Origin of the sequence: Sphingorhabdus sp. (assembly GCF_044357595.1) — a bacterium.
Classification (GTDB): Bacteria; Pseudomonadota; Alphaproteobacteria; order Sphingomonadales; family Sphingomonadaceae; genus Sphingorhabdus_B.
Map to the genome: position 1 here is coordinate 1 of NZ_JBIKPH010000006.1, position 54,762 is coordinate 54,762.

Annotated in this window: 45 protein-coding genes, 1 tRNA gene and 1 pseudogene; 25 read left to right on the forward strand and 22 right to left on the reverse strand. The window is 55.8% G+C overall.

Translation table 11 applies throughout. The features are described 5' to 3' along the window. The first annotated feature begins 176 nt into the window (after positions 1 to 176). On the forward strand, positions 177 to 2,009 hold the full coding sequence (gene mutL / locus ACIQ2T_RS01915; RefSeq protein WP_397589355.1) for a DNA mismatch repair endonuclease MutL: 1,833 nt from the start codon (positions 177 to 179) through the stop codon (positions 2,007 to 2,009). Positions 2,010 to 2,108: 99 nt separating this feature from the next. Here the strand turns inward: mutL and ychF are convergent, their stop codons facing one another. The 5 genes from ychF to ACIQ2T_RS01940 form a co-directional block, all read right to left on the reverse strand. Continuing rightward, positions 2,109 to 3,209, reverse strand: a complete 1,101-nt coding sequence (gene ychF / locus ACIQ2T_RS01920) for a redox-regulated ATPase YchF (protein ID WP_397589356.1) — start codon at positions 3,207 to 3,209, stop codon at positions 2,109 to 2,111. 92 nt (positions 3,210 to 3,301) lie between these two features. Beyond that, the gene (gene pth / locus ACIQ2T_RS01925; RefSeq protein WP_397589357.1) at positions 3,302 to 3,874 is read right to left on the reverse strand and encodes an aminoacyl-tRNA hydrolase; all 573 of its coding nucleotides are present in this window, start codon (positions 3,872 to 3,874) and stop codon (positions 3,302 to 3,304) included. Between the two features lie 59 nt (positions 3,875 to 3,933). After that, the gene (locus ACIQ2T_RS01930; RefSeq protein ID WP_315470661.1) at positions 3,934 to 4,545 is read right to left on the reverse strand and encodes a 50S ribosomal protein L25/general stress protein Ctc; all 612 of its coding nucleotides are present in this window, start codon (positions 4,543 to 4,545) and stop codon (positions 3,934 to 3,936) included. 110 nt (positions 4,546 to 4,655) lie between these two features. Further along, on the reverse strand, positions 4,656 to 5,432 hold the full coding sequence (locus ACIQ2T_RS01935; protein WP_397583988.1) for a sulfite exporter TauE/SafE family protein: 777 nt from the start codon (positions 5,430 to 5,432) through the stop codon (positions 4,656 to 4,658). A 138-nt stretch (positions 5,433 to 5,570) separates the two neighbouring features. Next, complete coding sequence (locus ACIQ2T_RS01940) at positions 5,571 to 6,008, reverse strand: Rrf2 family transcriptional regulator (RefSeq protein WP_306063939.1); 438 nt, start codon at positions 6,006 to 6,008, stop codon at positions 5,571 to 5,573. A 187-nt stretch (positions 6,009 to 6,195) separates the two neighbouring features. On the opposite strand from ACIQ2T_RS01940, the gene ACIQ2T_RS01945 reads away from it, so the two are divergent. Together ACIQ2T_RS01945 and ACIQ2T_RS01950 are read left to right on the forward strand one after the other, a co-directional pair. Beyond that, complete coding sequence (locus ACIQ2T_RS01945; protein ID WP_397589358.1) at positions 6,196 to 9,153, forward strand: TonB-dependent receptor domain-containing protein; 2,958 nt, start codon at positions 6,196 to 6,198, stop codon at positions 9,151 to 9,153. A 19-nt stretch (positions 9,154 to 9,172) separates the two neighbouring features. Then, entirely contained in the window at positions 9,173 to 10,225 is a 1,053-nt protein-coding gene (locus ACIQ2T_RS01950; RefSeq protein ID WP_397589359.1) for an LD-carboxypeptidase, read from the forward strand. On the opposite strand, the gene ACIQ2T_RS01955 is transcribed toward ACIQ2T_RS01950, so the two are convergent. From ACIQ2T_RS01955 to ACIQ2T_RS01975, 5 genes are all read right to left on the reverse strand, one after another. Further along, positions 10,222 to 10,953 carry a lysostaphin resistance A-like protein gene (locus ACIQ2T_RS01955; RefSeq protein WP_397589360.1) on the reverse strand — a complete coding sequence of 244 codons (732 nt, stop codon included), beginning with the start codon at positions 10,951 to 10,953 and terminating at the stop codon, positions 10,222 to 10,224. The genes ACIQ2T_RS01950 and ACIQ2T_RS01955 overlap by 4 nt on opposite strands. 71 nt (positions 10,954 to 11,024) lie before the next feature. Continuing rightward, positions 11,025 to 11,978 (reverse strand): TraB/GumN family protein, encoded by a 954-nt coding sequence (locus ACIQ2T_RS01960; RefSeq protein ID WP_397589361.1) that lies wholly within the window; start codon positions 11,976 to 11,978, stop codon positions 11,025 to 11,027. Positions 11,979 to 12,034: 56 nt separating this feature from the next. Next, positions 12,035 to 12,709 (reverse strand): hypothetical protein, encoded by a 675-nt coding sequence (locus ACIQ2T_RS01965; RefSeq protein WP_397589362.1) that lies wholly within the window; start codon positions 12,707 to 12,709, stop codon positions 12,035 to 12,037. Continuing rightward, positions 12,678 to 12,890, reverse strand: a complete 213-nt coding sequence (locus ACIQ2T_RS01970; protein WP_397589363.1) for a helix-turn-helix transcriptional regulator — start codon at positions 12,888 to 12,890, stop codon at positions 12,678 to 12,680. The genes ACIQ2T_RS01965 and ACIQ2T_RS01970 overlap by 32 nt, the downstream gene beginning before the upstream one ends. Beyond that, a complete protein-coding gene (locus ACIQ2T_RS01975) occupies positions 12,887 to 13,327 on the reverse strand; it encodes a hypothetical protein (protein WP_397589364.1) in 441 nt (146 codons plus the stop codon). The genes ACIQ2T_RS01970 and ACIQ2T_RS01975 overlap by 4 nt, the downstream gene beginning before the upstream one ends. Before the next feature lie 175 nt (positions 13,328 to 13,502). Between ACIQ2T_RS01975 and ACIQ2T_RS01980 the strand changes: the two genes are divergently transcribed. The 12 genes from ACIQ2T_RS01980 (at position 13,503) to ACIQ2T_RS02035 (ending at position 27,871) form a co-directional block, all read left to right on the forward strand. After that, complete coding sequence (locus ACIQ2T_RS01980) at positions 13,503 to 14,390, forward strand: glycine--tRNA ligase subunit alpha (RefSeq protein ID WP_397589365.1); 888 nt, start codon at positions 13,503 to 13,505, stop codon at positions 14,388 to 14,390. Then, positions 14,387 to 16,429, forward strand: a complete 2,043-nt coding sequence (glyS, locus tag ACIQ2T_RS01985; protein WP_397589396.1) for a glycine--tRNA ligase subunit beta — start codon at positions 14,387 to 14,389, stop codon at positions 16,427 to 16,429. Before ACIQ2T_RS01980 ends, glyS begins: the two co-directional genes overlap by 4 nt. Before the next feature lie 187 nt (positions 16,430 to 16,616). Continuing rightward, positions 16,617 to 17,144 carry a cytochrome b/b6 domain-containing protein gene (locus tag ACIQ2T_RS01990; RefSeq protein ID WP_397589366.1) on the forward strand — a complete coding sequence of 176 codons (528 nt, stop codon included), beginning with the start codon at positions 16,617 to 16,619 and terminating at the stop codon, positions 17,142 to 17,144. Between the two features lie 83 nt (positions 17,145 to 17,227). Beyond that, positions 17,228 to 19,888, forward strand: a complete 2,661-nt coding sequence (gene ppdK / locus ACIQ2T_RS01995; RefSeq protein WP_397589367.1) for a pyruvate, phosphate dikinase — start codon at positions 17,228 to 17,230, stop codon at positions 19,886 to 19,888. Positions 19,889 to 19,927: 39 nt separating this feature from the next. Beyond that, complete coding sequence (locus ACIQ2T_RS02000) at positions 19,928 to 20,503, forward strand: DUF1214 domain-containing protein (RefSeq protein ID WP_397589368.1); 576 nt, start codon at positions 19,928 to 19,930, stop codon at positions 20,501 to 20,503. After that, entirely contained in the window at positions 20,500 to 21,033 is a 534-nt protein-coding gene (locus ACIQ2T_RS02005; RefSeq protein WP_397589369.1) for a DUF1254 domain-containing protein, read from the forward strand. Before ACIQ2T_RS02000 ends, ACIQ2T_RS02005 begins: the two co-directional genes overlap by 4 nt. Before the next feature lie 44 nt (positions 21,034 to 21,077). Continuing rightward, positions 21,078 to 21,154: transfer RNA gene (locus ACIQ2T_RS02010), tRNA-Arg, on the forward strand. A gap of 599 nt (positions 21,155 to 21,753) precedes the next feature. Then, complete coding sequence (locus ACIQ2T_RS02015; protein WP_397589370.1) at positions 21,754 to 22,968, forward strand: cytochrome P450; 1,215 nt, start codon at positions 21,754 to 21,756, stop codon at positions 22,966 to 22,968. A 58-nt stretch (positions 22,969 to 23,026) separates the two neighbouring features. Then, positions 23,027 to 24,229, forward strand: coding sequence for a DUF1214 domain-containing protein (locus tag ACIQ2T_RS02020; protein WP_397589371.1), 1,203 nt, complete (start codon positions 23,027 to 23,029; stop codon positions 24,227 to 24,229). Between the two features lie 62 nt (positions 24,230 to 24,291). Next, positions 24,292 to 25,665 (forward strand): DUF1214 domain-containing protein, encoded by a 1,374-nt coding sequence (locus ACIQ2T_RS02025; RefSeq protein ID WP_397589372.1) that lies wholly within the window; start codon positions 24,292 to 24,294, stop codon positions 25,663 to 25,665. Beyond that, a complete protein-coding gene (locus ACIQ2T_RS02030; protein ID WP_397589373.1) occupies positions 25,628 to 26,830 on the forward strand; it encodes a cytochrome P450 in 1,203 nt (400 codons plus the stop codon). The genes ACIQ2T_RS02025 and ACIQ2T_RS02030 overlap by 38 nt, the downstream gene beginning before the upstream one ends. Before the next feature lie 105 nt (positions 26,831 to 26,935). Then, on the forward strand, positions 26,936 to 27,871 hold the full coding sequence (locus ACIQ2T_RS02035) for an SDR family NAD(P)-dependent oxidoreductase (protein WP_397589374.1): 936 nt from the start codon (positions 26,936 to 26,938) through the stop codon (positions 27,869 to 27,871). Between the two features lie 49 nt (positions 27,872 to 27,920). Here ACIQ2T_RS02035 and ACIQ2T_RS02040 read toward each other — a convergent pair whose 3' ends face one another. The 4 genes from ACIQ2T_RS02040 to ACIQ2T_RS02055 form a co-directional block, all read right to left on the reverse strand. After that, positions 27,921 to 28,733, reverse strand: coding sequence for an SDR family NAD(P)-dependent oxidoreductase (locus tag ACIQ2T_RS02040; protein WP_397589375.1), 813 nt, complete (start codon positions 28,731 to 28,733; stop codon positions 27,921 to 27,923). A gap of 99 nt (positions 28,734 to 28,832) precedes the next feature. Beyond that, the gene (locus tag ACIQ2T_RS02045) at positions 28,833 to 29,315 is read right to left on the reverse strand and encodes a VOC family protein (protein ID WP_397589376.1); all 483 of its coding nucleotides are present in this window, start codon (positions 29,313 to 29,315) and stop codon (positions 28,833 to 28,835) included. Positions 29,316 to 29,376: 61 nt separating this feature from the next. Further along, positions 29,377 to 30,531, reverse strand: coding sequence for a sulfotransferase family protein (locus tag ACIQ2T_RS02050; protein WP_397589377.1), 1,155 nt, complete (start codon positions 30,529 to 30,531; stop codon positions 29,377 to 29,379). Further along, on the reverse strand, positions 30,522 to 31,535 hold the full coding sequence (locus ACIQ2T_RS02055; RefSeq protein ID WP_397589378.1) for an alcohol dehydrogenase catalytic domain-containing protein: 1,014 nt from the start codon (positions 31,533 to 31,535) through the stop codon (positions 30,522 to 30,524). The genes ACIQ2T_RS02050 and ACIQ2T_RS02055 overlap by 10 nt, the downstream gene beginning before the upstream one ends. A gap of 461 nt (positions 31,536 to 31,996) precedes the next feature. Here ACIQ2T_RS02055 and ACIQ2T_RS02060 point away from each other — a divergent pair, with 461 nt between their 5' ends. Beyond that, complete coding sequence (locus ACIQ2T_RS02060) at positions 31,997 to 34,012, forward strand: PQQ-dependent dehydrogenase, methanol/ethanol family (protein ID WP_397589379.1); 2,016 nt, start codon at positions 31,997 to 31,999, stop codon at positions 34,010 to 34,012. Positions 34,013 to 34,526: 514 nt separating this feature from the next. On the opposite strand, the gene ACIQ2T_RS02065 is transcribed toward ACIQ2T_RS02060, so the two are convergent. From ACIQ2T_RS02065 to ACIQ2T_RS02080, 4 genes and pseudogenes are all read right to left on the reverse strand, one after another. Next, complete coding sequence (locus ACIQ2T_RS02065; protein ID WP_397589380.1) at positions 34,527 to 35,729, reverse strand: MFS transporter; 1,203 nt, start codon at positions 35,727 to 35,729, stop codon at positions 34,527 to 34,529. Between the two features lie 265 nt (positions 35,730 to 35,994). Then, a pseudogene (locus tag ACIQ2T_RS02070) lies at positions 35,995 to 36,132 on the reverse strand (indole-3-glycerol-phosphate synthase TrpC); the annotation flags it as partial. Between the two features lie 326 nt (positions 36,133 to 36,458). Further along, entirely contained in the window at positions 36,459 to 37,610 is a 1,152-nt protein-coding gene (locus tag ACIQ2T_RS02075) for a serine hydrolase domain-containing protein (RefSeq protein WP_397589381.1), read from the reverse strand. 113 nt (positions 37,611 to 37,723) lie between these two features. After that, entirely contained in the window at positions 37,724 to 38,590 is an 867-nt protein-coding gene (locus ACIQ2T_RS02080) for a hypothetical protein (RefSeq protein ID WP_397589382.1), read from the reverse strand. Between the two features lie 218 nt (positions 38,591 to 38,808). Between ACIQ2T_RS02080 and ACIQ2T_RS02085 the strand changes: the two genes are divergently transcribed. Beyond that, the gene (locus tag ACIQ2T_RS02085) at positions 38,809 to 39,810 is read left to right on the forward strand and encodes a hypothetical protein (protein WP_397589383.1); all 1,002 of its coding nucleotides are present in this window, start codon (positions 38,809 to 38,811) and stop codon (positions 39,808 to 39,810) included. Between the two features lie 122 nt (positions 39,811 to 39,932). Continuing rightward, on the forward strand, positions 39,933 to 41,069 hold the full coding sequence (locus ACIQ2T_RS02090) for a 12-oxophytodienoate reductase (RefSeq protein ID WP_397589384.1): 1,137 nt from the start codon (positions 39,933 to 39,935) through the stop codon (positions 41,067 to 41,069). A gap of 200 nt (positions 41,070 to 41,269) precedes the next feature. Here the strand turns inward: ACIQ2T_RS02090 and ACIQ2T_RS02095 are convergent, their stop codons facing one another. Next, a complete protein-coding gene (locus ACIQ2T_RS02095) occupies positions 41,270 to 42,604 on the reverse strand; it encodes an SRPBCC family protein (protein WP_397589385.1) in 1,335 nt (444 codons plus the stop codon). Between the two features lie 190 nt (positions 42,605 to 42,794). Further along, entirely contained in the window at positions 42,795 to 44,435 is a 1,641-nt protein-coding gene (locus ACIQ2T_RS02100; protein WP_397589386.1) for an FAD-binding protein, read from the reverse strand. Positions 44,436 to 44,640: 205 nt separating this feature from the next. Between ACIQ2T_RS02100 and ACIQ2T_RS02105 the strand changes: the two genes are divergently transcribed. Beyond that, a complete protein-coding gene (locus tag ACIQ2T_RS02105; protein WP_397589387.1) occupies positions 44,641 to 45,333 on the forward strand; it encodes a TetR/AcrR family transcriptional regulator in 693 nt (230 codons plus the stop codon). Here ACIQ2T_RS02105 and ACIQ2T_RS02110 read toward each other — a convergent pair. Continuing rightward, positions 45,330 to 46,085: an SDR family NAD(P)-dependent oxidoreductase gene (locus tag ACIQ2T_RS02110; protein ID WP_397589388.1), complete on the reverse strand. Its 756-nt coding sequence runs from the start codon at positions 46,083 to 46,085 to the stop codon at positions 45,330 to 45,332. The two genes, ACIQ2T_RS02105 and ACIQ2T_RS02110, sit on opposite strands and share 4 nt — an antisense overlap. 607 nt (positions 46,086 to 46,692) lie before the next feature. Here ACIQ2T_RS02110 and ACIQ2T_RS02115 point away from each other — a divergent pair. From ACIQ2T_RS02115 to ACIQ2T_RS02140, 6 genes are all read left to right on the forward strand, one after another. Further along, positions 46,693 to 49,068: a TonB-dependent receptor gene (locus ACIQ2T_RS02115; protein ID WP_397589389.1), complete on the forward strand. Its 2,376-nt coding sequence runs from the start codon at positions 46,693 to 46,695 to the stop codon at positions 49,066 to 49,068. A gap of 58 nt (positions 49,069 to 49,126) precedes the next feature. Beyond that, positions 49,127 to 50,107: a 5'/3'-nucleotidase SurE gene (locus ACIQ2T_RS02120; protein ID WP_397589390.1), complete on the forward strand. Its 981-nt coding sequence runs from the start codon at positions 49,127 to 49,129 to the stop codon at positions 50,105 to 50,107. Between the two features lie 138 nt (positions 50,108 to 50,245). Further along, positions 50,246 to 51,754: a phosphoesterase gene (locus ACIQ2T_RS02125; protein WP_397589391.1), complete on the forward strand. Its 1,509-nt coding sequence runs from the start codon at positions 50,246 to 50,248 to the stop codon at positions 51,752 to 51,754. A gap of 95 nt (positions 51,755 to 51,849) precedes the next feature. Continuing rightward, a complete protein-coding gene (locus ACIQ2T_RS02130) occupies positions 51,850 to 52,482 on the forward strand; it encodes a tyrosine-type recombinase/integrase (RefSeq protein WP_397589392.1) in 633 nt (210 codons plus the stop codon). Between the two features lie 204 nt (positions 52,483 to 52,686). Continuing rightward, the gene (locus tag ACIQ2T_RS02135) at positions 52,687 to 53,022 is read left to right on the forward strand and encodes an ArsR/SmtB family transcription factor (protein ID WP_397589393.1); all 336 of its coding nucleotides are present in this window, start codon (positions 52,687 to 52,689) and stop codon (positions 53,020 to 53,022) included. Positions 53,023 to 53,225: 203 nt separating this feature from the next. After that, on the forward strand, positions 53,226 to 54,500 hold the full coding sequence (locus ACIQ2T_RS02140) for an alginate export family protein (protein WP_397589394.1): 1,275 nt from the start codon (positions 53,226 to 53,228) through the stop codon (positions 54,498 to 54,500). A 20-nt stretch (positions 54,501 to 54,520) separates the two neighbouring features. Here the strand turns inward: ACIQ2T_RS02140 and ACIQ2T_RS02145 are convergent. Further along, on the reverse strand, positions 54,521 to 54,762 hold a 242-nt coding region (locus ACIQ2T_RS02145), incomplete at its 5' end, for a hypothetical protein (protein WP_397589395.1).

A 54,762-nucleotide genomic window follows, 5' to 3' on the forward strand; every position in this document is an offset into this window, starting at 1 on the left:
ACTTGCCAAATACCATGTAATATCCACCCAGTCCGGTTTGGTGAGAGTCCTTTGGAGCACGCCCAAATAATCGCGCGATCCTAGCGGAATTTGCTGTTTTACAAAACAGATATTTGGCTGGATTGCGCACCATTAAGGAGTCGCTTGAGGAGTGCGCTTGGGCTAGGAACCTACAGATGTCAATAAGAAGGCTCCCCGAAAATCTAGTCAACCGGATTGCCGCCGGTGAAGTGGTCGAAAGACCAGCCAGCGCGTTGAAGGAACTGGTTGAAAACGCCATCGATTCGGGCGCGCGAAATATCATAGTGCGCTTAAGCGCCGGTGGCATTGATCTGGTTGAAGTCACTGACGATGGCTGTGGCATGTCGCCGTCTGACATGGCGCTGGCGCTTGAACGGCATGCAACATCGAAATTGCCCGATGAAAATATTGAAATGGTCTCGACGCTTGGGTTTCGGGGTGAGGCTTTGCCCTCCATTGCCAGCGTGTCAAAAATGACCCTGGAAAGTAGGCCAGCAGGCGCCGAAGGCTGGACCCGAACGGTGGATCATGGCGTGGTGACGGGTGAGGGACCGGCCGCCTTACCGCATGGCACGCGGGTGCGGGTTGAAAATCTCTTCGGCAATGTGCCCGCACGGCGCAAATTCCTACGCAGCGCGCGCGCTGAATATGCTGCTGCTCTGGACACTATGAAGCGGCTTGCGATGGCGAGGCCGGATATCGGTTTTGTGGTCGAACATGACGGGCGGCGTGTGTTGGCGGTGCAGCCTACCTCCGCGCGGCTTGAACGTGTGGCGGCTTTGACTAGCAGCGAACTTATCGACAATAGCGTTGCCTTTGATTTTGAACGCGAGGGTGTGCGCCTTGGCGGGGTTGCCAGCCTGCCGACCTATAATCGCGGCGTTGCCGACCATCAGTTCCTGTTCGTCAATGGCCGCCCGGTGAAGGACAGGCTGTTGATCGGCGCGGTGCGCGGCGCTTATGCCGAAATGCTGGCGCGGGACCGGCACGCGGTGGTGGCCTTGTTTTTAGACCTGCCGCCAACTTTGGTCGATGTAAACGTCCACCCAGCCAAGACAGAGGTGCGCTTTCGTGACCCAGCGCTCATCCGCGGAATGATTGTGTCCGGCCTGCGCCATGCGTTGGATCAGTCTGGCTTTCGCGCCGTGCAAAGGCCGTCGGCAGACGCGCTCTCCGCATGGCAGCAGGAACCGATTCAGACCGCGCAAGGCGACATATTTGCGCGCCCTGCCACTTTGGGCGCAACCGCCTATCAGGGGCAATATGGCCAACGGCACAGCTATCCGTCGGTCTATGAAAACCGCAGCAGCTTTGTCGATATGGCCGCGATTCCGGCCGAAGACCTCGCGCCTTTATGGGGCAGGGCCGCCGAAGCGCATGAACCCGTCCCCGACCGCGGGCGCAATCCGCTTGGCGTTGCGCGCGGACAAGTCGCCAACACCTATATTGTGGCCGAGGCAGAAGACGGCCTTGTCATCGTTGACCAACACGCCGCGCATGAACGACTTGTGCTTGAACGCATGCGCAAAGCAATGGCGGCGGCGGGCGGCGCAGTGCCATCGCAGGCGTTGCTGTTGCCGGTGGTGGTGGAGTTGGAAGAACCTGCCTGTGACCGGCTTGAGGCGCGGGCGCAGGAGCTTTCTGCCTTCGGGTTGGATGTCGAACGCTTCGGACCCGGCGCGATGCTCGTACGCGCAACGCCAGCGGTGCTGGGCGATGGCGATGCCAAGGGGTTGCTTGAGGACCTAGCCGACGATCTCGCCGCTTATGACGACGCGCTGTCGCTTAAGGAGCGCATCGACCATGTCGCCGCAACTATGGCCTGCCACGGCTCCGTCCGCGCAGGCCGTGTGCTGTCCGTCACCGAAATGAATGCCCTTCTGCGCGAAATCGAAGTTACCCCGCATAGCGGCCAGTGCAACCATGGCAGGCCGACTTGGGTGAAGTTGGCACTTGGGGATGTGGAGAAGCTGTTCGGGCGGAAGTGAAGCGCTGAGGCTGAAGTAGGACCCTGAAACAACTTGTGCTCTGCCAGCTTTTGGCCCAAATTTATTAATTTTAGCGGTCGCTACGCAAAGCCATGCACCTCAAACATTAAACCTAAACAGCATGATATCGCCGTCTTTGACGAGATATTCCTTGCCTTCCGAACGCCATTTGCCGGCTTCTTTCGCGCCGGCTTCGCCGTTGAACTGGATATAATCGTCATAGGCCATGGTTTCGGCGCGGATGAAGCCTTTTTCGAAATCGCTGTGGATGGCACCGGCGGCATTTGGTCCGGTTGCGCCTTTATGGACAGTCCATGCGCGGGCTTCTTTAGGACCGACGGTGAAGAAGGTGATGAGGTGGAGCAATTCATAGCCTGCGCGAATGACGCGGGCGAGGCCGGTTTCGGTGAGACCAAGGTCGTCGAGGAATACTTCCCGATCCTCAGGCGGCATTGTCGAAATTTCGGCTTCGATCGCGGCCGACACGACGACGGCTTCGGCGCCTTCGGCCTTGGCCTTTTCAAAGACGCGGGCGGACAGCGCATTACCATTGGCCGCGCTCGCTTCTTCGACATTGCAGACATAGAGCACGGGTTTCGCGGTCAAAAGCTGCGCCATTTGGAAATGGCGTTCCTCTTCGGCATCGTCGCGCTTGGTCAGGCGGGCGGGCTTACCGTCGCGCAGCAGGTCAAGCGCACGGCCAAGTACAAGCGCACTGATTTTGGCTTCCTTGTCACCCTGCGTCCCTTTTTTGATGAGGTTCGGGACGCGTTTTTCGAGGCTCTCCAGGTCGGACAGCATCAATTCTGTTTCCACTGTTTCCGCGTCCGAAATCGGATCAATTTTGTTGTCGACATGCTGAATGTCGTCATCTTCGAAACAGCGCAAGACGTGAACAATCGCGTCCACCTCGCGAATGTTGCCCAAAAACTGGTTGCCAAGTCCTTCGCCCTTTGACGCGCCGCGGACGAGACCGGCAATATCCACAAAGCCAAGCTGCGTTTCGATGATCTTCTGACTGCCGCCGATTTTAGCGATTGTTTCCAGCCGGGGATCAGGCACGGCGACATTGCCGATATTGGGCTCAATCGTGCAGAACGGATAGTTTGCTGCTTGCGCTGCTGCCGTTTGCGTCAGCGCATTGAACAAGGTAGACTTGCCCACATTGGGAAGGCCCACAATACCGCATTTGAAACCCATAATATCCTCGTCAATAATGATATGCAGCGGCCCTAGGCGACGTTCGGCAGCAAGTCCATCCAATGCGATGACACAGTGGGCGTTAAACGGTCCTAATCCTGCTGCAACCGCATGGCGACGTCATTCATGAAGCGGACGTCATCGCCTTTCGCCAGCCAAGCGGCCTCTGCTGATACTGCGCCCAGCAAGTCGGCCAGATCGTCAATCTCGCTCTTGTGAAAATTGCCGAGCACATAGCCGGTTACGCGGTCTTTGTTGCCCGGATGGCCAATGCCCAGCCGCACGCGGCGGAAATCTGCACCGATATGGTCGGTGATAGAGCGGATGCCATTATGGCCAGCCGCGCCGCCGCCGGTTTTGACTTTTACCTTGAACGGGGCAAGATCGAGCTCGTCGTAAAAGACGGTTACATCCTTGGGCTCAAGCTTGTAGAAATCCATCGCTGCGCGCACGCTGCGGCCGCTTTCGTTCATGAACGTCGCGGGCTTGAGAAGGATGATTTTGTCGGAACCAATGCGCAGTTCCTGAACCCAGCCCAAAAATTTCTTGGCCGGAAGCGGTAGTTCGTGAATTTCGGCCAGCGCATCGAGCGCCATGAAACCGATATTGTGCCGGTGCATCGCATAGGTGGCGCCTGGATTACCGAGACCTACCCATAATTGCATCGCGCGTATCCCTTGGGGGAATATCCGGGGCGGACCGAAACCCAGCCCCGGAGATAGATTTAAGCTTCGCCTTCGGCGGTAGTGTCACCCTCGGTCGACTTGAGCGCCGATGGTGCAACGATGGTCGCAATGGTGAAATCGCGGTCGGTGATCTTGCTTTCCGAACCCTTAGGCAACTTTACATGGCTGATGTGGATCGAATCGCCAACTTCAAAGCCGGAGACATCGATTTGGATGTCATCAGGGATTTTGTCATTGTCGCAGATGAGTTCAAGTTCGTGACGTACGATGTTCAAAACACCACCGCGCTTCAAACCAGGTGAAGCGTCTTCGTTGATGAATACGACAGGCACTTCGATATCCACCTTTGCGCCCTTGACGATGCGCAGGAAATCAACATGTGTTGGACGATCGCTGACAGGATGAAATGCAACATCCTTTGGAATTGTGATCTGTTTTTTGCCACCAAGTTCGATCTCGACAACGCTGTTCGAAAAATGACCAGTCATCAACAATTTGATGAGCGCCTTTTCTTCGACATGGATGAGTTCGGGTTCTTGTTTGTTGCCGTAAATAACGGCGGGCACTCGGTTTTGACGACGCAATTCGCGGGAGGCTCCCTTGCCTGCCCGATCGCGCGTCTCTGCCGACAAAGTCAGCTGATCGCTCATGTTGTTTCTCCAAAAAAAGTTACCTTGCCGCCACGCCTCCAGGGATGACCATGCACGACAAGCGGGCGACTATATGTGGGTTGCGCTGCAAATGCAAGCTTAGTGTGGAATTAGGCCAACGCTTTGTAGAGGCTGAACAGGCTGGTGGCTATGAGCACGGAACTTACCGCGAACAGCAGTTTGCGCGGTTGAATCCGCTTTGCGATCAATGCACCAAATGGCGCCGCCAACAATCCGCCGATAAGCAGCCCGCCGGTCACGACGGTGAATGCCTCCAATCCGATGGTCAAAATGAAGGTCAAGGAAACTGCGACAGTCAAAAAGAATTCTGCCGTGTTCACCGTGCCTATTGTTTTGCGCGGGTCTGCGCCTTGAATCAGAAGGTTAGACGTGACCACAGGGCCCCAGCCGCCGCCGCCCGATGCATCGAGAAAACCGCCGATAAGACCCAGCGGCATAGTTACTTTAGGGTCGCGTGGTTTTTGCTCATGCGTGAAGTTCCATGCCTTATACAGCAAGTAAAAGCCGATCAGCGTAAGATACCCCATAACAAAAGGCCGGGCGGCCTCCGTATGGATGTTCGCTAACAAATATGCCCCTGTGCAACCACCAATGACGCCGGGAATGGCGATGCGGCTAAACAGTTTCCAATCGACGTTCTTGTGCAACACATGGCTTATACCCGACGCGCCAGTGGTGAACATCTCAACAAAATGCACGCCGGCCGATGCGCGGGCAGGCGCAACGCCCATGACGCTGACCAGCAAGGTGCTGCAGATGACGCCAAAGGCCATACCAAGCGCTCCGTCGACCAATTGCGCTGCAAAGCCAACGGCGATGTAAGGCGCAACCGCAGACCAATCGACGTTGGTAACATATTCAAACATCTAAGCCTGGCCCTCTGCTCCGGAATGCAGATCCATAATCAGTAGCACTTACATTAGCCACAGCTTTGTATCCCGCTAATTTGTTTGCGCCGCCCAAGGAACTGTTTAGCCGCAGCGGCAGCAACGATGACCGATGGATTACTCTGCTGCCTGCAGATAGATGTCCGCATCCACGACATCTGACAGGTTGATGCTATCAAGGAGATTGGCGGTTTTGTCGCGCACCTGAAGCATTAAAGCGCGCGTGCGGCAATTGTCTTCCTCGACACAATTCTTGCAGGTTTCGTGGGCATAACGGCTTGCACATGGCACCAGTGCCAGTGACCCGCGCATGATACGGATGAGGTCGCCATAACTTATGTCGATCGGCGGAACGCCCAACCAATAGCCGCCGTCCTTGCCACGTTGTGACGCAATCAGGCCGGAGCGTGACAGTTCAGACAATATGACGGTCAAGAATTTAGGTGGAATTTTTTGGGCCTCTGCGATGTCCGCAAGCTGGACCGGGCCTTTACCATAATGATCCGCAAGATGCTGCATGGCGCGAATGGCATAGCGGGTTTTCTGGGACAGCATATTCTGCTTTTGCCCGTTGCCGCCTTGATTTTCAACCCACCTAGTAGACAAAGCGTGAATTGATGTAAATTCTCTCCGGTTTCAAATGTGCACTGCATCTAAAGATAGTTGCTTTGCATTTTTGTTACGCATAGTTTGCAGGCATAAAACTCAGTTAGAGTTAAACAAATGAAAGAGGGGATATTTCATGAATTATTCTAAAACCGCGATATTATTGTTGGCCACGTGCCTAACTGCACCGGCATTCGCGCAAGCGTCATCCTTGCCTGCCGCTGCCGATAGCGCTGCGGATGAAAGCGCGGCGATTATCGTTACCGGATCGCGTATCAAGCAGGATCCTGCAAAGAGCGCGTTACCTTTGCAGATCATCACAACCAATGATATTTCTCGTGAGGGCATTAACAGCCCTGAGCAACTGATTTCCTATCTTTCCACCAACGGAAATGGCGCTGATAACCTTGCCTCAAACGCGGATGTTACCTCTGGTGCGCAACGCGGAACGAACGGCCTCTCGGCAGCCAACTTGCGCGGTCAGGGTTCTGCTTCGACGCTGGTGCTGTTGAACGGTCGGCGCGTTGCCGCGCATGGTCTTACGGGATCAGCCGTCGACGTGAATCAAATTCCTATGGCTGCGCTTGAGCGGGTGGAAATCCTGAAAGATGGCGCGTCGGCTATCTATGGAACGGATGCCATCGGTGGCGTCATCAACTTTATCACGAAAACCAATTTTCAAGGCCTCGTCTTAAACCAATTTGCAGATGTAACCGAAGCGGGCGGCGGCAACATTTATCGGCTGTCGGCGACGGGTGGCTATGGCGACCTGGACGAAGATGGCTTCAATATCATGGCTACCGTTAGCAAAAGCTACAGTAAAGCTCTCAACGGTTCGGAGCGCAGTTTCGTCAACGGTAATCAGCCTAATCGCGGCCTGTCGGTGGATACGCGAGGAACGCCCATTGCTACAGCTTTCGCAACAGGTTCAAATGCGCTGTTTGCGCCAACCGGTTCGCTGTTAAGCGGTGTCAGTCTGCTTGAAACAGGCGCAACCGTTTCCGCAAATGGCGGCATCAACATTCTGGACCTTCCAGGCGGCGCAGGTTGCGCATCCATGGATGGTGGCATGGCATATGACGAACAATTGTGGGCCAACACCTCCGCGCGTTTTGCCTGCGCTTGGGATACCGGCCGCGCAGCTGTTCTTCAGCAGCCATTGGAAACGCTGACTTATTATGGACGCGCAACTGCAAAGCTTGGTGATCATCAATTTTATGCTGAAATCACGGGTTCGGACGCGGATTCATCCAAGCGCTTCTCGAATAACCAATATTCCGGCAACGCAACCACCTTGCCTCTATACTATCCCCTGAACGCCACAACAACGGCGACATATAATGATGTCTATAATAAGCTGGTCGGCGTTTTTCCGCAAATCGCCCCCAATTACGGTAAGCCGATCTCCTATCGCTGGCGTTGTACTTCGTGCGGCGTGCGTGAATATGAAACAAACACCAAAACACTGCGTGCTGGCTTAGGCGCCGAAGGTCCATTGTGGGCCGGCTGGGATTATCGCGCGGGTGGATCTTACGCCCGCAGCCAAGCGACGTCGGTCTTGGGCAGCGGATACCATTATCGCGGAACCTTCGCTTCAGCAGCAGCAGCGACTGCGTCGGGTGTTGCCGGCGCCGTATCTGGCGGTATCGATCCACGTGCACCAACAGCCCCCGGCGCGTCGCGTCCTGGCATAGTTGGCCTGCTGAACAGCGGTATTCTCAACCCGTTCTCATTATCGCAATCGGCCGAAGCGCTCTCTGGATTGAAGGCAATTTCGGCAGAAGGCGTTACGCTTTATGGCGGTAAATATGAGGTCAAGCAACTTGATGCATCCGTGTCTGGGTCGCTGTTCGATTTGCCCGGTGGCACTGTTCAGGTCGCGCTTGGCGCAGACTATCGTCGCGAAACTTACAGCTTCAATGGTTCTCCTGCTGCTGTGACGGGCACGCCTGATATCTTCAACGTAGCCTTTGATAACAGCAACGCACTTACCCCGAAAAACCGGACAGTTAAGGCAGCTTATGCCGAAGTATTGGTGCCAGTAATTGACACATTCGAGGTTACTGGAGCAGTGCGGCTTGACGACTATAGCGGTTTTGGCACAACAGTTAACCCGAAGATATCGGCGAAGTTCCAGCCACTCGATTGGTTGATGCTCCGTGGGTCGTTCAACACTGGTTTCCGCGTGCCCGCGTTCAACCAAATCTTCAACGGCGTGACGCAGTCGCCAAACCCAGGCAATACTTTGGTTGACCCGACGACATGTGCGTCGAAAGCCGTGAGTTCGCTGCCCGGTTGCGCGGCCATAACGCCGGAAACGCTCTCGGGCGGCAATTTGAATCTCGGGCCTGAAACATCAAAGCAGCATAGCCTTGGTGTGGTGCTACAACCGTCCAGCCGTTTCAGTGCGTCGGTTGATTATTGGTCGATCTCTGTTGATGACACTATCGGCGCGCTGACATTGCGCCAGTTGCTTGATAACATCAGTTCTTTCCCTGATCGCGTGACGCGGACCAACGGGATTATCACGCTTATCGATCTGCGCGCCGACAATATCGGGTCGCGCAGGACCAAGGGGCTTGAAATTGCTTTACGCGGTGGCTTGGACGCCTTGGGTGGCTTGGTAAGTGCTGGTTTGGACGGAACCTATCAGTTGAAAAAGCGTGAGAAGTTCCTGCCGTCAGCTCCATTTGGACCCAGCTTGATTGGTCAGTTCACTTTTGCTGGTGATTTGGGTCTCAAGTGGAAGCATAGCGCCTTTGTTTCATTCACAAAGGATGACTTCACCTTCAGCTTCTCGCAAATCTATCGCGACGGTTACAATAATCAGGCACTGCCTGGCATCGCCAACGGCACGGTAGTCCGGCCGGATTTCAACCCCAAGGTGAAACCATATGTGATTTACAATACATCTGTAAGCAAGGATGTGCTGGAGCGGTTGCGTTTGACCGCAGGCGTGCGCAACGTCTTCGACAAGGATCCGCCGTTTGCCATCACCTATGACAGCAATACGGGAGCTGGCTCAAGCTGGGAACCACGCGTTGCGGACCCACGTGGACGGTCGTTCACGCTGTCGGTTGAAGCGAAGTTCTAAACTAAAGGGATTGCCGAGTATGGATATGAACACAACTCGGCGTCAGATTATGGCGGGGCTGGCAGCATTGCTGTCCGCCCCTTCGTTTTCGGCGGCAGCCGCCGCCGATGCAAAAGCGGCTCGCAAGCCATCGCGGCTTCGTGTCGGTGATACTGTGGGCTTGATCGAGCCAGCGTCCGCCAGCGATGAGCCATTCCAGCTTCAATTGGTGGAAGAGGCCATATCGGCCATGGGCCTTAAGCCAAAGCGCGCAGCCCATTTGCTGGACCGTTATGGCTATCTTGCCGGGCAAGATAAAGACCGAGCATCCGACATTAATGCGATGTTCGCGGACAAGGATGTTAAAGCCATTTTCGCAGTGCGTGGCGGGTGGGGTAGTGCCCGGCTTTTGCCGCATCTCGATTGGAACATCATTCGCGCTAATCCCAAATTGTTGACGGGTTTCAGCGACATCACGGCGCTGCACATGGCGATTGCGGCAAAGGGCGGATTTGTAACTTTGCATGGCCCAAATGCGGGAAGTGCGTGGGGTAAAGCATCTTGGGATATTTACCGCGAAATCGCGTTTGACGCGGGTACGCCGACATTTACCAATCCCATGGGTACCGAAGACCGAATGGCGCAGCGGCAATGGCGCACGCGGGTATTGGGCAGCGGGAATGGTAAAGCGCAGGGGAAGTTATTGGGCGGCAACCTCACCGTGCTCACGGCGCTGGCAGGAACACCTTATCTGCCGGATTTCGATGGTGCGATCCTGTTTCTTGAGGATGTCGACGAAGCCGAATATCGTATCGACCGCATGCTCACGCAATTAGGGCAGGCTGGCATATTGAAAAACCTTAAAGGCGTGGTGTTTGGTCAGTGCACCGACTGCGTCAACAAGGGCACAAGCTACGGCGCGTTCACGCTGAATGACGTGCTGACTCAGCATCTGGGCGGCTTAGGCATCCCAGCCTATCAGGGTGCCTATTTTGGCCACATTACGGATCAGTTTACGCTGCCTGTGGGCGGTATTGCAGAAATCGATGCGGATGCGGGAACGCTCCGCCTGCTCGCGCCTGTGGTCGTTTAATTCAGGATTTGTAGAGCCAGCAACGCAAAGGCGTTGTTTGCCATGTGCAGGATTATGTTCGTGCGCAGTGACCCTGTACGATGGTATAGATAGCCAAAAGCGAGGCTGAGCGACATCAGGCCCGGAATGGCATAAGGCTGCCCATGCACGAGGGCAAACAGGAATGACGACAGCAGTATCGCCCCCCATATAGGCAAATATTTCGCCAGTGCGTTTTGCAGCATTCCGCGAAACAACAGCTCCTCAACAACAGGCGCAGCAACCACGATCGCAAAGAACATGGCGGCAATGTTAAGTGGCGATCGCGCAATTGCGGCTAGGATTTTGGACATTTCGTCCTGCATGCCGATGCCCGGAATCAGGTAAGTCGCATAAACATAGTTGAAAGCCATGGCGGTGAGGATCCACAGGACGGCTATACGAATGGTTTTGAGCAGCGGCAGTTTGCCGAAATCAGATAGGCCCAAGGCCTTTATCCGTCCATCTTTGCGCAAATAGAGCCACATCAGGAACAACTGCACAACGGCAGAAACAACAAGGCCCATGATGATCGCAATCGGCGTTGCGGTGCTGGTCCAGTCATAAGTGGCCGCCATGATAAGGATCGTGCACAATATTTGCAGGGCAAAATACAGCGCAATGAAGCCAATAGCCGGCAGCAAACCGGGATAATTTTTCGGCGCAAGAGGCAGTGCTGTCGCAGGATCGCTATGCTGCATTTTTTCCATTTATGCCCTGCAAAAATAGGTGAAGGCCGAGCGACTATCCGCCCGACCTTCTCCCGTTACACACACAAAACTTAATAGGCCACCCGCGTTGCGTTCAGGCCATAAGCCGGAAGCAATGCCTGAACGCTGGTCGGGCCGGCGAGATGGCCTGCGCCCACCGCAATGAATATCACCCCAGGCTTTGCCATCCGTGCGGAAATCCATTTCGCCCAATTGGCATTCCGCTTGGTCAACAACGCGTCGTATAAAACGCGGCTGGTCATCTCCTCATTCATGAGTGCGCCCAGCTTTTCTGGGTCCGGTGCGGCCCATAGGTCTACCATCTTGTCCATAGTAGCCCCGGCGCCATCAATATCTTTGGCCGTTTCTGCGAGGAACTGGACTTGTTCAGCCTCGGGCAGGGTGTCAAACACGCCAAGTTGAAACGCCATGGTTTCAAGGCCAGCTATCGGTTTTTTAGTGATATTTGCTGCCGCCGTCAGTTGCTTTTCAACGCCGCTATTTGGGTCAAATCCGCTTTTCTGCATGGCCAGCAGGGACAGTGTCATCGCCGCAGCCCAGGGCTCAAAAGGGTCAAACGCCGCAGCCGGAATGCCAAGCTTGCCCATCGCCGCTTCGTACACTGCCCGGTCCGCGTCATTCATCTTCGATCGCAGTGCCTTGCCCTTTTGATCCATCGCAAACTTGCCAAACATGGCCTGAACTTCCGCTGCGGGGGGCTCAACCATCTCCAGAACCAATTGGTCCGACGCGTCAAACGCGGTCTTTACGCCATCGTCAAACCAACCCAAGCCCGGTTTCAGGATATGCACACTGCCAAACAGGTAAATGGTGGTGTCGGCATCTTTGACCACCCATAAGGCGGGGTCGACGTCTTTAACGGCAGCAGCATCCGCTTTGACTGGGTCAAGTGCCTCGACAGAGGCAGGCGCCTCGGTATGCGTGCTTTGCGCCGTGGCAGGAACCGCCCACGCCAACGCACAAGTCGCGGTCGCGGCCAATAATGAGTTCAAACAAATACGCATGAATATTCTCCTTCAACTTCAGGTAAGAGTATAATTCGACGATATTGGACCGGTCATTAGCGGTATTTTTTCCAGAACCAGACAATCAGAGCAACAAACATTGTCATAACATAAAGTGTTATACCATCTGGCTGTGGCAACATGCCGCCGCGCCACAGAAACCACCAGACTGGCGCGATGAACCAAAATGCGTAGATAGCGATGAGCGCGCCAACGCGATACGCAGCCTCCTCCTGTTCATCGACGACATGTTTATGCCAGTACAACGTGATGGCAGGCAAAATAACGCCGATGGCGATTGAAAGGATGATCGCGAGTACTGGCGACATGGCTGCATTGGACATGAGACTGGTTTCTGTTGCGTAAAAACTGTCTGTCAGCGCGAGGGCGAGGCCGGTAACGCCCCCCAATAAAAAGCCACCAACCAAGAAACAATTATATACTTTTTCACGGCGCGGCACCTTTTCGCCGCTTTGCTTTCCTTGCTGGAACAATTTCCAGATGACGAAAGCCAAAACAAGGATAGCTGCCGCAATTGCGCCTAAAACGGCAAACCCAGCAAAATCTAACGCACCGCCACCTTGGGCATTATGTTGTGACAGAAACCCGGTAATCACGCCCAGCAGCATGATGATGCCCACCCCGGACAACATCATCCATAGATTGCGTGCGATATTGCCACCCGTTTTTTGATTTGCGTCACCCATCGCGCTCTCCTGAGTATTCGTCATCGAAAATCTCCTCAATTGGCAAGCCAAACAGCCGTGAAATTTTGAACGCCAGCGGCAGGGACGGGTCATATTTTCCCGTCTCAATTGCGTTCACCGCCTGGCGCGATACATCGAGATGCTCGCCCAAATCGGCCTGGCTCCAATTGCGCATCGCGCGCAGCACTTTCAGCTGATTTTTCACCGGCGATATCTTTTGAAAAAGAACCGGATGTGAAATGCCATTGCGACCGTTACCGCCAGTGTTTCTGATGCGAACCAGTCCGAAGGGCCAGTCGTAGGGTTTCCACCTGATTGACCTCCTGCAGCCAATATCCCGACAAGTTCTGCGCCGTTTCCGGCATGGATGATGGCTTCAAGACAAAACCACATGGCAATGACGCCCATTGCAAATCTGCTGGCGACAAACGATACATGACGAAAATAATCGTCGTTACGAGACGACAATATCGCGACCAGCAATGATGCTGCAACGGCCAGAACGCAGCCATGTGCAATCCAAGATGGAAGTGGCACCAATTGCGCGGATAGCAACACCGCATTGGCCGCTGCGCCAACCCCGACGATGTAATAAGCTACGCTACGCTCGCTTTCTGTGGGCGCTGTCGGATCATAAGCCATGTCAAACCACTTCTAAAAAAGTCGATGTTACCTGACAGTATGTCATGTAGACCTTACTAAATCGATTCGTCTGTAATGTCAACTACACCTTACATAATGCTATGCACCACTGACAAAAACCCACCTCCGGATTCAGAAACTTGATTTAGCCGCCTATCTCCGCCAATGGCTGGCCATGTCCCACGTTGCGCCACTTAGTTTTCAGGATCTGATCCTCACGCTCCATGATTATTGGGGTAAGCATGGCTGCGCGATATTGCAGCCTTATGATATGGAAATGGGTGCCGGTACATTCCACACCGCGACCACGTTGCGCGCGCTTGGGCCTGATCCATGGAACGCTGCCTTTGTGCAGCCGTGCCGCCGCCCGACCGATGGCCGCTATGGCGAAAACCCCAATCGGCTGGGCGCCTATTATCAATATCAGGTCATATTGAAACCAAGCCCACCCGATTTGCAGGAACTGTATCTGGGCTCGCTGCATGCGATCGGCATTGATCCGTTGCTGCACGACATCCGCTTTGTCGAGGACGATTGGGAAAGCCCGACGCTTGGCGCCTGGGGTCTTGGCTGGGAAGTGTGGTGCGACGGCATGGAAGTGACGCAGTTCACCTATTTCCAGCAAATGGGCGGCTTTGACTGCAAACCCGTTTCCGGCGAGCTGACTTATGGTCTAGAGCGTCTGGCGATGTATATCCAAAAAAAGGATAGCATTTTCGACCTCGTCTACAATAACGCGACCGCCGACCGCCCCGCCGTCACCTATGGCGACATATTCCGCGAAAACGAACGGCAGATGAGCAGCTATCATTTCGAAGTTGCCGATACCGACATGATGTTCGATGCGTTTAAAAAGGCGACCGTAGAGTGCGAAAGTTGCCTGCAACATGCTTTGCCGATTCCAGCCTATGAACAGGCGATCAAGGCAAGCCATATATTCAACGTGCTGCAAGCGCGCGGGGTCATCTCCGTGCAAGAACGCGCCAGCTATATGGGCCGCGTGCGCGACCTTGCCAAAGGCAGCTGCCAGGCGTGGATGGCAAAGAATGGGTGGGCAGCGTGACTGACTTCCTGTTGGAACTCCGCTCCGAAGAAATTCCCGCGCGGATGCAGGTCAAAGCCAAGGAAGACTTGGCGCGCCTGTTTAATGACGCGCTCGCCAAGGCCGGATTGGCGGCTGCGTCGGTTGAGACATTCGCCACGCCTCGCCGCCTTGCGCTGATTGCCAATGGGCTGCCGATGGCTACTGATGCCGTGTCCGAAGAAACTAAAGGTCCAAAGCTTGGCGCGCCGCCACAAGCGATGGAAGGCTTCCTGCGCAAAACAGGGCTCACGCAAGACCAGTTGATTGAACGCGATGGCGTGTATTTTGCGGTCGTGGAAAAGGCAGGACGTCAGACGGCGGATGTTTTGGCCGAAGCCATTCCAGCCATTATCCGCGCCTTCCCATGGCCAAAATCGCAACGCTGGGGCGCGGCTTCGGCTTCCACAGAAAGCCTGCGCTGGGTGCGGCCATTGCAGGACATCGTTGCGTTGCTTGGTGATGATGTTGTTCCATGCGAAATTGACGGCATCTACAGCGGTGCCGAGACGATGGGGCATCGCTTCCATCACAGCGGTACCATTCATATCGCCAACGCGGCTGACTATGCCGCAAAGTTGCGCGACGCCCATGTCCTCGTGCATTTCTCCGAACGCTGCCGCATCATTCGCGATGGTGCGAAAGCGGCTGCCGAGGCGGCGGGCCTGACTTTGGTGGAGGATGAAGGGCTGGTCATCGAAAATGCCGGGCTGACCGAATGGCCAGTGCCGATGCTTGGCCGGTTTGACCCGGGGTTTTTGGCCGTGCCGCAAGAGGTCATTCAATTAACCGCGCGTGTGAACCAGAAATATTTTGTCTGTCATGACAAAGCGGGCAAGCTGGCCAATGCTTTTGTTTGCACGGCGAATATAGACGCGCATGACAATGGCGCCGCGATTGTTGCGGGTAATGAGAAGGTGTTGGCCGCGCGTTTGTCGGACGCGAAATTCTTCTGGGAACAGGACCTGAAAGTCGCGCTGGATGATCAGGCCAAGAAGCTGGCGCAAATTACCTTCCACGAAAAATTGGGCAGTGTCGCCGACAAGGTTGATCGCGTCGCTAAGCTGGCGCGCTGGTTGGTGGAAGAGGGGATAGTCAAGGGCGCAAGCGCCGATGACGCCGAACGCGCTGCGCGTTTGTGCAAGGCCGACCTCGTTACAGGCATGGTCGGTGAATTCCCCGAATTACAGGGCATCATGGGCGGCTATTACGCCCGTGCGCAGGGCGAGAGCGACGCTGTCGCTGATGCCATCCGCGACCATTATAAGCCAGTCGGGCCGGGCGATGATGTGCCCACGGCACCAGTGACCGTTGCGGTCAGTCTGGCGGATAAATTGGATACTTTGGCGCAATTTTTCGCCGCAGGCATGCCGCCGACAGGATCTAAGGATCCGTTCGCATTGCGCCGCGCGGCCATCGGTTTCTTGTCGTTGCTGCTTCAGAATGACCTGCGCTGTTCGCTAAAGGGCATGCTTTTTGCAACGGGTGCCGGTGCAAGCTTCGCGATATTGGAAGAGTTTTTGATCGACCGCCTCAAAGTGCAAAAACGCGAAGCGGGCGTGCGGCACGATTTGATTGATGCGGTGTTTAGCCTTGGCGGTGAGGATGGTCTTGTCCGGCTGCTGGCAAGGGTTAAGGCATTGCAGGCATATATCAGTACGGCCGAGGGCGCGAATTTGTTGGCGGCGTACAAGCGCGCGGCAAATATCCTGAAGGGTTCGGATCCGGTGTCGCCTGTCCTCGATACGGCGCGCGATGCGCTTATGGCGGATCCAGCGGACATTGCGTTGTTAGGCGCGCTTGATATTGCAGAGCCGCAAGCCAAGAAAGCGCTAGAGGCCGAACAATTTGAAGACGCCATGGCGGCACTTGCGACTTTACGTGCGCCGATTGACCGTTTCTTCGAAGAAGTGATGGTGAATGATGAAGACGCTGGCAAGCGGGCCTTTCGCCTTGGGTTGCTGGCGCGGTTCCGTGATGCGGTATCGCAGGTCGCGGATTTTTCGAAGATTGAGGGGTAGGGCCGCATTACAACCGTCGTCACCTTCAGGGTCTTGCTTCTTTTGACCCGCAAAGTTTGAAAATAAGATGCTGAAACACGTTCGGCATGACGATTGTAAAAGCCGTGTTTTTGTCAGCTTGATGTGAATCAAAGATCATGGGACCGAATGCGCGCTTGGATTGTTACCTCTCCAAAGGAACATCCACATGGCCGTCATGCAGCGCATTCGCATTTTTCATACGTTTCTAGCGCTTACCGTTCTCGCGGCATATTTTTCTGCCGAAACAGGCCGCATTCATGCGTGGCTTGGTTATGGCGTTGCAGCCCTCATATTGTTTAGGCTTGTGTGGGCACTATCTGGAGCGCCACAATTGGGGCTTGAACGATTTTATCCCTCGTTCAAGGATTTGCGCCTGAAAGGCATCATCACGCATCCGGCCATTAGTCGGATTTTGCTGGCCGGAATCGCGATTTCGGCGATCGGCGCAATCGGGACGGGCATGTTGATGGACAATGGCCGCGCGCTGCAATTCAGTTCGCTCAGCTCCTTTTCCTTCTCGGACGATAATGAAAGCGATAGCGGTGAGAATGAGTCCGGTGAAAAATATGAAGAAGCACATGAATTGATGGCCAATTTGGCAATCGCTTTGGTCGTGATGCACGTCCTGTATCTGTTATCGTTCAAATTTCCGCTGGCGCGCTTCATGCTTTTTGCCAACAAATCGGGAAAATAACCGCCTTCCATACTTGACTCCCGAGCACTGCACTGCACAACGGCGCGCAACGAAATGTGCCGAAAAAAAGGAATAGCTGCGGAATGACTCAATATGTTTTTCGGTTCGGTGGCGGTGTTTCGGACGGTGATGAAACCGTTCGCGGCAACAAGAATATACTCGGCGGCAAGGGCGCGAACCTTGATGGCATGGCGTCTATTGGTCTGCCTGTGCCCCCCGGCTTCACGATCACAACCGAAATGTGCACGGCATATTACGCCAATGGCCAAAGTTTTCCTGACAGTGTCCGCGCCGAGGTTGCCAATGGCTTGGCGCATATTGAGCAGGTAACGGGCAAGTCCTTTGGCGATGCTGTCAATCCGTTGCTCGTATCGGTGCGCTCGGGCGCGCGGGTGTCGATGCCGGGGATGATGGATACTGTTTTGAATCTCGGGCTTAATGACCAGACGGTCGAAGGGCTTGCAAGGTCTTCGGGCGATGCGCGCTTTGCGTGGGATAGCTATCGCCGCTTCATTCAAATGTATGCCGATGTGGTTTTGGAGCTGGATCATGGTGCGTTTGAAGAAGCGCTTGAGATCGCCAAGGAAGACCAAGGCTATTATCTCGATACTGAATTGTCCGCCGACGACCTAAAGGCGTTGGTTACCGAGTATAAGCGCCTTGTCGCCGCCGAATGGGGCAAGCCATTCCCACAGGATGTGCATGATCAATTATGGGGCGCGGTCGGCGCGGTCTTTGGCTCGTGGGAATCGGACCGGGCAAAAGTCTATCGCCGCCTGAACAATATCCCGGGTGACTGGGGCACCGCGGTCAATGTGCAGGCCATGGTTTTCGGCAATATGGGTGAAACATCGGCGACGGGCGTTGCCTTTACCCGTGACCCTGCCACGGGCGAAAACGCCTATTATGGCGAATATCTGATCAATGCGCAGGGCGAAGATGTCGTTGCCGGAATCCGCACGCCGCAATATCTGACCAAGGCGGCCCGCGAACGCGCGGGCGCAAAGCCGCTGTCGATGGAAGAGGCGATGCCGCAAGTATATGCCGAGCTGGCGCGGGTGTTCGACATTCTCGAAACGCATTACCGCGATATGCAAGATATTGAATTCACCGTTGAGCGTGAAAAACTGTGGATGCTGCAAACCCGTTCGGGCAAGCGGACGGCAAAGGCCGCCTTGAAAATAGCGGTCGATATGGCGCAAGCAGGCATGATCACAACCGATGAGGCTGTGCTGCGCGTTGACCCGATGGCGTTGGACCAGTTGCTGCACCCAACGCTTGATCCGCAAGCGGTACGCGACGTGCTGACCTCTGGCCTGCCGGCATCGCCGGGTGCAGCATCGGGTGAAATCGTGTTCGATGCCGACACCGCCGAGCGATTCAATGATATGGGCAAGGCCGTCATTCTCGTGCGTATCGAAACCAGCCCCGAAGATATTCACGGCATGCATGCCGCCAAGGGCATATTGACCGCGCGCGGAGGGATGACCAGCCATGCGGCCGTGGTCGCACGTGGCATGGGGCGTCCATGCGTATCGGGTGCAGGAAGCATTCAAATTGATGCTGCTGCCAAAGTGCTGCGCATTGCTGGCCGCACGTTGAACGAGGGCGATATCATCACGTTGGATGGCTCCACCGGCGAAGTTATGTCGGGCGAAGTGCCGACGATCCAGCCCGAGCTGGTGGGTGATTTCGGGACGCTGATGGTCTGGGCCGATGCTGGCCGCCGGATGAAGGTGCGCGCCAACGCCGAAACGCCGTCCGATGCGCAAACCGCGCGTGATTTCGGCGCAGAAGGCATTGGCCTGTGCCGGACGGAGCATATGTTCTTTGACGCTGCGCGGATTACTGCCGTGCGCCAGATGATATTGGCGGACGATGAAAAGGGGCGCCGTGTCGCGCTCGACAAATTGCTGCCTGAACAACGCAAGGATTTTGCGGCAATTTTTGAAGTGATGGCTGGGCTGCCGGTTACGATCCGCTTGCTTGACCCGCCTTTGCACGAATTTTTGCCGCATCAGCAAAGTGAATTTGCCGAAGTTGCGGCTGCAGCTGGCGTTGGTATTGAGGTGCTGAAGCAACGTGCATCCGAATTGCATGAATTCAACCCTATGCTTGGCCATCGCGGTTGCCGTCTGGGCGTTACCTATCCTGAAATCTATGAAATGCAGGCACGGGCGATATTTGAGGCGGCATGCAGCTTGGCGGTCGCGCCAGTTCCGGAAATCATGATCCCACTGGTCGGCACACGCCGCGAGCTAGAGCTTATGAAAAACGTGGTCGACAAGGCTGCCGAGGCGGTTTTTGCCGAACAAGGCACGCGGATTGAATATCTGGTTGGCACAATGATCGAGCTGCCACGCGCCGCCTTGATGGCTGATGAAATTGCAGAAGTCGGAAGCTTCTTTAGCTTCGGCACCAACGACCTGACGCAAACAACCTTGGGTGTCAGCCGCGACGATGCCGCCCGTTTCCTGACGCATTATGTTGACAAGGGCATTTACGCGCGTGACCCGTTCGTCAGCATCGATGTCGAAGGGGTAGGACAGTTGATCGAGATCGCGGTGAATAAGGGCCGCGCAACGCGCCCCGAAATCAAATTGGGCATTTGCGGCGAACATGGCGGCGATCCGGCATCCATCGCCTTCTGCGAAAAGGTGGGGCTCGATTATGTCAGCGCTTCGCCATACCGCGTGCCTATCGCGCGGCTGGCAGCGGCACAGGCCGCACTTGCAAGTAAGTAGGTTAACCGGCTAGCATTGGCTCTTGGGGGGGCAGGGATTATGAAAGCTTGGCATAGATACGCCATTACGATTGGGCTCGCGCTTGTCGGGGGCACCGCCTTTGCGGTCAACCAGGTGCGCGGCGGTTTAAACGATGGCCGCGTCTCCAACGGACCTTGGGAAACTGGCAAAAGCTTTGGCTCCGTGGACGCCAGTGCACTCACCCGCGCCAAGGTCGCCTTGTCCGGTCTCATGGCGTTGCCCGCCAAAGAGGCCATGTATTTTACAGCGACCCGCGATAGCGATGGCCGTGCGCTGGATGGGCGTTGCACTTATGATGTGCGCGGCGGGAAACTTGATGGCCGCTGGTGGAGCGTCACCTTGTACGAAGGCGAAGGTTGGCTCGTCAAAAATGCGGCAAACCGCTGGTCGGTTCCGGCCAGTGCAGTCACTGCAGACGCGCAAGGAAAGTGGGCGTTCACGGTGTCGCCTGATACGCAGGCGGGCAGTTGGCTGCCAACGGGATCAGTAAAGGCATTTGACCTGACCCTGCGGCTATATCATCCATCGGTGGATGTGATCAAAAACCCTGAAAAGGCTTTGCTTCCCGTCATTGAACGCAAGGGGTGTGCATGATGCGGCGCTGGATTTTTCCTATATTGGCAGGCGGCCTTGTTGCGCTTGGCGCCTATCAAGCGACCTTATTAGCGACGCCTTATGCTTTGATGTATGCGGCGCTTCAGAAAATCGGTGGCGCAGGAGAAGTGAACCGCTTCGCCTTTTCTCAAATGGCGACTGCCGACAATCAACCGATCGTCCGGCCCAGTCCTGATTTATCGTATTCGACCTGTGTGTTTGACCTGTCGAAGGGGCCGGTTCTGGTGGACGTGATGCCTGTTCCGGGGCGCTATTGGTCCGTCAGTATATTTGACGCGCGCACGGATGTTGCCGCCGTGCGGAGCGATCGCGACACACAAGGAGGGCCTGCGCGGATCGCGCTGATGAAAATGGGGCAAAAAGCGCCGGCAGGATATGAACCCGTCCTTCTTGGCTATGACCGGGGCCTTGCTCTGATCCGCATATTGCTTGCCAATCCGTCGGAGTTTCCGGTCGTGGACGCAATCCGCCGGAAATCGACCTGCAAGCAGCTTCCAACGGCAAATTAGGCCTTGCACAACTTTGCCGCCGTCCCTAATAGCGGCGCTGCAGTGCACCCGTAGCTCAGCTGGATAGAGCATCAGACTACGAATCTGAGGGCCGGGCGTTCGAATCGCTCCGGGTGCACCAATTTTTCAATGACTTACAGTAACGCGCACCATGCTTTTGTTGGTTCCTGTTTTACTAGGCATCAGATAGGCATCAGCCGATATCGTTTGGTACGGATCGAAGCTTTGTTTCGAGCGGGCTGATTCGCTTCAATGTAACTCTTGTTCCCCCCACCCCCTTCAAAAACCTACCTGACCTGACCCCACCGGGGTGCCACCCCCCTATTCTGGTTGATGGGACCCACAGTTCCTTCTTACATATTATTCTGCTCGTTCAGAGAGGGGCATAGATGCAGGCCAGCACAACAGCCCATAATCACCATGCATGTCTAGTTATGGGTCGGTAGCGGACAGGCTGCTTTCAAAGCGAAATCGCAGAAAGTCGACATTAGGCTGTCCGTCCTGGCAACGGCGGTTCGCACTAACATTGCGGTCGTTCTCTGCGCAAAATTTGGCCTTTGAAAGAAGTCGTCCGTTCGCTTCTAGATGGTCGCTAACGCCTCAATTAAAAGACATTCTCATTTCACCCTCAAACAAGGGTATTAGAACACCTCTATAACCAGCTACCGTCTCCCATACAAAAGACTGGGCTACACCAGCCGTTATTGGAGAGACCTGCCTGTGGACATCACGGCTACACCGCTTGTACAAAAGCCCGCACACGTCCCAGCGCATCTTGTGCGGGATTTCGATATGTATGAAGGCCCGGTGCGAGGGCAATCCTGCTATTCGGACATTCATCGCCAATGGAAGGCGTTCCAGGATGCCAACCCGCCTGTTTTCTGGACCCCGCACAATAGCGGCCACTGGGCGATCATGCGCTATGATGTGGTCCAGGAAGCGGCGCTCAACGCGGCCAAATTCTCCAACCGTGACATTTTCATTCCACAAGGTACCGCGCCGTTTCTGGTCCCCAGTAATGTCGATGGCCCATTGCATCTACAATTCCGGCGCATTCTCAATCCCTTTTTCGCACCAGGGCCTTTGAAGCGAGCAACGGATGAAGCGCGCGCGCTGACGATAGAATTGATCGACCGGATCAAGCCGAAGGGCCGATGCGAATTCATGAAGGAATTCGCGTCAATCATGCCGGTCATTGCGTTCATGTCGCTGATAGATCTGCCGCGTCAGGATCTTGATCATCTTTTGTCGATTGCCGGTAAGTTTTCACCCACCAACCCCGAGCATACCAAAGCCTGGGCTGACCTGTCGGCATATGTTGCAGGGCAGATCGATATTCGCCGCCGGGTTCCCGGTGATGATTTCCTTTCGTATATGCTGACCGCAACGGTGGAGGGCCGCCCGCTGACAGACGAAGAGATGTTCAGCATGGCACTGCTGGTCATTGCTGGCGGCCTGGATACGGTTGCGATCTCGATCGGCTTTGCCACCGCCTTTCTGGCCCAAAACCCCGGCCATCGCCGCGAATTGATTGAGCACCCCGACCGGTTGGACAAGGCAATCGACGAGCTTCTGCGACGCTTTGGCGTGAGCAGCATTTCCCGCGTTGTCACGGAAGATATCGAGTTTCATGGCGTGACCATGCGTGCAGGCGAGTCTGCACTGCTGATGTTTCCGCTCGCTGGGCTTGATCCGACCAAGAATGAGGATCCACTGACAGTCGACTTTAGCCGCAAAAGTTCAAAGCATCTGGTGTTTGGTACAGGGCCGCATACGTGCATCGGCAACCGGCTGGGCAAGCGCGAAATCAAGCTGTTCCTTGAAGAGTGGCTTCAGCGCATTCCCGATTTTGCACTGGCCCCTGGTACAGAGCCAAAGGTGACGGCAGGCGTCGTCAACAATCTCGAAGAACTGCATTTGGTTTGGGATGCATGAGCCTGCTGCGAGTGTGTAAATTCAACAATTTGATCAAATTGATTTGGGAGTGAATGGTATGGAAACGCAATCGCCAAATGCGGCAAAATCAGGCCTGTGGGATTGGGCGGATTATCTGGAGGCGATGAAGCCCATTGGTGCTGAAGTTCTGGCAACTACGCAAAATCCCGAAAATCCGCAGGATCGGCAGGATACGTGGCGTTTGATGATGGCGACGCTGGCGCAGGCCTATCAGCAGGTCGTCTATGCCGATCCCAACTATCCAGAATTCATTCCGATGTATTCGACAGTTCTGAACCTGTCCGCCCCTAATCCCGACTATCTTTACCGCAGTGCAGAGATTGACGGAAATGGCATCTATCGCTTGCGCGGAAGGCGCGGGACGAACCGGATGACTTTGGTGTCGATGCACTCTGGTTACTATGCGCTTGGCAATGCCAAGCCTAACCCGGACGAGCATGATCTCGATGAGCTGAACATTGCACCTGATGGCACCTTTTCAGTCATTCTCAGTAAGGAGCGACCAGAGGGTTACACCGGCGATTGGTGGTGTCTCAATCCAGAAACGACAATGGTCGGCAATCGGGTTGCGGCTTACGATTGGGCAAATGAACAGGACAGCCAGATCGGCATCGAACGCCTTGACGTGCCATCAAACGCACCGCGCCTGTCCGCGGAAGAGAGCGACCGCCGCCTGAAACTGATGGCAACGTGGGTCGCCCTTCAGCCAACGCTCGGGTATGACCGGATCGCCGACCTCGCCAAGAAGGGGCAGGTCAATACGCTTGAGATCTTTGACTATACCAGTGTTGGCGGCGCCAAAGGCCAGATTTATGTCGAAGGGCTGTTCGATCTGCAACCCGATGAAGGGTTGCTGCTGGAAGCCAAAGTTCCCGATATCTGCAAGTACTGGTCATTTATGCTAACAAACCAGCAGTTTGTAACGATTGACTGGATGCAGCATCAATCGAGCCTGAACGCGTTTCAGGCCCATATTGATAGCGATGGTTATGTGCGCGTTGTTATTTCGCCATCAGACCCCGGCGTGCCGAACTGGCTGGACACGGGTGGCTATCTGCGCGGCGGCATCCAGGTCCGCTGGAACAACTGCACCTCCGCGCCGAATCCGGTAGCGACCAAGATCAAGCTGGCGGACATGCGCGCCCATGTCCCTGCCGAGACCCCGGCCGTGGCCCTGGCAGAGCGCGAAACCGCTCTGCGTGACCGGCGATTAGCAGCACAAATGCGCCGGAGATGGTGAAGATGAGGCGACATGAGCACGACCATTTTTGATACGACAAGCCTTACAGAAAGGATTGCAGAATGATAAAATCGATGGGCCTTCGGGCAACAGTAGCCGCGCTTGCCCTGTTTGCTGCCGGCCCCGTTATAGCAAGCGAGAACGCGCCGACGGCACTGTGGGACTGGGACGACTATCTCGATGCGCTGAAGCCGCTTGGCGATAAGGTCCTGGCCATCACGCAGAACCCTAACAATCCTCAGGACAGGCAAGATACCTGGCGGGCCCTGATGGCCAATGTGGCGCAGGCGCACCAGCAAGTAGTCTATGCCGATCCCAACTATCCCGAGTTCGTGCCGGTCTATTCAACCGCCCTCAATCTTTCGGCACCAAACCCCGATTACCTCTATCGCCGAACGCTTGTTGATGGCGCCGGGGTATATCGGTTGCGCGGAAAGCGGGGGACCAATCTCTTCACGTTGATCTCCATGAGCAACGGCCACTATGCGCTGGGCAATGCCAAGCCAAACACCGGTTCGCATGATCTCGATGAGTTGAAGCTTGGCACTGACGGCAGCTTTTCTGTGATCCTGAGCAAGGAGCGCCCAGCGGGCTACACCGGTGATTGGTGGTATCTTGATCCGCAAACCACTTCAGTGGGCATGCGCGTTGCGGCTTACGACTGGGCAAATGAACAGGATAGCAAGGTCGGTATCGAGCGACTTGACGTTCCATCCAGTGCGCAGAGGTTGAGTGCGGAGGAAAGCGATCGGCGATTGAAACTGATGGCCACTTGGGTCGAAAACCAGCCAAAGCTCGGATATGGCCGGATAGCCGATCTCGTCAGCAAGGGCCTGATCAACAAGCTGCAAGTCTATGATTACAGCAGCATCGGCGGCGCAGAGGGGCAGATCTATGTCGAGGGGATGTATGATGTCCAGCCTGACGAAGGGTTGCTGCTTGAGGCCAAAGTACCCGACAAGTGCAAATACTGGTCATTCCTGGTGGGTGACGAGCAGTTCTTGACGATCGACTGGATGCAGCACCAATCGAGCCTGAACGGCTTCCAGTCGCGCATCGACAAGGACGGGATTGTCCGCATGGTCATCTCGCCGACCGATCCCGGCGTACCCAACTGGCTCGACACCGGCGGATACAAACGCGGGATCATTCAGGTGCGCTGGAACAACTGCACTGCAGCGCCCAATCCAGTAGCAACCAAGATCAAGCTAGCGGAGTGCGTGCCCACGTCCCGGCTGAAACTCCGATCGTCTCGAAACAGCAACGCGAAACGCAATTGCGTGATCGCCGACTTGCCGCACAGATGCGGATCCGCTGGTAGTAACGGTTTGACCGGCTGGAGCCCTTACGATGTGATTGCGAGGGCTCCAGATCGCACAGAAGGGAGAGGATTTTTCGATGACGACCCTGACCCACCCCCAACATGTTCCTGCTGATGTCGTTCGCGACTTCGACTTCTATAATCTGCCAGGCTTGGTGAACGGGTCTTCGGCAGACATCCACAACCTATGGAAGAATGTTCAGGACACCATGCCTGACATTTTCTGGACACCGCGAAATGGTGGCCACTGGGTGCTGACCCGCTATAAGGACATGTTTGATATGGTCCTCAAGCCCGGTATCTTTTCCAATCGGGAAAACCAGATCCCGCTAGGCGGCGCACCATTTTTTGTGCCCGTAAATCTTGATCCCCCGGAACATGGCATTTTCCGCAAGCTGATGATGCCATTTTTCTCGCCCGCTAGTCTGGAAAAGGCGACTACCAAGGCGCGCAGCACGGCCGTCGACATCATCGAGCAGCTAAGGCAGCAGGGCAGTTGCGAATTTTTCGAGGCCTTCGCAGGGGTTATGCCGGTCGTCGCATTCATGACGCTTGTCAACTTGCCCCTCAGCGATATGCCTTATCTGCGTGGCCTGTCGGCCAACATCTCTCCGGTCAATCCGGAAAGCCCGGCAGCCTGGGCCGAATTTGGGGAGTATGTGCGTAAACTTATCGAGGATCGCCGTGTCCGCCCGCGTGATGGCGACCTGTTCTCAAGTTTGCACATGGCCGAAGTTCACGGCCGGAAGTTAACCGATAAGGAAATTTTCGATATCGCTTTGCTGTTTACCGTCGGCGGTCTGGATACGGTCGCTTCGCAGCTCTGTTTTTCCGCCGCCTTCCTAGCGCGCAGCCCCGCCCATCGCCGGGAACTGATCGACCATCCCGACCGGACCGACAGAGCGATCGAGGAACTGTTCCGTCGCTTTGGCGTGAGCAATCTGGCCCGCGTTGTGGCACAGGATGTAGAATTTGGTGGCCGGCAAATGCTCGAAGGCGACGCCGTGTTGCTTCCTTTCCCGCTCGCCGGTCTTGATGAGACCGTTAATCCGGATCCGATGACGGTGGATTTCCAGCGCAAGGGCGCAAGGCACCTGCTGTTCAGTTCTGGCCCGCACCTCTGCATCGGCAATCGTCTTGCCAAAAGGGAAATGCGCATTTTCATGGAAGAATGGCTTCCGCGTATTCCAGACTTTTCGTATGCGCCCGGACACGTTCCCGCGATGGCGACTGGAATTATCAACCATGTCAATGAATTACGCTTGGTTTGGGATGTGTAACGAAAGCGCGCACGAATTCCTGCCGCCCAGTTGTGGATACGCTGGTGATGCTCACACGAGCCTGCTAGCGCCACACTAAGCCCGGCTGAATTAGGAGGCAATCACGTGAGGTTTGACGGATTAACTGCAATCGTTACGGGCGCGGGCGGCGGGCTGGGCAAGACGTTTGCGACGCTTCTGGCTGAACGCGGTGCTTCGGTGCTGGTCAACGATCTGGGTGGCAACACTGTCGGCGAAGGTGCCGATGCTGGATACGCCGAAGTGGTCGCGTCGGAACTCCGCGCGCGGGGATACGATGCCGTTGCCAACAGCGACAGTGTTGCGACGAGTGAAGGCGCGGCTGCCATCGTCGCGGATGCAATGAAGCACTGGGGCAAGGTCGACATCCTGATCAACAACGCCGGCATCGGCGGAGGCGGCATGCCGCTGGAAACGGTGACGGACGACCAATGGGACAAGGGAATTGCCGTTGCTGCCTCGGGCACGTTCTATATGTGCCGCGCTGTATGGGCGCACATGAAAGAGCGCGATTTCGGACGGATCGTCAACATATCGTCCAGTTCCATTTTCGGACTGGGCAGCTATCTGCCCTATCCAGCAAGCAAGGGCGCGGTTTTCGCCATCACCCGCGGCCTTGCATCAAGCGCCCGCGCGATGGGCAAGAATATCTGTGTCAACGCCGTACTGCCCATCGGCAGCAGTCGCATGGCAGAGGACATGGGCCCGGAGATCTCGTCGATGATGAAGCGCGATTTCCCCGCCAGTGCTGTGGCCCCGGTCGTCGGCCTGCTGGTCCACCCCGACGCCCCCTGCAACGGCGAGGCTTTCAGCGTTGGTGGCGGCGGTTTTGCCCGTGTGTTCATGGCGGTAACACAGGTTTATCGCAGCTTGGACAAGAACTGGACGATGGAAGACGTCGCCGCACAGTTTGCTACAGCGATGGACATGCAGAATTTCGTCATTCCGCAAGACTCGCCTGCCGAAAGCGAACTTTACCCTTCTGACGTGCCTTGGGCTTCGTTCAGGCAATATTTTCAGTAAGGTATCAACTCACACGTCTTAGCATGTTTGCTGACCTTCCGTCGCTGTCTCAAGTCTCGGCGTCGGCCAGCATCGTCTCATAATATGGGGTGATCGCCTGGCCCATGCCCGGATGGGTAAAGATGAACTTGCGGTTGTGCCGGATGCCGGCCACAACGATCCGGCCGACTGTTTCGGGATCCAGTGCGTCGCGCATCGGGTCGGCCATGCCGGGTACCACCAGGCTGTCACCATCTGGCCCGCCGAAACGATCGGGTCGGGCGCGTCCTGCTTCGAGGATGCCGGTCCGCACCAATCCCGGGCATAACGCCGAAACTCCGATCCCTTGATCAGCCAACTCGAGCCGCAGGTTCACCGCCAGCGCCACCGCTGCCGCCTTTGATGCAGCATAGGCGGAATGATTGGTAACAACATCGGGAACAACCCCGGCGGCTGAGCTGGTGTTGATTACGTGGCCACCTTCCTTCTGTGCCACCATGCGCGGCACAAATGCCTGATAGCCATGGATAATACCGAGAAAATTCACGCCAAGCATCCAGTCCCAATCGTCGTCTGACATTTCGGCCACGGATCTGAACATGGTAACCCCGGCATTATTACACAGTACGTGCACCGCACCGAAATGAGCAAACACCTTATCGGCGGCGGCACGCACATCGGCCCGGATCGAAACGTCGCAGGCCAACGCCAGCGCCGGAGCACCCAGAACCTCGAGCTCTTCAACAACTCGTGCGGCGGCAGCCAGATCAACATCGAGCACGGCAATCTTCATGCCTTCACGCGCAAATGCAAGCGCCATACCTCGCCCGATCCCGCTGCCGCCACCAGTGATGACGGCCACCTGCCCGCTGAAATGGTCCATCGCTATTGCCTTTCAATCACGAGATTAAGTCTATGTACCCGGCCGTGCCAACATTGGCGCATGGCATCCGGCTCATTCCCGTCTGGGGAAATGCCGCAATCAGTTGAACGGCACGTCAGCAAAGAACTGACTGGATTCACCATCGGGAAGGTATATCAACTCGTAGAAATGACCCAGCGCCTTAGTTGTGTCCATATAGGCTGCTTTCAGCACGTTGCCCAGTTCAGCCTCGGCCACTATGGGAAAGCCCTGTTCCACCAGTTGCTGCTTTATCCCGGAGAACTCTTCTTCAGAATAGACCAGGAAGCCAAGGTGATGGAACCGCGATTCCAGTCCGCGATCTCTCTGCCATTCTTGATAGATGGAAGGCACAGCCTCGTCCGGCTCGATCAATTCGATCATCATGTCACCGGCCCAGGCCAGGGCGATGAAGCGTGCCGGAGCGCCTTCGCCCATCATCTCAAGCATATCCATCACATGCCATTTAGTGATACCGTAATTTTCGCCAAAACGCGCCATGGCCTGCTTGACGTCGTCGACAAGATAGCAGGTCTGGAAATGCCGCTGGAACAGAACTGTCATAACATAACTCCGTAAAATTGCGTGCCGCGAACAAGCGGTAGCTGGTTGACCGAACCCCGCATCAAAATCCGAAGCGGTCCATATATGGGGCAAAGGCGGAGCGGATGGGCGCCTCGTCAGCGATCGCTTCGTACTGGTGACCTTCGCCGCGCTGTTCGCTGTTCTTTGCTGCCCATTCGCCCATGCGCTGCTCTGCTTCTGCCGACAAAGTGAAACCAAACTTGTCATAAATGTTGCGCACAACCCCCAAGGGATCGCGCCGAATGTCTGGCTGGAGAACATTGACGAAGCGTTCGGGATGGCGGTCCTGCGCGGTCATCGTGCGCTTCACCGCTTCCGCCCAGAATGCGGTTTCACGGACCAGCCTGTGCGGCCGGTTGATATCTTCGCCTGCAAAGGCAACCATGAAATTGCCCAGCAGGTTTACCACCGAGGCTAGTGAAGACAGGGGATTGCGATGGGTTTGGACCACGCAGGCATCCGGGAAAACCGCCAGCATTGCCTCAATGCCAAACACATGGCTGGGGTTCTTGAGCAGCCATGGCCGATCATCATTCAACCCGACCAGCCGCAGTATATCCTTGTAGCGACGGAACGATGCGGTCTCGTCGGCTGCCAGGAGCCACTGGTCATACTTAGGAATATCCAACTGCGAGGGAAACCAATTGCTGGTAAAGTGCTGCGCCATCGGCACCAGACATTCATCCACTGCCGATGCCAAGACGCCATGCGCCTGCATCACTTCGGGTGCGGTGATGAACATGTGTTCGACCCCCGCCGCGCAAGCCTGATATTGCGGATGGGCTTCCCATTCGTGCTCCGGCGGGCGCACCAGCGGCCCGTTACACAGCCACTTTTCGATCCCCTGAAACTGGGGGTCCTGGCTCAGCAGATTATGCAGGGCTGTGGTGCCCGTACGGGGCACGCCAACGACCACCAACGGGCGGGGGATTTCGCGGTTGCGATAGCTGGGATACGCTGCCCACTGCGCCTGCGTATGAAGGCGCGATGTCAGCGCGGCCACAATCAGTTCTTGCGCCGCACCTGCGTACAGCACGGACGGTGGTTTTGCATCGAGCGCATCTAGCAATGCGCGCATACCCTCGTGATAGCTTCTGTCGCCAAAATCATCTAGACCGCCCTTCCGAGCGGAAGCAGCGGTGTGAAGTTCGTCAAAGCGGTCCGCCCAGAGGCTTTGCACAGCGGTCAGCCCCATGGGTCGATCAATAGCTTGCCGCCGCCATCTTTACCCGCGCGCAGGTTTTCAAATGCGGCAGGTGCCTCGGCAAAGCCTACGGTTTCGGTGACCATGGCGCGAGCCAGATCGCCATGGTTGTTCAACGCGTCGGCGCAGGCGGCATAGTCTTCGCGCGAATAGACGATCGACCAGCGGATCGTGCAGTCCTTCATTAACCCCATCGCTGGCACAATTGGATCGGGTTGCATGCAAAAGCCCAGCGCGATGATCGTGCCTTGCGGACGGATGAGATCGATGGCGCGGGCAAATACGCCCGGCACCCCGGCCGCTTCAAACACGATGTCGGGCGATCCACCCAGAACCGAGCGGATCTCATCGGCCACGCCGTCGCCTTCTAACAAGAATTTATCGCCGCCCATCTTGCTAGCCAGCCCCTTGCGGCGTCCAGTAGACGCTAGCAGCACGATGTTTTCAACCCCGCGCTGGCGCAACCAGAACAGCACAGACAGCCCGATTGGCCCAGGTCCGATGATGACAACTTTGCTGTCTTTGTCGGGATTGGCCACCCGCACCGCGCGGCAGCCGACTGCCAGCGGTTCGACCAGTGCACTGTCGGCCAAGCTGACCGTCTTGGGCAGTTTGACCGCACCGCGCGCGCTGACCCTTGCGTATTCGGCAAGACCGCCGCCATATTGCGCCCAGCCATTCTGGCACAGCATATCGATCCCGGTCTTGCAGCCTTCGCAGTGGCCGCAGCCGACTACCGGCATTGCGGCGAGATGATCGCCCAGCTTGAACCGATCGACGTTCTTGCCGATCGCTACCACCTCACCGCCGAATTCATGGCCCATCGTGCTGTCTGGCGGCAAAGTCATGCCGTGGCCGCTAGTGGCATGCAGATCGGTGCCGCAGACGCCGCAGCGCGACACCCGCACTACCACTTCGCCCTCGTTCGGTTCGGGATCGGGCAGCGTTGCCACTTCCAGCGGTTTACCTACGGCCTTGAACAGCAGTGCGCGCATAATGACCCTCTCCCTTCATTGCAACTGGCCAATCGGGCTCAGCGGAATTTCGTCTGGTAGCTCAATAGACTTAGTCTAGAGCGCCAATGATATCCAAAATACCCCCAAACGAGGGCATTTGTCTCTCGGCGCTCCAAAGCACGCTCGCGTAAAATCGCAGACCCGATGGCTTCAAGACCAGCTGCTCGCAGCGCAGGCTTTCGGAACGACCCAGATCTTGTCCGAAGCGGGAACATGCACCGCGATGGAGCAGCCCGTACCGTCCACGCTCTGTCTGCCCTTGACAGTGAAGAAGGGTAGATCAGTGGATCGTTATCTTCTGGATCAATCAATGGGTCCTGAGCCTAGATGATCGGCACCAGCTGGAAGAGGCGAGCCTAGGCACTTTCGGAGTATGTCTTTGCTTTCCTCCACTCAAAGGTTACATCCAAATCGACGAACAAACGAGTTGGGAGAGCAAGATGGCCTTTATTCCAGAAAAATCATTTGTCGCACGCCTTGCATTGCTCGTGACCGCTCTGACTCTGGCCGGATGCACGCGCGATTCTGAATGGCCCGGCTATGGCGGCGACGGAGAAAACCACTTCAGCCCGCTTGAACAAGTGAACACTGACAATGTAGGCACTTTGGGCCTGCAATGGCATTACGACATCGAAACCCCAGGCACCGCGTTTACTGCCCCAGTGGAAGCCAAGGGGGTGCTCTATTTCGCATCGGGCCTTTCGATTGTTCATGCCTTGGACGCCGTCACTGGGAAGCTGCTGTGGCAATTCGACACCAAGGTTCCCGAGCACGCTGACAAGGAACTGCGCAATGCCTGGGGCAGCCGGGCCATGACTTATGCCAATGACAGGGTCTTCGTCGGCACAATGGACGGGCGCCTGGTTGCGATTGACGCCAAGACCGGCAGATTGGCGTGGAGCGCAAAGACTACCGAAAGAGGAGACGGAAGATACATCACTGGCGCACCGTGGGTTTACGACAATGTCGTGGTGATCGGCCATGGAGGCGGCGATTTTGGCCCGGTGCGGGGCTACGTTACCGCCTATGACCAGACGACCGGCAAACAGCTCTGGCGTTTTTACACAGTGCCGGGCGATCCCGCCAAGGGATTTGAAAACGCGGCGATGAAAATGGCCGCGAAAACCTGGAAGGGTGAATGGTGGAAGTTTGGCGGTGGTGGCACGGCGTGGAACGCCATGGCCTATGATCAGAAGTATAATCGTATTTACATCGGCACGGGCAACGGCGGGCCGTGGAACCAAAAAGTTCGTTCCCCCGGCGGGGGCGATAACCTGTTCCTCTGCTCGATCATAGCGCTGGACGCCAAGACCGGCGAATACGTCTGGCACTATCAGATCAACCCGGGCGAGACTTGGGATTACAACGCGGCGATGGATATGGCGCTCTCCACGATCAAGATTGACGGCAAATCGCGCGACGTGTTGATGACGGCGCCAAAGAACGGCTTTTTCTATGTCCTTGACCGGGCAACCGGCAAGTTCATTTCCGCCGGACAGATTGCGTCCCAGAACTGGAACCGTGGCTTTAACGCTGCTGGGCGGCCCATAGAGAACCCGCAGGCACGCTATCCCGATGGCAAGCCGTTCATGCTATTTCCATCCGTTTTTGGCGCGCATGGTCCAGAGGCCATGTCATTCAGTCCGAAAACCGGGCTGGCCTATATCCCGACATCACATTCCGCGTCCGTGTTTATTGATCCTCCGGGCGGCATAACCGATGGCAAACCTGCACAGGATGCCGGCTTCAACGCTGTTGGAGTGCCGCCGCCTGACATAACGCCGCCGCAACCGCAAAGCGGTCTGCTGGCATGGGATCCGGTGACGCAAAAGGCCGCATGGAAGCTGTCCTTTGGCGGCATGTTTACTTCGGGAGGGACACTGGCAACCGCTGGCGGCCTGGTGTTTCAGGGCCTCAATACTGGCGAGTTTAATGGCTATGATGCACGTTCGGGCGCAAAGCTGTGGTCATTTACCAACGAAACCGCCATTCGCGCGCAGCCGATTAGCTATAGTGTGAAGGGCAAGCAATACATAACCGTTCTGGCCGGGGGCCGATATCTGACCGGACAGAGCCTGCTGAAAGTTCCCGACTATCGCACCGAACGCCGCCGCGTGCTGACCTTTGCCATTGGCGGCAATGCTGTCCTGCCCAAAAGCACACTGGCCCCCGCACCATATCTGGCGGCCCCGGAATTCCGCATCGACACGGCACTGGCGAAGGTCGGCGCCATGACTTATGCGGCAAATTGCATGGTGTGCCACGGGGTCGATGCGATGTCGGGTGGCGCAGCTCCCCACCTGCTGCGCTCCCCCGTCCCCCTCGATCGCGCTGCGTTCAACGTCGTGGTGCGCGAGGGGGGATTGCTCGCCAATGGCATGCCCAGCTACCCGGAATTGACGGACGAGCAGGTGAACGGCCTGATGCATTATTTCCGCCAACGCGCCCGCGAATAGCATCAAAGGCGGCGCTCCAAACGGGACGGCGCATCTGGCCATCCCGAAATGGGGACGCTTAGCTCAGTTGGTAGAGCAGCTGGTTCTTAATCAGCGGGTCGTAAGTTCGAACTCCTCAGCGCTTACCATTTATTTCAATGGCTTACATGCTGTTCTCGCGCAAAACGCGACAGTTTTTAATTTCCAGCAATCACATAGCCATCACCGGGCGACGCTGCGCTGCCTGATCGGCTTACCGTATTTTAGTTCGGGAATGCCGCATGAAACCAAGAACGCATAGGTCGCGTCGTAAAACGCGGGCGGTCGAGTAGGAGCCTTTGCGTCGCCGTGCGGCACGAACACTATCAGCGGCAGTATTTGGGCCGCACCATTCCATATTTAAACCCCTGAATCTATGAAATTAATTGTCGACGAGGCCTTGTCACCGGAATGCAGGCACTATGCTTTGCCGCTAAATCTTACAAAGGCGAGCTTAGAAAATTTCTCCGTCAAGCTTGTTTTGAAGAGCATAGGTTTAAGCTTTTGCGCGGGCTTTTCCTGCAGGGCCGATCGTTCCTGCGATAACCAGACAGGCCGCGTAAAGTGCGGCCAGCAGATAATAGACCAGCGATGGCCCGCCGCTTCCCCCGATTGCTAACGCGATCGGGGGAAACAGGATCTGCGGTCCGAACATGGCGAGGTTCATGACCCCCATGGCACCGCCGACATTACCCGTCGGCCCAATGGCTTCAATCGCGGACGCAAAGATTGCCGCAACGCAAGCAGCAAGCCCTGCGCCCATCAGGCCAAAGCCCACGGTAGCGCCGGTGATCGCCCCGCTCGCACCGATTACGGCGCAACCGCTTCCAGTCAGGGCAAGGCCAAGCAGCAGCATCTTATGCGTGCCGAAAAGGCGATGAACGTAGCCATAGCTGCCTGATCCCAACAGCGAGCAAGCCGCCATGATAGCCAATACGCTGCCTATGCGGCCGGAATCGCTCATCCCGATTGAAGAAAGATAGACCGGGGAATAGATTGAACTGCCGACCATGCTCCAACCTGCAACCACGGCGATAACAAGCAGAATGATCGGCAATCCGGCCAATGGCTTGGCTGGCAGAGGCTCAGTGCCCGCCTCCTCCACGTGCGTTGGCTCCGATCTGGGCGGCAGGGCAAATGCGGTCAGCGCCAAAGGCACCACTATAAGATGTACCAGAAATGCCAGATCCCAGTCCTGCTGCGCAAGGAATCCAACAAGTGGAAAGGCTGCAATGGAGATGGCGCCGCCCGCGAAATTCAGCATCCCGATCATGGTATGTCGCTGCTTTTCGGGTACGCGCGCGATGCCAGAATACCCTGCGGTGGAAACCCCGGCGATGCCCAGTGCCAGGATCACGCGGAACGGAATCATCGCCCAGAGTGAGGAACAGATGGCCGGGCCCAGTCCGCCGATCAAGAACAGGACGATGGAGACGAGATAGATTGACCTTACGCCGTGTTGCGCGACAAGCCGCCCTGCCAATGGCGATGCAAGAGCGAACAACGGCGCGACTAAGCCGATGACGATCTGGATCATCAAAGCCGCATTTTGCGTGTCCGCGAAGCCCCGCTCAATCGCAGGCAGCGCAGCTCCCATGGAAAAAAGGCCAATCGCAGGAAAGGTGCCGGCGGCAATCAGCGCTATCCGGGGCACAAGACCAAGTCGATCCCAGCTCTCCTCGCCAGTTTGCTTAACCATAGTTGTTCCCCTTCCCACACCAACGCCAACCTTTTGTAGTTTGTTCGTGGCGCAACGCGATCTTCTACCCAAATCGTCATTGCGGAGCCAGCTTAATAGTCAACGACGCTTGGCGATCAGGCTATGATATAATGGGCATGGCTGCCAATGGGCAGCATCAACTAATCAGCACGCTCGTAAGCCTATGAATTAAATTTAATGTTTATCAGTGTAACAACCTCTCCTCAGGCCCTCTTCACAAGCTCAGGATGAGCAGGGCGTGCCATTAGCCTTCTAGAAGAATGCGCGTGGCGGCTGTTATGTCTGGCTCGCGCATCAGGCTTTCGCCAACGAGGAAGGTGCGCGCGCCACATGGCTCGAGGCGGAGGAGGTCAGCGTGGGTGCTGATGCTGCTTCCGCCGACGTCCCTAATGCAAATTCGTATTTCCCTGCTGCGATCGTCCAGCCACGGCCGTTTTCATCAATGAAAAATGGCAATGCAGACATTAGGTCTAAGAAACGTGCTGTTCGTTATCGCTAGCTTTAGAGACATTCGGTCGTTCAACACGCGTCACTAACACCTGCTGACTATTCATCTTCCATTTTACAACGCTCAATGCTTGGCAAATATGCGGGCCTTTTGCGATGATTATGATCACCAAAGCCTTCGACAGTATTTACTCTGAATGTTTGCTGACAACCAGTGCATATGCATTATGCGGCATCGTCCTTCGGTTTTGCGTCACAGCATCAATATGCCATGTCCAGTGTATCTCGGACGATGTCGATGATTGGCGTGTTGTGACATTCCTGGATGGAAGGCGGATTGAACAGGTAATTGTGGCAGATTGCCACCGATAGTCGGTTATCCATGTCGGCAATGCCAACCGAATGACCGTAGCCTGGCTTGATGAGGGTACGTGCATTTCGGGCCGGTGCGCCGGGCATGAAGTTGGTACCGAGCCAGAGCCCGCCTTTGCCAAGCGGAATATATGGCATCGATATAACCGGATCGGGTCCTTCATCGGTCACCGCGCAGGATACAAGAAAGCTCTCGACCGTCTCGCGTTTCAGGATGCGGACACCATCAAGCTCGCCCCTTTCGGCGATCATGGCCCAGAAGCGGGCCTCGCTGCGGGCAGTGAAAATACCGCCAACTGACGGTACCGTCGCGCGCCGGACATCCGGACGCTCCCATACAGCAGGCCCCAGATCTACAGCGAGTGGAATAGACTGCCGGAAAAGCGTGTCGGCAGCCCAGAAATGGGTCTTTTCCGGTTCATAGAGGCTGGCGATGCGCGGTTCTTCAGCGTCTGTGATGCCATGGTGGAGATCCAAGGCCTTTAGCGGAACGCAGATTTCCTCAATTACGAAATCGCGGTAGCTCCGCCGAGCAGGATCAGTGCGGCAAATGATTTCGCCGAGCATCCAGCCTTGGGACATACACTGGTACGCGGTACGCGAACCAGGGTCGAAAAGAGGGCTAAGACGAGCAATCTCACTCGTCATCCAGCTCCAGTCGCCGAGACGTTCAGGCGTTATGTCATCCGGAAGATGAGGCACCCCGGACCGATGATACAGAACATGCGCCACAGTGACCCCGGATTTGCCGTTCTGGGCGAATTCAGGCCAGTATTTGGCCACGGGTGCATCCAATTCAACAAGGCCGCGTTCGATCTGGATATGCAGCGCGACATCGACGATGGCCTTGGACACGGAAAAAACATTGAACAAGGTATCGCCGTCAACCTTGGCTTGCGAGTCGTGCGCGACCGTTCCAGCCCAACAGTCAACGATCCGTTCGCCCTGATGATATGCTGCCACCTGAACACCGATTTCGTTCCCAATGGCGACTTGCTGGTCGATGAATTTCTGAACCGCATCATTAACTCTGGATTGCACAGTCTATTCCTTTCTTGTGTCTTGATATTACTCGCCGCTTTGTCCGTCATTCCATGGTATCTTTCTTCAGGCTTGCCGCAAGGGACCTACGAGAAAAAAGCTTTTTGTGCCTTTCAACTTCTAGGGTCGCCCGGCAGCAGACGGTCGGTCCACAGGATCGTCAGGCCGACGCAGTCAGCAGGGTGGGTAATGAAGGCATGCGGTCCCGCTTCCCGCAGCACACGCACACCTTCGCGCCGGAACACAGATCGCGCTGCAGCCAGATCGGCCACCTCAAGCGCGATGAGATGGGTATGCGGCTTGCCTGTTGCGGCGCCCCAAAGCGCCTGCTCTTCCTCGATACTGTCCGGAAGTCGATAAAGCACAAGAACGCCATCATTCAAGGACAGCATAGCCCCCGGTGCTGCTCCCTGGGCGTCAGCATCCAGATGAATGACTTGAGGCTGCCACAGTTCGCTAAACCGCGCTGCGGCTTCTGCTGGATCTGACACTAAGGCACCCCACCAGGCGACGCGGAGTGCGGGCACCAGTCCAGACCGGGGCGGAACCGGAGCGCCAAAGCGCGGGTCCCAGTCATTTTTCATGTCGGCCCATTCTAATTGTAGCCCGCAGGTTTGCGCCGGGTGCGTGAAGGTGAAACCATCATCGGGCGGGAATATGACGGGCGCGTTGCGCTCCGCCAAGGCCGCGCTCATCGCGACAGCATCGTTGACTTGGAGCGCCAGATTGAACATTCCGGGGCCGAAGCGATCCAGATAGCGCCAGCCCGGGCTTGCAGCATCATTTGGTTCCATCAGTTCAATCAGGTTATCGCCGATGGTGCAGCAACCACCGCGCCGCGCGACTGGCGGCCCGACATCGCTGAATTCGAGTGCGGTGCAACCGGTGAACCTGTTCAACCAATCGAGCGCCCCCTGGTAACTGCGAACAAGCGCGGTCCCGTGAAACGTCCAGACAACGCGCGGGCTATCGGTGGTCATACTGACTCTCTCCTGAATTCCTCCACACGGATTTCCCGCTGAGAGGCGCTGATAAGTGCGCGTAGCTATGTTCGCAGGGCTTTGTGAATGGCCCAGACCTTCAAATCCGATAAAAGATACCATGCCGTAAAGATAGTCTTGATTTTCGTATCAAGCAAGGCTATATCGTCCCACAATATTGTAGGAATTTATTTCAATAACAACCTTGGGAGAGAGCTATGTCACAAGTACAGTCTTTGGCCATGCATGACAGCGTTCTCGGCTACGAGGCCACCGATGAGGTGCGCCATCAGCCTTTCGACGATATAACCTGGCAGGAAAGCGCCTGGATTTATTGGGGCGATGGCAAGGGTCTGGGCGGCGCCGTGCATATCGGGCAGGAAATGAACGCGGGCACCGCCAACATTTTCGCATCGGCCTATTCTCCCGATCTAGCGTTCAGGCGTTGTCATTTGGGCTATCCCTTGGACAATGGGCCGGGCTCAGAAAAGCGGCACGTTGCCGGCCCTTACGCGATGGAATCGGTAAACGGAAAAACGATCATCCGTATGGAAGACGAAGGCGTGAGCCTTGAACTTCTGTGCGAAGACTTTGCGCCCTATCCGTCGCTCTTGCCCGTGCAGGCCGCCCTTGGTGATCCCACGATCACTAGGCGCCCGATGCATTATCAAACCCCGGGCCGCGTGCGCGGAACGATGAAACTTGGGAGTGAGGTTCACCAGATTGACGGTGTCGCGACGCGCGGACACTCTTGGGGTGTGCGCGATTTCAACGTGCTGCGCGGTGGCGGATCGCGCGTGGCAATGGGCTCGTTCGGGCCTGAATTCTCCTATTGGGTTCGCGTACAGATTGAAGAAGACGGCAACATTCTTCGGCACGGTTATGTGCTTGAGAATGATCGCCTCACATATGTTGATGACATTGATCTGCTGCTTGAGCAGGACAGCGATTCGATCACTTATCGCAGCGGCAGAATCCTGATCGGTATGCCCGATGGTCAACGCCATGAATTGGTAGTGCCATTCGATAACATCAATCATTTTCAGTATCATGCAGAAGTCGGCATTACCTTGGGTGTCATGATACAAGATGAGCGCCAGGGCGGGTATTGCGCGTGGGAAATTTTGGATCGCCCGCCGCTGCGTACCGGTACGGTGCCCCCCAGCATGGGTACGCTGGTATTGGACGGGCTGCAATTGCCTCGTCACGCGCGCGCCTAAGAATGGTCCGCGCCGAGAACTGGGTCGGCAAAGCAGATGCCGATCCTCAAACCAGCAGCAGAATTGCGCGCGGTCCATCCGCGTGCTATTACGCCGTGAGAAGTGACGACAGGCCCAATTTTATGATTTCTGACACGAGTGCTCTGTTTTCACCCTATCAGCTCGGTAAGCTGACACTCAAAAATCGAATTGTCATGTCGCCGATGACGCGCGAAATGTCGCCAGGCGGCATGCCAGGTGACGACGTTGCCAGCTATTATGCACGTCGTGCCAACAGCATTGGACTCATCATTACCGAAGGCGTGGGCATCCCTGATCCTGCTGCGGTCGATCATCCTGACGTGCCGGCGATGTATGGCGACGCGCTTCCTAGATGGCGCAATGTCGTCGATGCGGTGCATGCCGAAGGCGGGCTGATCTTTCCGCAATTGTGGCATCAAGGTGTATTGCGCAACCTGGATCGTGCTGCGGCTCCTGATATCGAAGGGTTGCGACCCTCAGGGCTTTGGGGAACCCCCGGCGTAACGACATACGATGCCACCTATCTTGAGGCAATGAGCCGACCAACGGCACCCATGAGCGAAAGCCAGATTGCCGATGTGATAGCCGCATTCGCCACATCTGCCCGTGATGCGATTGACACGGGATTCGATGGCATCGCTATTCACGGCGCTCATGGCTATCTGATTGATACATTCTTTTGGGCAGAAACCAACCGGCGCACAGATCGCTATGGCGGCGATATTCGCGCCCGTGCCCGCTTTGGTGCTGAAGTTGTGGCCGCCATCCGCGCCGAAATCGGCCCCGACGCTACGATCATGTTCCGTTTTTCAAACCATAAACAACAGGATTTCAAAGCCTGCATTGCCGCTACGCCCGATGAGCTTGGCATTGTGCTGGGGGCGTTGACTGATGCCGGGGTCGATCTGTTTGATGCCAGCGCCCGTCGGTTCAACATGCCCGGGTTTGCGGGATCAGATCTTCCGCTGGCCGGGTGGGCACGCAAGCTAACTGGCAAACCTTGCATGGCGGTGGGCGGGATTGGCCTTAACAACAACTTGGTCCAAAGCTTCATCGGAACCGGCGAAACGCTTGCCGAGAACAATCTGCCTGAGGTATCTCGGCGAATTGCGGAAGGTGAGTTCGATATGGCTGGCGTTGGCCGTGCCTTGCTTAACGATCCCGACTGGGCGCGGCGGGCCGCAAACGGTGACGACTTCCTAACTTTTGACCGGGACTGCATGGCACGATTAACCTGAACCTATGCAGATTTCGCAAATTTTCGCGGCAACCGTTCAACCGCAATTTGGAAGAAACGAGGCTTGCAGTGCGTGAATCTCAGCCATTAAATTCAATACGTTTGCTTCGGTATTCGGCACAATAACGACAGAGTTCGCCTTTTGAACCTGTGGCGTGGACTTGGGACGGCGACAGTTTGCTAGCCGCGCTGCCCAAGGCCTCATTCCGTCACGAATTCCTCTAGGGCGCGGTGAAAGTTGGAGATTACGGATTCCTGATGCGGGCTAGGCCGCGCGACCGAAAAGGCGCGAGAGTTCATCCCACGCTGAATTTCGCAAAGATTGGTGAAATCTTGCAGCAAAATCTTACCCCAGAAAGCCTCGTCTTTCAGATCATTGTTCCACTGCAATTCTACATCTGGCTCGGTTCCCGGCGCATAGCGTTGCAGGGAATAGACGTCGAAGATGCAGCTGTTCGGATCATCGCCATTGGGACGGGCGCGATAGCCCAATAGACCGCTGGTCCCTTGCAGGATTACCTGATTGGGAAACAGATGCCATTGCTGCCCCCCGGCCCACAGCTCCTCGCCAGTGATGAAGGGAAGAATGATGCCATGCTCTCGGCATTCCTCGCTAATAAAGCCGTCAAAGGCCATCAGAACCTCCATAGGTGCTGTTTCCTGAGGCATTTCGTCCATGACCCGGCGCGCGGCGCGCACGGCCGTATCGTTTTTACCGAAGTTCAGCGTGGCAAACATATCTTCCATGAAAGCCAGCAGGCCCGGACGGATGTCGGCAGTCGGCTCGCCCCCGGTCAGCCGCCGTGAGCGTGAACCATAAGGCAAGGCGGGCCAATAGGCACACATGCCATGGCGGCCATGGGCGTGGCTTTCATTGATATCATCCATGTAGTGCAACATCTGCCGATGCGTGGTTTGGACGTGGTAATTTTCATTGAAGGCTTCCAACGCGGCTTTCCAGTTGCAGGGTAGGATGGTGGATTTGCGCCAGTGATACCGCAAGCCGCCAAGATCAAACGGGTCAAGAATGGCCTTTGCCGGTGCCAGCCATTCTTCCAGTGACGCACAATCGGGATCCATGTTTATATAAACCCATCCGCCCCAGACCTGCGCCTTCACCGGCTTGAGGGCAATGTCCTCATCGCGCAGACTGTCTCCCCAGCCGTCGCGGTCCACCACCTCGATATTCTGGCCCGCAAGGTTCCATCTCCAGCCATGATACCGGCAATGCAGCCTTTGTGTGCGACCGCAACCATCGGTAATCCTTCGGCCGCGATGCGGGCAAACATTATAATAGGCGCTGATCGTATCGGCAGCAGAGCGGATGACGGTGATGGAATCATCCAGAATGTCATACGTATAGAAATCACCGACTTTGGGAATTTCTTCCTCGCGGCAGGCCATTTGCCAAGCACGGGGCCACAGAAATTGCTTCTCTAGATCATGAAATGCGCGCGAGACATAATGCTCTGCGGGAACCAGCCCTTCTTCCAATAGGTCGCGGCGGGCGGCGTTGGCTGATAACAGGTTGGTCATGCGTTGGTCTCCGGTTTAGGGATGGCAGTGCTCAGCTTAGTTCGGGGATGCTTTCATAGCGCCGCCTCGAGGCCACACGCTCGGCGATCCGCCAACGGTGAGGGGTTTTACGCAAGACATCGCTATAGACGGCGCTACCGGCATGATCCCGATACCTGCCGATACCCTTGTTTTGGACAGTGAGATCTCCTCAATTGGCCAGCATGTGCCGCGCGGCGATATATCCAAACACGCTTGACGCGCCGATGCTCAGCCCCGCGCCAGCATAAAAGGGACCAGACAGCGAGGCCGTACTGTTGCCCGCAGCGTAAAGCCCCTCAATGACCGTGCCATCGCCGCGCATTACTTGCGCATGCTCGTTGATGAGCGCCCCGCCGCACGTGCCAGCATCGCCCGTCACCAGCGGAGCTGCATAAAACGGCCCTTGCTCGATGGTGCCAAGGCAAGGATTGGGCTTGACTGTTGGGTCAGCAAAATAACGGTTGTACACGTTATCACCGCGCGCAAAATCCGTGTCTTTGCCGGTGACGCAGAACTGGTTGAAGCGTGCGACAGTGGCTTGCAATCCTTCGGGATCGACGCCGCAGGCAAGGGCAAGCTCTCCCAGCGTATCGCCCTTCTTCATCCAGCCCATCGTCAACCACTGTTGCGGAATTTTCCCGGGAGGCTTGGTGTTGTAGGTATACTGCCTGTGATATCGAGCATCCACCACATGCCAGGCCGGGATCGCCGGCACTGCCTTGTTCCTTTCGAACATGGCATTGCCGATTGCCATATAAGAGGAGCTTTCATTCACAAAGCGACTGCCCGATGCATCCACCATGATGCTGTGCGGCTTGCACGTTTCGAGCACCGCATGGTGCGGCCCGGTTTCGGGAAAGATAAGGGTCTGAATCCACCACGCCTGATCCATCATGCCCAGGCCTGCGCCCGCGCGTTCCATGATCTGGATAACCTCGCCGGTGTCGCCAGGATTAGCCTTGGTCCAGCGGTCAGAGGCGGGAAGCGGCTGATAGCGTTCCCGCATCGGCAGATTGCGAGCAAAGCCGCCCGCCGCGATCAGAACACCTCTGGGGGCAGCAACATGAACGGGCTCACCGGCGCGTTCGAGATGGGCGCCCACCACTTTGCCATTGGCCATGTCGAGATCGATCAGCATGGTCTCGGTCCAGATGTCGATGCCCAACCGCAGCGCAATCTGCAACATCCGACCTTGAAGCGAACCGCCTGACCCCACAACCGCGCTGCCCGTAAGCTTCTGCTTGGCCATGCGCATACCTAGCCTTGCTGCCATGGCGGCACCGCTTGCGGTCCGCTTCATCAGCAACAGGCTTCTCGCCTCGGATGTGCGCAGCGGCATTGCCATGGGCGAGCGTCGAAAACGCGCCTTCCACGGACCAAGCTCATTCAGGTTGAACAACTCAGCCTGTATCGATCGGCCTACCGAATTGCCACCAGGCAGTTGATCGTAATAGTCACAATAGCCACCGCTGCAGCGCCGATATTGCATACCTTGCTGTTCCATCGCGGTGATCATGTCCGGGATGGCATCGACAAAGGCGGCCCGCCGCGCAGGGGTCGAAACAAGATCGTCGTCGCGGGTGAAGTTGGCCAGATAGGTGAGCGATTCCTCGCGGCTGTCGGCCACACCATCGCGGGCCATCAACGGGTTGTTGGGTAGCCACAATATGCCACCCGACAATGCAGTTGAACCACCGACCAGTTCGGTCTTTTCAATCACGAGAGGTCGCAGACCATGTGCCTTGGCGTTGATGGCCGCAACCAGCGCACCGGCACCGCTACCCACGATGATAAGGTCATATTTCGTCATGTGCATCCCCTCGATTTCTTGCCACTTCATAAACGATACGGACTAGTATTTATCATGGGCTACATGCATTTCCCTCGGTTGGCAAGCCACTCTGCATCTGGCCTGCCATCGGTTGCCAGGGGCAAGGTTTGGGGCGGCAACTCCATATCATTTGCGCAATCCGGCGTGGCGCTGCTAATGGCCCATGCAGATTATGGGGAACAGAATGTCGACAAAGGAAAAAGCGAGCAGAACCCTCACCAAAGGGAGGGTTGGCAGGCCCTCCAAATCGGTCAGCGAGGCTCTGGACGACACCCTGTTGACTTTGGCGACGCAGGCGCTGCGCGACGCCAATTTCGGCGAGATCTCTCTGGATAAGCTGGCCGCACGGATCGGCGTGTCCAAACCAACCATATACCGGCGCTTTGCCAACCGGAGCGCCCTGATTGAGGCAATGGTCGAGCATGAATTTTCTGCGTTACTAAAGGTCAGCGCCGAAAGGGAAACTGTGTCTGCCGATGCCAAGTTTGGCGCCCAATCCGATCCGCTCGACGATCTGCGCGATTATGCACAGGCACTGTTTGATTTCTCGCTGCGCCCCAGCACGGCTAATTTTGTTGGCTTCTTGCATCAGGAAGCTTTGCTCAATCCCCGCATTGCGCAATTGCGCCGCGAATGGCACGTCAATGTGCTAAACCATCTGGCAGAGAGTATCCGTAAGGTTCAGGCAAGCCGCCGTTTCGCGCCCTCGGACCCCGCTGCGCTGTCCACCTTGCTTATCGACCTAATGCACACGGCAATCTCTCTTTATCCTCTGGGATTTAGCCAGAAGGACGTGCTTTCCGGGATGACGCCTGTCGACTATTTCCAATGGCGCTTCTCCATTTTCCTTACAGTGGCGAGCACGCGCACCAACTAAAGCGATTCGCCGCCATCCGCCGTTAGGTTGATGCCCGTAATGAAACCAGCGCGCCGCGAAGACAGGAACGCAACAGTCTCGCCAACCTCCTCTGGCGTACCAATACGACCTAGCGGGATAGTTTTCTTTTTCTCTTCCCTCAAATGGGGCATGTTAACGAATAATCCTTCGACGCCTTCGGTTCCGATCCATCCACAACGCACGGTGTTGGCGCGCACGCCATGGCGCCCCTCTTCCTTGGCGATGACTTTGACCATACGATCCACCGCAGCTTTTGAAACAGCCGACGGCCCTCCGCGCACTTCGATCATGTCGCCCTGATAAGTACTGAGTGACGTGAAGGATCCTCGTGTTTCGCGCAAATAGGGCAAGGCAGCAGTTGCCAAATTAATCGCGCCCATCAAGTCATGTTGTAACCAGTCCTGCCAGACACTCTCGTCTGTCTTGCTGAAGAATTGCGGGGTAAAGCTCGCCCCTCCGGCATAGACAACGCTATGGATGGTGCCAAACGCCTTTGCAGTTGCTTCCAAGGCGGCGACTACGCTGGCCCGGTCTGCAGCGTTGGCGCGCACGGCCATTGCCTCCACACCCAGCGCACGCAGATTTTCCACTGTTGCTTCCCCAGCCTTCGCGCCATTGTAGTAGCTGAGCCCCACTGGTACCCCCGCGCGCGCGAATGCGGTACAGATTGCACTGCCCAAGGCGCCACTTCCGCCCAGTACAAAAGCCGCTCCGTCTCCAAAATCAGTCATACTGCCTCCTATTAACGTTACCATATGGTATTTATTTACACCCACTTCTGTCAAGTTTTTACGAGCTTCGTATAAATTCCGAGAGAATATTTGGCTTCATGTGGGCTTCCCCGCCTGCGTCCACGGGAAAAATGTTTGGATCAGCCATTAAGAGCATTGATGGTGTCATAATGGACCGCTCATGTCGCTATTACCAGAGAACATGGTCTATTGTTAACACCTAGGTTTGGTAGAAACTAGGTCCGATTGCAGACATCCCGCTTTGCGCCCAGTTCCGGTCATTTGAAACGCATGTTAGCTGTCAGATTAGCAGACAAAATAAAAAATATTTCGGTAAACGTGGATCGACCATATTAGGAATATCGCGTTTTTTATGACGCTTAACAAGCCCGCCCGCCAGCTTTAACCATTTTCATAATGCAAACCTTGCATTTATATGACACAAATATCAATAATCGTCACAGATTTGAGATATTTCTACAATGATTCAGCCTTTTCGTTGAACTACTCCGCCCCCAAACTTCTGGGGTCGTTATTTATGTTGTTTATTTCGAAATCTGCCAAACGAAGCGTTAATAAGTTTGCCACCGTGTCAGTAGCAGCGATTTTGGCTGTTTGCTCAACCAGCGCCGCGATGGCGCAAGAATCCTCCGACGACGATAGCGCTGGCTTGACCGATATTGTCGTGACCGCGCAAAAGCGTACCGAAAATCTTCAGGACGTTCCTATCTCCATTTCCGTATTGGGCAGCGAGGGAATTGAAAATCGTCATATCCAATCACTTCTTGATTTAGGTGATGGCGCCATTCCGTCACTGCGCGTCGCACCGTTCTTTTCGCGACCAGGTGCGCTCATCATTAACGTGCGCGGCGTTGGCGTTTTGTCAGACAGCAACCAACCAGCCCGCGATCAAGGCGTCGGCGTATATGTGGATGGTGTCTACATGGGACGTGCCCAAGGTTTGGGAACCGCGCTATACGACGTTGAGAACATCGAAGTGCTTAAAGGACCGCAAGGAACGCTGTTTGGACGCAACACGGAAGGTGGCGCGGTAAACATTGTCACCAAAAGACCGAGCGGCGAATTTGGTCTGGATGCAACCTTAGGCTTTGGTAATTACGGAAGCTACAGAGCTGAAGCGCATCTTGACTTGCCCGAGACAAATAACGTCAGTCTCAAATTCGACGGGATCATGACAAAGCGGGATGGTTTCGTGAAAAACCCATTTCCCGATGCACTGGATTTCGCAAGCTTCGATAAGCGCGGTTTCCGTGCAGAGGCACAATGGAAACCGTCAACCAATTTTACGGCCAATTTAGCTTTCGATATCGCGCGCGACGCCACAAGCACAAACTATCTGCAATTGGTAGAGGGGCCCGTAGGCGCTCCAGCGACGGCAACCTCACCGGCGATTTTACCCAACCGACTTGCTAACTTGCCAATCGTGCAGCCACGGCGCGCATCGAGCACCCCGGTTGGTATGCCGCAAGAAGCAAGCGTCGGTGACACACAGGGCGTTCGCGTAGGTTTGAACTGGGATTTGACCGACAATCTGACTTTAAAATCCATATCATCTTATCGCGATATGACGCAGTCACAGTATGACAACGCCATCAATATCGTTTCTCTCCAGCAACCACGGACATCCGCAAATCCAACGGCAAGTTTTGCTGGGTTTCAGTTTGGCCGCTACAGTCTGGCACCTTTTGCCCAAGACCAAATCAGCCAGGAATTTCAGGTCGTTGGGGATTTCGCACGATTGAAATTCGCAGCCGGCGCACTTTATTATCGGGAGAATGCAGAGGATAGCGCAAAAGCGTTCAACACTTTGCAATTCACCGACGTTGATGGAACGGCCATCACGGTCCGGCAAATCGATTATGCGACACAAATTGTTCAACGTGCCAGCCGCGTTGAAACGACAAGCATGGGTGTTTATGGCCAGGCAACCTACACGCCGCCAGTTGCCAATGATGTTTTCCACCTAACCCTTGGCGGACGTTGGACGCGGGACGAAAAGGTAGGCGAGCTTTTCACTATTAACGGCACGACGCCAACGATCCCCATCAATGGTGTCAATGTTACCCGGCCAGTCCCGCTGGACGCCGCGTGGTCGCGTTTTGACCCGTTGGTAAACCTGTCCTTCGATGCGGCTGAAGATGTCCTTATTTATGGAAAATGGAGCACTGGTTACAAGTCCGGTGGCGCAAACTCGCGTTCGCTCAGCTATGCGGCATTTAATCCTGAAACCGTTTCAATGTTTGAAATTGGTGCCAAAGCCGAATTCCTGGATGGGCGCGCGCGGCTTAATGTCGCTGCCTATCAAGGCGATTATAAATCCATCCAGCTCGACTTTTTCGGGCTGTATGAAGATATCGTCAACGGCGTCCGCGTTGCCACGACGCGCACTACCTCCGACACTGTTAACGCACCGGGCACGGGTAAGCTGAAAGGCTTTGAAGCGGAATTTAATCTGGCCCCTGTTACTGGGCTAACGCTGTCGGCAAGCTATGCTTATAACAGCGTCAAAATCCCGGCGACGTTCAACCCATTCCCACAACCTGGTAATGTCTTTATAACGGTGCCGATCCCCATTTATCAGGTGTACACGCCGGAAAATACAGCCAGCGCGTCTATCGATTATGAGTTGCCGCTAAAAGATTTCACGATCCGGGCACATCTTGATGGTAACTTCAATGATGGCTTTTACGGCAACTACAGTGACCCAGAATTTGACCCCGTCACCCGTGCCGTGCGATATGCGCAGCCAAAGGGTGAAAAGGCTCTTATCTTTAACGGTCGCATCGCTTTTGCCGACATCGATATAGGCGCATCAGATGCAAAACTAACCGTCGCTGTTTGGGCACGGAACCTGTTCAATCAAGAGCATCTGTTCTACAAAGGTGGCGCGCCACGCTCAGGCGTACAGGGCTTCTTCAACGAACCAAGAACCTTTGGCGTCGAAGCTAAGATCAAAATGTAAGGGTTAGAGCAATGACCGCAGGTCTGCGCTCTAACTTATAAACCCCAGGGGACCCGATATGCGTTACCTTTTTGCCACTGCAGCATTTTTGGCTTTCACGACCCCAGTTGCTGCTGAAGCACGCAATATTGTCATCACCAATGATGACGGTCTGACCAGCAATGTTGTCGCGCTGTATAAGGCTTTAAAGGCGGACGGCCACGATGTGATCGTATCGGTTCCCTGCCAGAACCAAAGTGGGATGGGCGCAGCGTTAGGGTTGCGTCCACTTACCCCGTTGGAATCGGCGTGCCGCAACAACGCCGCTAATGCAGGTGCGTCCGGCGCTGCTCCGATGACGCGTGAAGGGTTGGGGAGTGATTTCTATTACGTCAACTCAACACCGGTTATGGCGGTGTTATACGGGTTGGATATAGTCGCCATGAAGCGTTGGGGGAAGGCACCTGATCTCGTGCTCTCCGGTCCCAATGAAGGACAAAATGTCGGGGCTATTGCTATCAGCAGCGGTACGATCAGCGCAGCGCAATTCGCAGCGTTGCGCGGACTGCCGGCAATAGCCTTAAGTGCGGGACAGAACAGCGCTGGCCCCGATTTGGAGAACGCGCAGTCAACAATAGTCGCGGGAAAAAGTGCAGATCTGGTGCGCGATTTGGACACCGCATCAAAGGGCGGTCGGATGCTTCCAGCTGGTTTAGCGCTGAACGTCAATTTCCCTAATGACGCCAAGGGAACGAAATTCTGCGCTTCCAAAATAGGCACCTATAACGCCTATACCCTAACCTTTTCCGAAAATATGGCTGCTAGCGCATCGCCCGAAATGAAGGAAATGGCGAGAACGTACAAAATGGATATCCCTGCTCTGCCTGGCTTATTACTCGGCCAAAATCCCGCCAAGCCTTCCGCCGATCAATTACAAGATGAGTCCTTTCTCCACCTGACCTGCATTGCCGTATCGCCAATGCAGGCAGGCTATGCCGATGATGACCGAAATATAGATCAGGTTAGCGGAATTTTAGCAGCCCTAGCGCCCACAAAATAGAGTTGGATGTATAGGACTCGTGGTGCGTTCTCGCCAGACTACTCCACCCCAAATTAACAGGGATGTAATTTATTTCGGGTATCTGGCTATGCTGAGAAGTATGCGTTTGCGATAATAGTCGTAGATAGGAGTTCGGTTATGTGCGTTACCAAAAATCTGTCGCGGGGCGTTATGCTGGCAGCAGTAATCCTTGTTACACCTGCACTTAGCCATGATAATGTTAGCCAAGCCACGAAAGCAGGCAAGGACGAAGGTGAAGTCCGCTGGTTAGCTGGAGATCATCACATCCATAGTCGCTTCAGCACTGGATGGGATTCAAAAACAACGCCGCCCACGCCGATTGTTGGAGAAGATGCATTGTATCCCATTCCGATGAATGCGGTAATGGCACGCCGCTTTGGTCTTGATTGGATGGTGGCGACCGATCACGGTGGACCCAATCATAGTAAAGTGTCCCACGACCACAGCTATCCAGAATTGCTTGAGTCTCGAAAGGCTGTGCCTGATCTTGTTCAATTTTTTGGAATGGAACTCAACACCCCTGGTGCTGACCACAGCAGTATAATAATCCCTGCTGGCCCTGACGAGGCTGACCGGCTGGCGTCTTTTGAGTTACGTTTCGACGCCAAGGAAGTGTTTCCTCTGGATCCAGCCCGCAACGAAGAGTCCAAAATGCTTGAGGCATTGAAAGCTGCCGACGCACAAGTCCCCAAGCCTATCGTGATTGCGCATCATCCCAGCAGGTCTGCGAATGCATTGGGCCAATATGGCCTAACAACCCCACGTGAGCTTCGCCGATGGAATGATACTGCGCCAGAGGTTGCCATCGGAATGGAGGGCGCCCCTGGTCATCAAGCCGCTGGGCAGATGAAAGAACGTTTTGCACCCTCAGTTTACGCCGGCTATTTTGGTAAAGTTCGCCCAAGAGGCGCTTATGGAAATTACCCCACAATGGGCGGCTTTGATCAGATGACTGCCCAGCTTGGCGGATTTTGGGATTCAATGTTGGGTGAGGGACGACGTTGGTGGATAACAGCCACGTCCGATTCCCATGTACATTGGACCGATGGCGGCGCAGATTTCTGGCCAGGTGAGTACTCTAAAACATATGTTCGTGCGTCTAAGACCCATGATGCAATTCTGGCCTCCATTCGAGCGGGCCGTGTTTTCGTTACGACGGGAGATCTCGTTACGTCTGTTGATTTTACGGCTCAGGCGGCGGGAAATAAAAACCTGGCCGAGACCGGTGGAACCTTAAAGGTGCCTCAAGGCCAAGTTGTGAAAATCGCACTGAAGATCACGGATCCAAGCTCTTCTAATGCCAACGGAGATACTCCACGATTGGCACGTGTTGACCTCATTCGCGGGAAAGTGACCGGTCGAGGGAACAACTTTGATGCAAACAGCAACCCAACTACTAGTGTTGCGGCACGATTTACCGCCGATAGTTGGCAACAGAGGGGCGACAGCATAACCATTATGTTCAACATTTCGGACTTAAACGGCAATGAATATATTCGGGTTCGGGGAACCAATACCAGTGACCTTGAACCTCCTGTCGATGCTGACGGTGAGAATGCGTGGGGTGATTTGTGGTTTTACACGAACCCGATCTTCCTGGAAGCTGTAGGCAAGACGAAGCAGTAACGGATAATAGCAGATAGTCCGCTTCCGGCCCAAACGCTGCCCTTCAGCAACAGGTGTATTCTTCTCGCGGCCATTCCGGCCAAAGGAGAAGTGTAATGGGTATTTCTAATCTCGATCCTGGTGCGCATGAGCGTAGACCTTGGAATGCTGGAAGTTTGGTGGGTGCCAAGCGGCCACTTAAACCACGCGACGTATGGGCAATTCGTTTCTTTCTCGATGAACATCGACGAATGCGTGATCGAGCACTTTTCGATCTAGCGATCGACAGCAAGTTGCGAGGTTGCGACGTGATAAAATTAAAGATTGGCGATGTTGTGAGTAGTGGCAGTATCCGAAACCGCGCAACTGTCGTTCAACAAAAGACCAGGCGACCTGTGCAATTTGAATTGATGGCAGATTGCCGCAAGAGCCTTCTTGCTTGGCTTGAAAGGCGCGGCGGGTCCTTAGACGACTTTGTTTTTCCAAGTCGCGTTAACCGCGCGGGGCACCTCAGCACTAGGCAATACGCTCGTCTTGTCGACGAATGGGTGTCTGCGGTCGGACTGAACGCGAGAGAGTTCGGCACGCATTCACTGCGTCGGACAAAGGCTTCGTTAATTTACAAAGCGACTGGTAACTTGCGTGCTGTGCAAATATTGCTGGGGCACAGCAAAATAGAGAACACGATCCGCTACCTTGGAGTAGACATCGACGACGCTCTCACCTTGGCTGAACGCACAGAAATATGAATGTCTGGCCCCTCGTGTAATCTGAGGGGCCAGCGCCGCCAGCAAACCGGAAGGCAGAAACTGGGCCGTATGCTGGATGGCAGCAATCTGCGATCGGCCGTACCGAAGCGGACACTGCGTCGCGCTCGCTTTCAGGCTGACAACCACTTGACCGTAGAGGCTTGATGCAATATTTCCATATTTCTCAAAATATAGGAGATAGACTTGGCAAGACACTTCTGGGCGGTAGAGGCGCTGAGCGCGCTGGCCCACGATACACGTCTTCGGGTGTTTCGACTTCTGGTGCAGGCGGGTGTGGAGGGAATGACTGCCGGCGCGATCGCTGCGGCAGTCGATGTGCCTGCGTCCACTATGTCGCACCATATCGCCACCTTGGAGCGGGCTGGGCTCGCACAGTCCGAACGTGAGAGCCGGATGATCCATTACCGCGCCGACTACGATGGCATGCGCCGGCTTCTCTCGTTCCTGATTGAAGACTGCTGCCAGCAACGGCCCGAGATGTGCGCCGACCTGGTGAGCGCGATGGCCTGCAAGCCTTGAGGGGGAGCAATGACCGACAAGACCTACAACATGCTTTTTCTGTGTATGAGCAACAGTGCTCACTTAATCCTAGCCAAGGCGTGCCTCCAGACGATGCGCTACGCACCCGGTGGGGCGTGAAAACGCGCCTCTGCCTCGCCGCGAGTGTCTTGGCACTGGTGCCAGCACCGGCGATGGCTGCGCCGCCGACGCTTCAGCATAGCATGGGAGACCCCGAGTGGGTAACACTGTCGGGGAGCAGTCGCCTGCGTTACGAAGGGCTCGAAGGCCAGCCACGCGCGGGCCTGAATGCGACGGACGAGCAACTGGCCCTTCGCACCATCATCACGGCGCAGGTCGACCTGCAAGGCATCAAGGTCAATGCCGAACTGCACGACAGTCGTGCCTGGCTGACGAAGCCAGGTGGGGCGGTGAGCGCGAACGAGGTGAACACCTTCGAACTGGTTCAAGCGAACATCGCCGGAGATATCACCCTTGATGGAGGTGCCAAATTGTCCCTACAATTGGGTCGCATGACACTCGGCCTTGGTTCCCGACGGCTGGTTGCGGCAGACGACTACCGCAATGCCACCAACGGCTATACCGGCTTGCGCGCGGACCTGCGCACCAAGGGTGGTCTTGCAGCCACGACGATCTTTGTCCTGCCGCATATTCGCCTGCCCGACGACCTGCCCTCGATAAAGGCGCAGCAGCCCCGCTGGGACCGGGAAAGCTTCGACTTGCAGCTCTGGGGCGGGCTTGTCTCGCACACCGGGCTTGTGCGTAACCTCACGCTCGAAGCCGGCTATTTCGGCGTGCTGGAGCGCGACTGGCCGGGCCGCGTAACGCGCCAACGCGACCTCGACAGCTTCAGCGCACGCCTGATCCGTGATCCTCGGCCGGGCAAGGTCGATTTCGAGCTAGAGGGTATCTACCAGTCAGGAACCGTTCGGGCGAGCGCCTCGACCAGCGCGGCGATCCTGCCGGTGGGCGCCTGGTTCGTGCATGCCGATGCCGGCTACTCCTTTCCCGGCGCTGCGAAAGTACGGCTTTCGCTGGAATACGACCGCGCCAGCGGCGACGAGCCCGGCGGGAAGTTCGGGCGGTTCGACACCTTGTTTGGGATGCGTGGTGCCGACCTTGCGCAGTCGGGTATCTACAATGCCATTGGCCGGGCCAACATCAGTGCTGTCGGCGTTCGCCTGGAGAAGGGTCTTGCGAGCCGCTGGGAAGGTTACTTCACCTACAAGCCCATGTGGCTCGCCAGCCGGACGGATTCCTTTTCGACCACCGGGGTGCGGGATCTCACCGGTAGCGCCGGGAACTTCGCAGGCCACCAAGTCGAATTGCAATTGCGATACTGGTTGGTGCCGAAATTCCTGCGCGGACAACTCAACGCCGTGAACCTCTCAAAGGGCCGCTTCCTGCGCACCGCGCCGAACGTCGTTACTGGGGCCGACACGCACTACGTCGCGACCACTATCAGCGTACATTTCTGAGCCCAGTATCGGTTCGCGGATTAGTCTGGCCGAGTATGACCCGCGGCAGACATCGGCACGTCGGAATGACAGGTTTCGGGATTAGCGATTGTTCGGCACAGCGACCGCATTTGGGCGCAAACCGGAATGGCTACTATTGGGCCTATTCTGTTGAAAAACTCGCCTGTAGTGACGATTGTTAGGCGGTCTGGAATGCAGGCGCGCGGGCTTACATTCCGGATCAGGCGGGTGCGGGGCTCGGCATCGGGATCACCTTGGCCAT

What these genes read in the sequence shown, in the direction of transcription:
- ACIQ2T_RS02090 (WP_397589384.1), top strand. Translation starts at nt 39,933, where the DNA reads ATGATTTCTGACACGAGTGCTCTGTTTTCACCCTATCAGCTCGGTAAG.
- pth (WP_397589357.1), bottom strand. Translation starts at nt 3,874, where the DNA reads ATGCAATTATGGGTAGGTCTCGGTAATCCAGGCGCCACCTATGCGATG.
- ACIQ2T_RS01940 (WP_306063939.1), bottom strand. Translation starts at nt 6,008, where the DNA reads ATGCTGTCCCAGAAAACCCGCTATGCCATTCGCGCCATGCAGCATCTT.
- ACIQ2T_RS02100 (WP_397589386.1), bottom strand. Translation starts at nt 44,435, where the DNA reads ATGACGAAATATGACCTTATCATCGTGGGTAGCGGTGCCGGTGCGCTG.
- ACIQ2T_RS01955 (WP_397589360.1), bottom strand. Translation starts at nt 10,953, where the DNA reads ATGGAAAAAATGCAGCATAGCGATCCTGCGACAGCACTGCCTCTTGCG.
- ACIQ2T_RS02110 (WP_397589388.1), bottom strand. Translation starts at nt 46,085, where the DNA reads ATGACTGATTTTGGAGACGGAGCGGCTTTTGTACTGGGCGGAAGTGGC.
- ACIQ2T_RS01975 (WP_397589364.1), bottom strand. Translation starts at nt 13,327, where the DNA reads ATGGCTTATGATCCGACAGCGCCCACAGAAAGCGAGCGTAGCGTAGCT.
- ACIQ2T_RS01990 (WP_397589366.1), top strand. Translation starts at nt 16,617, where the DNA reads ATGGCCGTCATGCAGCGCATTCGCATTTTTCATACGTTTCTAGCGCTT.
- ppdK (WP_397589367.1), top strand. Translation starts at nt 17,228, where the DNA reads ATGACTCAATATGTTTTTCGGTTCGGTGGCGGTGTTTCGGACGGTGAT.
- ACIQ2T_RS02095 (WP_397589385.1), bottom strand. Translation starts at nt 42,604, where the DNA reads ATGACCAACCTGTTATCAGCCAACGCCGCCCGCCGCGACCTATTGGAA.
- ACIQ2T_RS02005 (WP_397589369.1), top strand. Translation starts at nt 20,500, where the DNA reads ATGATGCGGCGCTGGATTTTTCCTATATTGGCAGGCGGCCTTGTTGCG.
- ACIQ2T_RS02045 (WP_397589376.1), bottom strand. Translation starts at nt 29,315, where the DNA reads ATGACAGTTCTGTTCCAGCGGCATTTCCAGACCTGCTATCTTGTCGAC.
- ACIQ2T_RS02125 (WP_397589391.1), top strand. Translation starts at nt 50,246, where the DNA reads ATGTGCGTTACCAAAAATCTGTCGCGGGGCGTTATGCTGGCAGCAGTA.
- ACIQ2T_RS02050 (WP_397589377.1), bottom strand. Translation starts at nt 30,531, where the DNA reads ATGGGGCTGACCGCTGTGCAAAGCCTCTGGGCGGACCGCTTTGACGAA.
- ACIQ2T_RS01930 (WP_315470661.1), bottom strand. Translation starts at nt 4,545, where the DNA reads ATGAGCGATCAGCTGACTTTGTCGGCAGAGACGCGCGATCGGGCAGGC.
- ychF (WP_397589356.1), bottom strand. Translation starts at nt 3,209, where the DNA reads ATGGGTTTCAAATGCGGTATTGTGGGCCTTCCCAATGTGGGCAAGTCT.
- ACIQ2T_RS02105 (WP_397589387.1), top strand. Translation starts at nt 44,641, where the DNA reads ATGTCGACAAAGGAAAAAGCGAGCAGAACCCTCACCAAAGGGAGGGTT.
- ACIQ2T_RS02000 (WP_397589368.1), top strand. Translation starts at nt 19,928, where the DNA reads ATGAAAGCTTGGCATAGATACGCCATTACGATTGGGCTCGCGCTTGTC.
- ACIQ2T_RS02020 (WP_397589371.1), top strand. Translation starts at nt 23,027, where the DNA reads ATGGAAACGCAATCGCCAAATGCGGCAAAATCAGGCCTGTGGGATTGG.
- ACIQ2T_RS01950 (WP_397589359.1), top strand. Translation starts at nt 9,173, where the DNA reads ATGGATATGAACACAACTCGGCGTCAGATTATGGCGGGGCTGGCAGCA.
- ACIQ2T_RS01935 (WP_397583988.1), bottom strand. Translation starts at nt 5,432, where the DNA reads ATGTTTGAATATGTTACCAACGTCGATTGGTCTGCGGTTGCGCCTTAC.
- ACIQ2T_RS01945 (WP_397589358.1), top strand. Translation starts at nt 6,196, where the DNA reads ATGAATTATTCTAAAACCGCGATATTATTGTTGGCCACGTGCCTAACT.
- mutL (WP_397589355.1), top strand. Translation starts at nt 177, where the DNA reads ATGTCAATAAGAAGGCTCCCCGAAAATCTAGTCAACCGGATTGCCGCC.
- ACIQ2T_RS02085 (WP_397589383.1), top strand. Translation starts at nt 38,809, where the DNA reads ATGTCACAAGTACAGTCTTTGGCCATGCATGACAGCGTTCTCGGCTAC.
- ACIQ2T_RS02025 (WP_397589372.1), top strand. Translation starts at nt 24,292, where the DNA reads ATGATAAAATCGATGGGCCTTCGGGCAACAGTAGCCGCGCTTGCCCTG.
- ACIQ2T_RS01960 (WP_397589361.1), bottom strand. Translation starts at nt 11,978, where the DNA reads ATGCGTATTTGTTTGAACTCATTATTGGCCGCGACCGCGACTTGTGCG.
- ACIQ2T_RS02060 (WP_397589379.1), top strand. Translation starts at nt 31,997, where the DNA reads ATGGCCTTTATTCCAGAAAAATCATTTGTCGCACGCCTTGCATTGCTC.
- ACIQ2T_RS01965 (WP_397589362.1), bottom strand. Translation starts at nt 12,709, where the DNA reads ATGACGAATACTCAGGAGAGCGCGATGGGTGACGCAAATCAAAAAACG.
- ACIQ2T_RS02065 (WP_397589380.1), bottom strand. Translation starts at nt 35,729, where the DNA reads ATGGTTAAGCAAACTGGCGAGGAGAGCTGGGATCGACTTGGTCTTGTG.
- ACIQ2T_RS02055 (WP_397589378.1), bottom strand. Translation starts at nt 31,535, where the DNA reads ATGCGCGCACTGCTGTTCAAGGCCGTAGGTAAACCGCTGGAAGTGGCA.
- ACIQ2T_RS02080 (WP_397589382.1), bottom strand. Translation starts at nt 38,590, where the DNA reads ATGACCACCGATAGCCCGCGCGTTGTCTGGACGTTTCACGGGACCGCG.
- ACIQ2T_RS02140 (WP_397589394.1), top strand. Translation starts at nt 53,226, where the DNA reads ATGGGAGACCCCGAGTGGGTAACACTGTCGGGGAGCAGTCGCCTGCGT.
- ACIQ2T_RS02030 (WP_397589373.1), top strand. Translation starts at nt 25,628, where the DNA reads ATGACGACCCTGACCCACCCCCAACATGTTCCTGCTGATGTCGTTCGC.
- ACIQ2T_RS02040 (WP_397589375.1), bottom strand. Translation starts at nt 28,733, where the DNA reads ATGGACCATTTCAGCGGGCAGGTGGCCGTCATCACTGGTGGCGGCAGC.
- ACIQ2T_RS01980 (WP_397589365.1), top strand. Translation starts at nt 13,503, where the DNA reads ATGTCCCACGTTGCGCCACTTAGTTTTCAGGATCTGATCCTCACGCTC.
- ACIQ2T_RS02130 (WP_397589392.1), top strand. Translation starts at nt 51,850, where the DNA reads ATGGGTATTTCTAATCTCGATCCTGGTGCGCATGAGCGTAGACCTTGG.
- ACIQ2T_RS02120 (WP_397589390.1), top strand. Translation starts at nt 49,127, where the DNA reads ATGCGTTACCTTTTTGCCACTGCAGCATTTTTGGCTTTCACGACCCCA.